This is a genomic window from Kocuria palustris, assembly GCF_007666205.1.
Taxonomy (GTDB): Bacteria; Actinomycetota; Actinomycetes; order Actinomycetales; family Micrococcaceae; genus Kocuria; species Kocuria palustris_A.
Genome location: NZ_VDOR01000007.1, coordinates 56,578 through 114,248, shown reverse-complemented (window position 1 = coordinate 114,248; position 57,671 = coordinate 56,578). Strand labels below are relative to the sequence as shown.

46 protein-coding genes and 1 tRNA gene (2 of these 47 only partly in view) are annotated in these 57,671 nt (G+C 73.5%); 29 read left to right on the top strand and 18 right to left on the bottom strand.

Annotated features, from left to right (window positions below; translation table 11 throughout):
* The 3 genes from FSY66_RS08470 to FSY66_RS08460 all read left to right on the top strand — a co-directional run.
* Positions 1-62: the 3' end of a lipid II:glycine glycyltransferase FemX gene (locus FSY66_RS08470; protein WP_144793607.1), read on the top strand. The gene continues 1,087 nt to the left of window position 1, outside the view; the window shows 62 of its 1,149 coding nt (coding positions 1,088-1,149); the start codon falls outside the window, past its left edge; the stop codon is at positions 60-62.
* Between the two features lie 91 nt (positions 63-153).
* Entirely contained in the window at positions 154-1,236 is a 1,083-nt protein-coding gene (locus tag FSY66_RS08465) for a lipid II:glycine glycyltransferase FemX (protein WP_144793604.1), read from the top strand.
* A gap of 133 nt (positions 1,237-1,369) precedes the next feature.
* On the top strand, positions 1,370-3,334 hold the full coding sequence (locus FSY66_RS08460) for a threonine/serine exporter family protein (protein WP_260853597.1): 1,965 nt from the start codon (positions 1,370-1,372) through the stop codon (positions 3,332-3,334).
* 99 nt (positions 3,335-3,433) lie between these two features.
* Here the strand turns inward: FSY66_RS08460 and FSY66_RS08455 are convergent, their stop codons facing one another.
* Together FSY66_RS08455 and FSY66_RS08450 are read right to left on the bottom strand one after the other, a co-directional pair.
* The gene (locus tag FSY66_RS08455) at positions 3,434-4,294 is read right to left on the bottom strand and encodes a siderophore-interacting protein (RefSeq protein WP_144793600.1); all 861 of its coding nucleotides are present in this window, start codon (positions 4,292-4,294) and stop codon (positions 3,434-3,436) included.
* Positions 4,295-4,299: 5 nt separating this feature from the next.
* Positions 4,300-4,998, bottom strand: a complete 699-nt coding sequence (locus tag FSY66_RS08450) for a uracil-DNA glycosylase (RefSeq protein WP_144793597.1) — start codon at positions 4,996-4,998, stop codon at positions 4,300-4,302.
* A gap of 94 nt (positions 4,999-5,092) precedes the next feature.
* Here FSY66_RS08450 and FSY66_RS08445 point away from each other — a divergent pair, with 94 nt between their 5' ends.
* From FSY66_RS08445 to FSY66_RS08420, 6 genes are all read left to right on the top strand, one after another.
* Positions 5,093-5,818 carry an SDR family oxidoreductase gene (locus tag FSY66_RS08445; protein ID WP_144793594.1) on the top strand — a complete coding sequence of 242 codons (726 nt, stop codon included), beginning with the start codon at positions 5,093-5,095 and terminating at the stop codon, positions 5,816-5,818.
* Entirely contained in the window at positions 5,815-6,042 is a 228-nt protein-coding gene (locus tag FSY66_RS08440) for a DUF3263 domain-containing protein (RefSeq protein ID WP_144793591.1), read from the top strand. The genes FSY66_RS08445 and FSY66_RS08440 overlap by 4 nt, the downstream gene beginning before the upstream one ends.
* A gap of 79 nt (positions 6,043-6,121) precedes the next feature.
* On the top strand, positions 6,122-7,000 hold the full coding sequence (locus tag FSY66_RS08435) for a LytR C-terminal domain-containing protein (RefSeq protein ID WP_186304515.1): 879 nt from the start codon (positions 6,122-6,124) through the stop codon (positions 6,998-7,000).
* Positions 7,000-7,737: a GNAT family N-acetyltransferase gene (locus FSY66_RS08430; RefSeq protein WP_144793585.1), complete on the top strand. Its 738-nt coding sequence runs from the start codon at positions 7,000-7,002 to the stop codon at positions 7,735-7,737. Before FSY66_RS08435 ends, FSY66_RS08430 begins: the two co-directional genes overlap by 1 nt.
* A gap of 245 nt (positions 7,738-7,982) precedes the next feature.
* Positions 7,983-9,614 carry a chaperonin GroEL gene (gene groL / locus FSY66_RS08425; protein ID WP_144793582.1) on the top strand — a complete coding sequence of 544 codons (1,632 nt, stop codon included), beginning with the start codon at positions 7,983-7,985 and terminating at the stop codon, positions 9,612-9,614.
* A 128-nt stretch (positions 9,615-9,742) separates the two neighbouring features.
* Entirely contained in the window at positions 9,743-10,789 is a 1,047-nt protein-coding gene (locus FSY66_RS08420) for a ribonuclease H family protein (protein WP_144793580.1), read from the top strand.
* A gap of 72 nt (positions 10,790-10,861) precedes the next feature.
* Here the strand turns inward: FSY66_RS08420 and FSY66_RS08415 are convergent, their stop codons facing one another.
* The 6 genes from FSY66_RS08415 to FSY66_RS08390 form a co-directional block, all read right to left on the bottom strand.
* A complete protein-coding gene (locus tag FSY66_RS08415; RefSeq protein WP_260853596.1) occupies positions 10,862-12,982 on the bottom strand; it encodes a sensor histidine kinase in 2,121 nt (706 codons plus the stop codon).
* 103 nt (positions 12,983-13,085) lie between these two features.
* On the bottom strand, positions 13,086-13,844 hold the full coding sequence (locus FSY66_RS08410) for a response regulator transcription factor (RefSeq protein ID WP_144793577.1): 759 nt from the start codon (positions 13,842-13,844) through the stop codon (positions 13,086-13,088).
* Between the two features lie 29 nt (positions 13,845-13,873).
* Positions 13,874-14,494, bottom strand: coding sequence for a thymidine kinase (locus tag FSY66_RS08405; RefSeq protein WP_144793573.1), 621 nt, complete (start codon positions 14,492-14,494; stop codon positions 13,874-13,876).
* Position 14,495: 1 nt separating this feature from the next.
* Positions 14,496-16,181 carry a DNA repair helicase XPB gene (locus FSY66_RS08400; protein ID WP_144793569.1) on the bottom strand — a complete coding sequence of 562 codons (1,686 nt, stop codon included), beginning with the start codon at positions 16,179-16,181 and terminating at the stop codon, positions 14,496-14,498.
* Complete coding sequence (locus tag FSY66_RS08395; protein WP_144793565.1) at positions 16,174-18,246, bottom strand: helicase-associated domain-containing protein; 2,073 nt, start codon at positions 18,244-18,246, stop codon at positions 16,174-16,176. The genes FSY66_RS08400 and FSY66_RS08395 overlap by 8 nt, the downstream gene beginning before the upstream one ends.
* Before the next feature lie 2 nt (positions 18,247-18,248).
* A complete protein-coding gene (locus FSY66_RS08390; RefSeq protein ID WP_144793561.1) occupies positions 18,249-18,560 on the bottom strand; it encodes a hypothetical protein in 312 nt (103 codons plus the stop codon).
* Positions 18,561-18,826: 266 nt separating this feature from the next.
* Here FSY66_RS08390 and FSY66_RS08385 point away from each other — a divergent pair, with 266 nt between their 5' ends.
* The 3 genes from FSY66_RS08385 (at position 18,827) to FSY66_RS08375 (ending at position 21,187) form a co-directional block, all read left to right on the top strand.
* On the top strand, positions 18,827-19,210 hold the full coding sequence (locus FSY66_RS08385) for a cold-shock protein (protein ID WP_186304514.1): 384 nt from the start codon (positions 18,827-18,829) through the stop codon (positions 19,208-19,210).
* A 97-nt stretch (positions 19,211-19,307) separates the two neighbouring features.
* Positions 19,308-19,910, top strand: coding sequence for a DUF3027 domain-containing protein (locus FSY66_RS08380; RefSeq protein WP_186304513.1), 603 nt, complete (start codon positions 19,308-19,310; stop codon positions 19,908-19,910).
* Positions 19,907-21,187: an MFS transporter gene (locus FSY66_RS08375; protein WP_144793551.1), complete on the top strand. Its 1,281-nt coding sequence runs from the start codon at positions 19,907-19,909 to the stop codon at positions 21,185-21,187. Before FSY66_RS08380 ends, FSY66_RS08375 begins: the two co-directional genes overlap by 4 nt.
* A gap of 47 nt (positions 21,188-21,234) precedes the next feature.
* Here the strand turns inward: FSY66_RS08375 and serC are convergent, their stop codons facing one another.
* Entirely contained in the window at positions 21,235-22,371 is a 1,137-nt protein-coding gene (gene serC, locus FSY66_RS08370) for a phosphoserine transaminase (RefSeq protein ID WP_144793548.1), read from the bottom strand.
* Between the two features lie 204 nt (positions 22,372-22,575).
* On the opposite strand from serC, the gene FSY66_RS08365 reads away from it, so the two are divergent.
* From FSY66_RS08365 to FSY66_RS08355, 3 genes are all read left to right on the top strand, one after another.
* Entirely contained in the window at positions 22,576-23,319 is a 744-nt protein-coding gene (locus FSY66_RS08365; RefSeq protein ID WP_144793545.1) for a metal-dependent transcriptional regulator, read from the top strand.
* Positions 23,320-23,583: 264 nt separating this feature from the next.
* Positions 23,584-24,615: a C40 family peptidase gene (locus FSY66_RS12680; protein ID WP_260853594.1), complete on the top strand. Its 1,032-nt coding sequence runs from the start codon at positions 23,584-23,586 to the stop codon at positions 24,613-24,615.
* A 53-nt stretch (positions 24,616-24,668) separates the two neighbouring features.
* Positions 24,669-24,977: a hypothetical protein gene (locus tag FSY66_RS08355; RefSeq protein WP_144793542.1), complete on the top strand. Its 309-nt coding sequence runs from the start codon at positions 24,669-24,671 to the stop codon at positions 24,975-24,977.
* 100 nt (positions 24,978-25,077) lie between these two features.
* On the opposite strand, the gene FSY66_RS13025 is transcribed toward FSY66_RS08355, so the two are convergent.
* A complete protein-coding gene (locus FSY66_RS13025) occupies positions 25,078-26,442 on the bottom strand; it encodes a DUF4031 domain-containing protein (protein WP_186304512.1) in 1,365 nt (454 codons plus the stop codon).
* A gap of 124 nt (positions 26,443-26,566) precedes the next feature.
* Here FSY66_RS13025 and FSY66_RS08345 point away from each other — a divergent pair.
* Positions 26,567-26,639 (top strand) — tRNA-Arg (locus tag FSY66_RS08345).
* Positions 26,640-26,719: 80 nt separating this feature from the next.
* Here the strand turns inward: FSY66_RS08345 and FSY66_RS08340 are convergent.
* Positions 26,720-27,424 (bottom strand): hypothetical protein, encoded by a 705-nt coding sequence (locus FSY66_RS08340; protein ID WP_144793539.1) that lies wholly within the window; start codon positions 27,422-27,424, stop codon positions 26,720-26,722.
* A gap of 119 nt (positions 27,425-27,543) precedes the next feature.
* On the opposite strand from FSY66_RS08340, the gene pcrA reads away from it, so the two are divergent.
* Positions 27,544-29,931 carry a DNA helicase PcrA gene (gene pcrA, locus FSY66_RS08335; protein ID WP_144793536.1) on the top strand — a complete coding sequence of 796 codons (2,388 nt, stop codon included), beginning with the start codon at positions 27,544-27,546 and terminating at the stop codon, positions 29,929-29,931.
* A gap of 49 nt (positions 29,932-29,980) precedes the next feature.
* Here pcrA and FSY66_RS08330 read toward each other — a convergent pair whose 3' ends face one another.
* Positions 29,981-30,748: a hypothetical protein gene (locus FSY66_RS08330; protein WP_144793533.1), complete on the bottom strand. Its 768-nt coding sequence runs from the start codon at positions 30,746-30,748 to the stop codon at positions 29,981-29,983.
* A gap of 207 nt (positions 30,749-30,955) precedes the next feature.
* Here FSY66_RS08330 and sucC point away from each other — a divergent pair, with 207 nt between their 5' ends.
* From sucC to FSY66_RS08305, 5 genes are all read left to right on the top strand, one after another.
* On the top strand, positions 30,956-32,125 hold the full coding sequence (sucC, locus tag FSY66_RS08325) for an ADP-forming succinate--CoA ligase subunit beta (protein ID WP_144793529.1): 1,170 nt from the start codon (positions 30,956-30,958) through the stop codon (positions 32,123-32,125).
* Positions 32,126-32,157: 32 nt separating this feature from the next.
* Positions 32,158-33,075 (top strand): succinate--CoA ligase subunit alpha, encoded by a 918-nt coding sequence (gene sucD / locus FSY66_RS08320; RefSeq protein WP_144793526.1) that lies wholly within the window; start codon positions 32,158-32,160, stop codon positions 33,073-33,075.
* A gap of 216 nt (positions 33,076-33,291) precedes the next feature.
* Complete coding sequence (locus FSY66_RS08315; RefSeq protein ID WP_144793523.1) at positions 33,292-34,701, top strand: Nramp family divalent metal transporter; 1,410 nt, start codon at positions 33,292-33,294, stop codon at positions 34,699-34,701.
* 57 nt (positions 34,702-34,758) lie between these two features.
* On the top strand, positions 34,759-35,811 hold the full coding sequence (locus FSY66_RS08310; RefSeq protein WP_144793519.1) for an L-idonate 5-dehydrogenase: 1,053 nt from the start codon (positions 34,759-34,761) through the stop codon (positions 35,809-35,811).
* A gap of 178 nt (positions 35,812-35,989) precedes the next feature.
* Positions 35,990-37,642 (top strand): alkaline phosphatase D family protein, encoded by a 1,653-nt coding sequence (locus FSY66_RS08305; RefSeq protein WP_186304511.1) that lies wholly within the window; start codon positions 35,990-35,992, stop codon positions 37,640-37,642.
* Between the two features lie 634 nt (positions 37,643-38,276).
* On the opposite strand, the gene FSY66_RS08300 is transcribed toward FSY66_RS08305, so the two are convergent.
* The 3 genes from FSY66_RS08300 to FSY66_RS08290 all read right to left on the bottom strand — a co-directional run bounded on the left by FSY66_RS08300 (position 38,277) and on the right by FSY66_RS08290 (position 44,290).
* Positions 38,277-39,395, bottom strand: coding sequence for a VIT1/CCC1 transporter family protein (locus tag FSY66_RS08300; protein WP_186304510.1), 1,119 nt, complete (start codon positions 39,393-39,395; stop codon positions 38,277-38,279).
* 219 nt (positions 39,396-39,614) lie between these two features.
* Entirely contained in the window at positions 39,615-40,793 is a 1,179-nt protein-coding gene (locus tag FSY66_RS08295; RefSeq protein ID WP_144793515.1) for a hypothetical protein, read from the bottom strand.
* 425 nt (positions 40,794-41,218) lie between these two features.
* Positions 41,219-44,290: a DEAD/DEAH box helicase gene (locus FSY66_RS08290; protein ID WP_144793512.1), complete on the bottom strand. Its 3,072-nt coding sequence runs from the start codon at positions 44,288-44,290 to the stop codon at positions 41,219-41,221.
* Between the two features lie 162 nt (positions 44,291-44,452).
* On the opposite strand from FSY66_RS08290, the gene FSY66_RS08285 reads away from it, so the two are divergent.
* Positions 44,453-47,578: a hypothetical protein gene (locus FSY66_RS08285; RefSeq protein ID WP_144793509.1), complete on the top strand. Its 3,126-nt coding sequence runs from the start codon at positions 44,453-44,455 to the stop codon at positions 47,576-47,578.
* A gap of 130 nt (positions 47,579-47,708) precedes the next feature.
* Here FSY66_RS08285 and FSY66_RS08280 read toward each other — a convergent pair whose 3' ends face one another.
* Positions 47,709-48,899 (bottom strand): glycosyltransferase family 4 protein, encoded by a 1,191-nt coding sequence (locus FSY66_RS08280; protein WP_144793506.1) that lies wholly within the window; start codon positions 48,897-48,899, stop codon positions 47,709-47,711.
* 140 nt (positions 48,900-49,039) lie between these two features.
* Between FSY66_RS08280 and FSY66_RS08275 the strand changes: the two genes are divergently transcribed.
* The gene (locus FSY66_RS08275; protein WP_144793503.1) at positions 49,040-50,632 is read left to right on the top strand and encodes a cell division protein PerM; all 1,593 of its coding nucleotides are present in this window, start codon (positions 49,040-49,042) and stop codon (positions 50,630-50,632) included.
* 84 nt (positions 50,633-50,716) lie between these two features.
* Here the strand turns inward: FSY66_RS08275 and FSY66_RS08270 are convergent, their stop codons facing one another.
* Positions 50,717-51,292 carry an ABC transporter permease gene (locus tag FSY66_RS08270; RefSeq protein WP_144793501.1) on the bottom strand — a complete coding sequence of 192 codons (576 nt, stop codon included), beginning with the start codon at positions 51,290-51,292 and terminating at the stop codon, positions 50,717-50,719.
* A gap of 91 nt (positions 51,293-51,383) precedes the next feature.
* Between FSY66_RS08270 and purN the strand changes: the two genes are divergently transcribed.
* Together purN and purH are read left to right on the top strand one after the other, a co-directional pair.
* Entirely contained in the window at positions 51,384-51,944 is a 561-nt protein-coding gene (purN, locus tag FSY66_RS08265; protein WP_144793498.1) for a phosphoribosylglycinamide formyltransferase, read from the top strand.
* Positions 51,945-52,069: 125 nt separating this feature from the next.
* Positions 52,070-53,686, top strand: a complete 1,617-nt coding sequence (purH, locus tag FSY66_RS08260) for a bifunctional phosphoribosylaminoimidazolecarboxamide formyltransferase/IMP cyclohydrolase (RefSeq protein WP_144793495.1) — start codon at positions 52,070-52,072, stop codon at positions 53,684-53,686.
* 83 nt (positions 53,687-53,769) lie between these two features.
* Here purH and FSY66_RS08255 read toward each other — a convergent pair whose 3' ends face one another.
* Positions 53,770-55,416 carry a substrate-binding and VWA domain-containing protein gene (locus tag FSY66_RS08255; RefSeq protein WP_186304509.1) on the bottom strand — a complete coding sequence of 549 codons (1,647 nt, stop codon included), beginning with the start codon at positions 55,414-55,416 and terminating at the stop codon, positions 53,770-53,772.
* 327 nt (positions 55,417-55,743) lie between these two features.
* Here FSY66_RS08255 and FSY66_RS08250 point away from each other — a divergent pair, with 327 nt between their 5' ends.
* From FSY66_RS08250 to FSY66_RS08240, 3 genes are all read left to right on the top strand, one after another.
* A complete protein-coding gene (locus FSY66_RS08250; protein WP_144793486.1) occupies positions 55,744-56,829 on the top strand; it encodes a LacI family DNA-binding transcriptional regulator in 1,086 nt (361 codons plus the stop codon).
* 43 nt (positions 56,830-56,872) lie between these two features.
* The gene (locus FSY66_RS08245) at positions 56,873-57,511 is read left to right on the top strand and encodes a TetR/AcrR family transcriptional regulator (protein ID WP_144793483.1); all 639 of its coding nucleotides are present in this window, start codon (positions 56,873-56,875) and stop codon (positions 57,509-57,511) included.
* 86 nt (positions 57,512-57,597) lie between these two features.
* Positions 57,598-57,671, top strand: partial view of a gamma carbonic anhydrase family protein gene (locus tag FSY66_RS08240; protein WP_144793479.1) — the 5' portion only. Its footprint extends 487 nt past the window's final position; only the first 74 of its 561 coding nucleotides appear in the window; it begins with the start codon at positions 57,598-57,600; the stop codon falls past the right edge of the window.

Here is a 57,671-nt window from a genome sequence, read left to right as displayed (position 1 = left end):
CCGGTCTCGAGGGCGCGGTCCTGCGGGTGCACCTCAAGCGCACCGGCGAGAACTGGTACTGACGCGGCCCGCCCCGGCACCGGCCGGGGCGCCGCGCGCCGTCGACCGAACCCGGGACAGGATCCCGGGCCCGAACCCCGAGAAGGGAGAGCTGTGCGCGCCTTCACCGGACGCTTCGCCACGACCCAGGAGACCGTTGACTGGGACGACCACGTCCAGGCCGACCCCCGCGGCGGCGATCTGCTGCAGGCGGCTTCGTACGCCGACGTCAAGAAGCACCACGGCTGGAAGCCGGTGCACCTGGTCCACGAGCCGCAGGACGGCTCGCAGCCCGTCTTCACGCTGGCCCTCGAGAAGTCCGTGCCCGGGCTGGGCCGGCTCTGGTACATGCCCAAGGGGCCCTCGGTCGAGCACGGCGATGACCTCGTGGGGTTCTCCCGGGCCACGCAGGAGCTCGTGGAGCGCGAGCGGCTGGGGGTCTTCCTGGTCAAGATGGAGCCGGTCCTGGAGGACTCGGCGGAGCTGACGAGCACGCTCGAGGCGGCAGGTCTGGTCCGCTCCTTCCCGATCCAGTCCAACGACTCGACCGCCGTGCTCGACACCGATCGCAGCGAGGACGAGGTCTTCAAGGCGCTGCACTCCCGGGGCCGCAACGCGGTGCGCCGCGCGATCCGCGAAGAGGCCCGCGTCGAGCGCGTCCCCGTCACCGAGGCCACCATGAAGGCCATGTACGGGCTGATGCAGACCATCGGGCAGGGCAATGCGGGGGTGACGCTGCGCCCGTACGAGTACTACCGCCGCTTCTGGCTGAACTTCGACCGGGTCGGGCAGGGCCGCCTCTACTTCGCCTACGAGGACGACGCGCCGTCCGTGGGCGCCTACGTGGTCGCCTACGGCCGCCACGGGTTCTACAAGGACGGCGGCTCGCTGCCGCGGCGGAAGCAGTACGGCGACTCGCACCTGGTCCAGTGGACCGCCCTGACGGATCTGATGAGGGACCACGGGATCGTCGACTACGACTTCGTGGGCACCCCGCCGAAGGACCGCCTCAAGGACAAGGAGCACCCGTTCCACGGACTGGGCATGTTCAAGACGTCGTTCACCAGGTCCGTGATCGACTACACGGGCGTGTGGGACCAGCGGCTCTCCCCGCGGCGCGCGCGGATCTGGGACGAGGCCGTGGAGAAGGTCCTGCGCCAGCTGTGGGTCCGCTCCCGGAGCGAGCCGTTCTACTGAGCCGCCGCCGGGCCGTGGACGCCCCGGCCCGCTGAGCGATCGCGGCGCGCTGCGCCGCACCGCGCCGCCGCCGGGACGGCCCCCGCCGCCCCGGCCGCAGACTGTCGGATCACAGCATGGAGGAGCATCCGCGGTGTCCCCAGCCACGATGACCGGGCCCCTGCAGCCCGTGCACCCCTTCGGCACGGCCGCGCCCCCCGGGGCCTATCCGAGCTCCGGGTGGGAGGACGAGGAGGAGATCTCGTCGGACCCCTTCGGCCCGGATGCCGAGCTGCGCCTGGCCCAGTGGCTCGACGAGGACGCGCTGGTCCCCACCCATCCGACCGAGGCCCAGGCGCAGCGGGCCCAGTCGCTGGCCGAGGGGCAGCTCGGCGACGTGGTGCCGCCCGTGGCCGGCTCCCTGCCGGTGCTCACGACCGAGGCGATCGAGCGCGACCGGCGCCGGCGCGAGTCGCCGGCCCAGACCGCTCCCATCACGTCCTCGAGCCGCCGACGCCCGTCGCCGGATGCCACGGGCCCGGTCTCGCGCCCCGACACGTCCATGCTGCCGGACACCGCAGGGGCGGAGGCGGGCGCGCACCCGGCCACCCAGATGCAGCCGGCGGCCTATCCGTCCTCTGACTCGAGGTCGACGGCCGCGACCGCGTCGAGGCGCACGCGCCGGGTGCTGCACTCGATCATGCACCGCGACGCCGGCATGACCGCCGCGATGCCCATGGTCGAGCGGCTGACCGCCAGCCCCTTCGCGGGGCTGCGCCGCTACGGCGACTCCGACGACCGGGAGGCCCGTCGGACCCTGAACTTCGCGCTGCGCCTGGCCGAGACGATGTTCCACTACGGCGCCGATGCCCTGGACGTCGAGAACGCCGTGGTGGCGGTGTGCGCGACCTACGGCGTGGAGAACATCGAGGTCGACATCACCAATCAGTCGGTGACGATCAACTACGTGGCCGACACCTCCGAGCTCGCGCGCTCGCGGACCCGCGAGGACGTCTTCAACGACGCCGACACCACGAGCCACACCGTCATGCGGGTCGTGCGCTCGTCCTCGGACAACTACTCGGGCCTGGCCGACACGCACCGCCTGGTCACGGAGATCAGCCGCGGCGGGATGTCGCGGGCCGAGGCGCGGGACCGGCTCGAGGCCATCAACTCCCGCCCCAAGCCGTTCCCGAACTGGGTCGTCTCGCTGGCGACGATGGGCGCGGCCTTCGCGATCACCCTCGGCGTCGGGGGCGGTCTGACCGGCGCCACGATCTCGGGCGTCTCCGCCCTGCTCGTGGGGTGGATCGGCGCGCAGATGGGTCGGCGCCGCGTCCCCGAGTTCTTCACCATGGTCGTCTCGGCCTTCGTCATCACGGTCATGGCGCTCGTGGGCCCCCGCGTCGGGATCGAGATGTCGCCGCCCAAGGTGATCGCCGCAGGCCTGATCATGCTCATGCCCACGACGCGGTTCATGTCGACCATGCACGATGCGATCTCCGGCTTCCCCGTGACCGCGGCGGGCCGGGCGATCTCCACGGGCATGGCCTTCGCGGGCATCGTGGCCGGGATCTACGCCGGCATCTCGGTCATGGGGCTGCTCGGGGAGGGCGGCCTGGACGTCTCCCAGTCGCAGTTCGTCCCCGCGGCGGCCCACGTCAACATCATCGCCATGACCTTCGCCGCCGGGCTGATCGCGATCAGCCTCCAGTCCTCGGCCCGGCACCTGGTGCCGGCGATGCTCTCCGGGCTGGGCGGGCTGCTCGGCTTCCACCTGGTGGGCGCGATCGGCCTGGACGCCCGGCTCCAGACGGTCGTGGGCGCGACCGTGACCGGCGTGGTGGCCGCCTACATCGCGGGCCGTCACCGGATCCCGTCGCTCGTGCTCGCGGTGCCGGGCATGACCTTCCTGCTGCCCGGGCTGTCGATCTTCCGCGGCATGTACGCGATCACCATCGAGACGGAGACCACGGGCTACGGCATGACCTCCCTCGTCACGGCCATGACGACGATCCTGTCGATGGCCGCCGGGCTCGTGCTGGGGCAGCTGCTGATGCGCCCGCTCGTGCGCTCCGAGGAGGCCCGGATCGGCATGCGCCGGAACCGGCGGCGCTGAGGCGGCCGGCCCGGGCCGCTCCCGCCCGCGGGCTCCGACGACGACGGCCGCGCACCTGTCGAGCAGGTGCGCGGCCGTCCTGCCGGGGCGGTCCTGGGATCAGACCTTCCCGATCGGCGTCTTCTTCTCGGCCTGGAAGGCGTCCTCGTCCCGGCCGCGCGCCCAGTAGCCGGACAGCGAGACCTGCGAGCGCTCCAGGCCGTGCTCCTCGTAGAGCAGCGGGCGCAGGGCCTTCATGACCTCGCGCTCGCCGTGGGCGAAGACCTGCACGCCCTCGGCCGAGTCGGGCCACGCGGCCTCGCGCGCGGCCTCGACCAGGGCGGAGGTCCCCTCGGCGGCCTCGCTGCGGTGGGCCCAGCGCAGGCTCCAGCCGGCAGGGACGCCGACGGCCAGGTGGTGCTCGTCGTCCTCGACCTCCAGGACGATCTCGCCGCGCGCGTCGTCGGGCAGCGCCTCGACATTGGCCAGCACGGCCGGGATCGCCGCCTCATCGCCCAGGAGCAGGCTCCAGGAGGCCTCCGGATCCGGGATCCACTTGCCGCCGGGGCCCACGGCCACGATCGTGTCGCCGGGCCGGGCGCGGGCGGCCCACGGGCCTGCATGCCCGGAGTCGCCGTGCAGGGCCACGTCGATCCAGACGCGACCGGCCTGGAGATCGACCCGGCGCAGGGTCATGTGCCGGGTGATCGGCTGCTGCTCGGGCGGCAGGGTCTCGCGCAGCTGCCAGTAGTCCGGATGGTCGCCGAGCTCGAGCGACGGGTCGAAGAAGACGAGCTTGACGTACTTCTCCGGCGGCTCGATGTCCTGGAACGACTCCGGATCCGCGATCGAGGCGATGATGCGGACCATCGAGGGGGACAGCTCGAGGCGCTCGACGACGGTCAGGTCGATCTGCGGCTTCCGCGGCTTGGCCCTGCCGCGCGGCTCGGGCTGCTGACGGGTCGGGAGGTCATCGCTCATGCGCTTCAGCCTATGCGCCAGTCGATCGCGGCGGAGCCCTGCTGCTCGAGCAGCTCGTCGACCCGGGAGAACGGCCGGGAGCCGAAGAAGCCGCGGGAGGCCGACAGCGGGGAGGGGTGGGCGGACTCCACGATCGGGGCGCCGCCCAGCCACGGCGCGGTCTGCCGGGCCGGACGGCCCCACAGCAGCCCGACGAGGGGTCCGCCGCGAGCTCCCAGGGCCCGGATGGCGCACTCGGTGACGGCCTCCCACCCCTTGCCGTGGTGCGAGGCCGGGGTCCCCGAGCGCACGGTGAGGCATCGGTTGAGCAGCATGACGCCCTGCCGGGTCCAGGCGCTGAGGTCGCCGTGCTCGGCCGGCGGGATGCCGAGATCGTCCTCGAGCTCGCGGTAGATGTTCTGCAGCGAGCGCGGCAGCGGGCGCACATCGGGGCGCACCGAGAACGACAGGCCCATCGCGTGCCCGGGGGTGGGGTAGGGGTCCTGCCCGACGACGAGGACGCGGACGTCGGCCATGGGCTCCCGGAAGGCGCGGAGGATCTCGGGGCCCGGGGGGAACGTGCGCACGCCCTGCGCGTGCTCGGCGCGCAGGAAGTCGCCCATCTCGTGGATGATCCCCTCGACCGGGCGCAGGGCCTCCGCCCAGTCGTCGGCCATGATCTCCGACAGGTCGGGTCGGGAGCTGGTGGTGTCCTGGCTGGTCATGGGGCCACTCTAGGGACCCCGCCGGCGCCGCGCCGCCCGGGTGCGGGGGGCCAGGAGCTCCCGCGCTGTCGCAGCCCCGGCCTACAGTGGCGCCATGAGCGATACGACCGCTGCAGGCAGCAGGGCACAGGCACCGGGGGAGCGACCCGTCGCGCTCGTCACCGGCGCCACGAGCGGCATCGGACGAGCCGCCGTCGAACGGCTGGTCCCGGATCACCGGGTCCTCGCCGTCGGGCGCGATCCGGAGGCGCTCGAGCGGCTGCCCGACGGCGCCGAGCCCGTGCGCGCCGATCTCACGGACTTCGCTGCCCTGCCGCGGCTGGTCGAGGGCCTCGAGCGGCTCGACGTCCTCGTGCACGCCGCGGCCCTCGGCCACCGGGCGACCGTGGAGTCCGCGCGCCCGGAGGACTGGCGGGCCCAGCTCGAGCTCAACGTCATGGTGCCCGCGGAGCTGACCCGCCTGGCCCTGCCGGCGCTGCGCCGCGCGGAGGGCACCGTGGTCCTGCTCAACTCCGGGGCGGGGTTCACCGCCAGCGACGGCAATGTCGTCTACGCCGCGTCCAAGTTCGCGCTGCGCGCCCTGGCGGACTCGCTGCGCAAGGAGGTCGAGCCGGACCGCATCCGGGTGGCCTCGGTCCACCCGGGGCCCACGGACACCCCCATGCTGCAGGGCATCCACGACTCGATCGGCAAGCCCTACCGGCAGGACGAGTACATCCGCCCCGAGTCCGTGGCCGCGGCGATCCGGGCCGCCGTCGACGCCCCTGCGGACATGCAGCTCACCACCGTCTCGGTGCGGCCCCGGCAGGAGCAGCGGTGACGAGCGAGCCGGCCCCTGGCCTCGACGCCACGCAGCGCGCGATCCTCGAGCTCGAGAAGCGGCGGTTCAAGTACCAGGGGGCCAAGGAGCGCACCATCCGCGCGGAGCTGGGGCTTCCGGTGACCGAGTACTACCAGCGGCTCAACGCGCTGCTGGACAGTCCCCTGGCCTGGCAGGCGGAGCCCGCCCTGGCGCGGCGGCTGAGCGAGCAGCGGGATTCGTGAGCCGCTCGCGGCCCCGTCCCGCCCCGCCCGCCGGGTCGGGATGCGCGCCGGCGGGCCTGCCGATGGGAGGATGTCGGCCATGAGCTCACAGCCCCCGTGGTCCGAGATCCGCGAGCAGCCGCGGGACGTCTTCGACGACGTCCCGGAGGACGGCCCCCGCCAGGGCGCCCACCGCCCGGTCGGGGCGGCGCCGCGCAGGACCCCCGCCGGTCTGAAGGCCATGGTCGTGGTCGGCTCCCTGGGCCTGCTGCTCGGGGCCGCGGGATACGTCCACAGCACCCTCAGCGGCGAGCCGCGCGGACTCGCGGCCCCGGAGCCGCCCGCCGCGACGTCGTCGCCGGCGCCGTCGGCCTCCGCCGAGCCCGAGGACGGGCAGACAGCGGCCGAGACCGCCGCTCCCGAGGACGCCGAGCAGGTCGGCGTCTTCAACGCCACCTCGCTGGACGGCGTCGCCGGGGCCGCCGGGAGCGAGCTGGCCGACCTGGACTGGGAGATCATCGCGACCGGCAACTGGGGCATGCCCTCCGCGGACAGCGTCGTCTACTACGCCGGCGACGGCGTCACGGGCGACACCGAGGAGCAGGCGCAGCGGATCGCCGAGGCCATGGGCATCGAGCAGACCCAGGCCGACGACGCCATCGCCTATCCGCTGGTCGTCGTCGTGGGCGAGGACCTCGGCCAGGAGGTGCTCGATCGCAGCGGCGGCCGGGCCCCGGAGAGCGGGGTGGCCGAGGCGGGCCCCGGGCAGCCCGGGGCGGATCCCGCCGACCCGGTCCTGCCGGAGGAGCAGGCCGATGCCCCCGTCGAGGACGTGCCGGGGGCTCCGGCCGAGGACGCGGCCGAGCAGCCGCTCGCTCCGGCGCCAGGGGCGGATGCAGTGCCGCAGGCGCCCGGCGAGGACGCGGTGCCTCAGGTGCCCGGTGAGCAGGCGCCGGCCGATCAGGCGGGGGGCCTCTGATGCCCGCGCAGGGGCGCGGCGCCGACCAGGAGCAGGTCCCCGGCCAGGCCCCGCAGCCCGCGCCGGACCGGTCGCCAGACGGCGGCTCGCGCACGGCGCCGCTGGCGGTCGAGGGCCGCCTCGTGCGCCTGCGCGACTGGCGCGCCGAGGACCTCCCCGTCTACGAACGCTGGATCATGCCGCCGCCGGGCGGCGGCGAGCACGAGTGGCAGCGCACCGACGGGCCCTTCTACCCGAACTTCACCGCGGAGTCCGCCCAGCGCTGGCTCGGCAGGCTCGGGGCGCGGGTGCGCACCGGCGACTGGCCGCGGGTGCGCGACACCGCGGTGATCGCCGAGCAGGGCAGCGACCGCTTCCTGGGCCAGGTGTCCTGGTACCACGCGGAGGCCCCCACCGCGGACCCCGGGACCGGCACGCACCTTCTGCCGCTGCACTCGATCGGGATCTCGATCTACCCGCCCGAGTTCTGGTCCGGCGGGTACGGCTCGGAGGCCCTGCGGCTGTGGGTCGATCTCCTGTTCCGGACCGCCGAGGCCGATCGCGTCGATCTGGAGACGTGGAGCGGCAACGTGGGCATGTGCCGGGTCGCGCAGAAGCTCGGGTTCGCGGAGGAGGCGCGCATCCGCCGGGCCCGCATGGTCGAGGGCGTCCACCACGACCGCATGATCTACGGGATGCTCCGGGAGGAGTGGGAGCGGGCGCCGTGGCACGGGGCGTCCGCCCAGGGTGAATCCTGAGTCGGAAGCGCTCAGGGGTTTGCACTCGATGGGTGCGAGTGCCAATAATGGAACTGGCACTCAGTCGAGCAGACTGCCAGCCGGCCTCGCTGCGGCCGGCGGATCCGCCCGACGCAGGAGTGGAAGCCACCGCCTCACTGAGGGGCAGGCGCCCGCGGGCAGATCCCGCAGGAGCTGAAGCGCCCCGTCCGTCGCGGGCAGCGGGTCGGTGGGAGTCAGACTGAACGTCCAGGAGGGACGAACACATGGCAAAGCTCATCGCATTCGACGAAGAGGCCCGCCGCGGTCTCGAGCGCGGCCTCAACACCCTGGCCGAGGCCGTCAAGGTCACGCTCGGCCCGCGCGGCCGCAACGTCGTCCTCGAGAAGTCCTGGGGCGCTCCCACGATCACCAACGACGGCGTGTCCATCGCCAAGGAGATCGAGCTCGAGGATCCCTACGAGAAGATCGGCGCCGAGCTCGTCAAGGAGGTCGCCAAGAAGACCGACGACGTCGCCGGCGACGGCACCACCACGGCGACCGTGCTCGCCCAGGCGCTCGTGCGCGAGGGCCTGCGCAACGTCGCGGCCGGCGCGGATCCGCTGTCGCTCAAGCGCGGCATCGAGAAGGCCGTCGAGGCCGTGACCGCCGAGCTGCTCAGCTCCGCCAAGGAGATCGAGACCGAGGAGGAGATCGCGGCCACCGCCTCCATCTCGGCTGCCGATCCGGAGATCGGCCGCCTCATCGCCCAGGCGATGGAGAAGGTCGGCAAGGAGGGCGTCATCACGGTCGAGGAGTCCAACACCTTCGGGCTGGACCTCGAGCTGACCGAGGGCATGCGCTTCGACAAGGGCTACCTCTCCGGCTACTTCGTCACGGACGCCGACCGCCAGGAGGCCGTCCTCGACGACCCGTACATCCTCATCGTCAACTCCAAGATCTCGGCCGTGAAGGACCTCGTGCCGGTCCTGGAGAAGGTCATCCAGTCGGGCAAGCCGCTGATGATCATCGCCGAGGACGTCGAGGGCGAGGCCCTGGCCATGCTGGTGCTCAACAAGATGCGCGGCTCCGTGAAGTCCGTGGCCGTCAAGGCCCCCGGCTTCGGCGACCGCCGCAAGGCCCAGCTGGCCGACATCGCCATCCTCACCGGCGGCCAGGTCATCACCGAGGAGGTCGGCCTCTCCCTCGAGACCGCCACCCTGGATCTGCTGGGCACCGCCCGCAAGGTCGTGGTGACCAAGGACGAGACCACCATCGTCGACGGCGCCGGCTCCGCCGAGGAGATCGAGGGCCGCGTGGCCCAGATCCGCGCGGAGATCGAGAACTCGGACTCCGACTACGACCGCGAGAAGCTGCAGGAGCGCCTGGCCAAGCTGGCCGGCGGCGTGGCAGTGCTCAAGGCCGGCGCGGCCACCGAGGTCGAGCTCAAGGAGCGCAAGCACCGCATCGAGGACGCCGTGCGCAACGCCAAGGCCGCGGTCGAGGAGGGCATCGTCGCCGGCGGCGGCGTCGCCCTGATCCAGGCGGGCGAGACCGCGTTCGGCAAGCTGTCGCTCAGCGGCGACGAGGCCACCGGCGCGAACATCGTGAAGATCGCGATCGACGCCCCGCTGAAGCAGATCGCGTTCAACGCCGGCCTCGAGCCGGGCGTCGTGGCCGACAAGGTCCGCGGCCTCGAGAAGGGCTGGGGCCTCAACGCCGCGACCGGCGAGTACGAGGACCTCATGTCCGCGGGCATCAACGACCCGGTCAAGGTCACCCGCTCGGCCCTGCAGAACGCCGGCTCGATCGCCGGGCTGTTCCTGACCACCGAGGCCGTCGTCGCCGACAAGCCGGAGCCGGCTGCGGCCGCCGGCGGCGGCGAGGACCCGATGGGCGGCATGGGCGGCATGATGTGATGACGCCCCGGCGTCGTCGCTGACGCGCCCGCGCGTCCCAGCGAGCTCGACGGGCTCCGATCCCCACGGGGATCGGAGCCCGTCGTCGTGCGCGCTGTGCTGTCGGTCCTGCATGTCACAGTGGGCGCATGACGATCACCGCAGCCGCCGACGGCTCCGCTCTGGGCAATCCCGGCCCCGCGGGCTGGGCCTGGTACATCGACGACTCCAACTGGCGCAGCGGCGGGTGGCCGCACGGGACCAACAACATGGGCGAGCTGCAGGCCGTCCTGGACCTGCTGGAGGCCACCGCGGATCTGGGCGAGCCGCTGCGTGTGCTGTGCGACAGCCAGTACGTGATCAACTCGATCACCAAGTGGATGAAGGGCTGGAAGAAGAAGGGCTGGAAGAAGGGCGACGGCAGGCCCGTGCTCAACGTCGAGCTCATGAAGGCCCTCGACGCTGCCATGAAGGGCCGCGACGTGTCCTTCGAGTGGGTCAAGGGGCATGCCGGCCACGACCTCAACGAGGCCGCCGACGCCCGCGCGAATGCCGCCGCCAAGGCCTTCCAGGCCGGCAGGCAGCCGGAGGAGGGCCCGGGACTCGCACTGGCCCGGGCGGAGGACCCCCGGGCCCGGCTCGAGGCCGCCTCGGACGAGGCCGCCGCGGTCGCGCTGCCGGATGCCCGGGACGAGCAGGCTGAGCAGCCGGCCGATTCGCCCGCGGTCTCCCCCTCGGCTGCGGCCGTCTCGCCGTCGGGGGAGGCGAGGCCCGCTCCGGGGGCGGGAGAGGACCAGCGCGAGGACCTGGGGGATCCGGATCCGGATCTGCTCTCCGCCCTGGACCGCCAGTCCGAGGACCTGGCCGCCGGGCCCAGCATCGCCCAGGAGGTCCACGCCCTCGAGCGCAGGCGCCTGACCGAAGGCCTGGTCCCGGCGGATCTCCACCCGGAGGCGATCCTCGTCGGCGCGGACGGGCGCCCCGAGGAGCCCGAGAGCCTCCAGGACGGGGACGCCTCCGCCGACCTGCATCTGGTGGGCCTGCTGCCGCTGGGCCGCAACGCCGTGCAGCTGACGGTCCACGTGGTGGGCGGCTGGGGCTCGTCCGTCCACTCCTCGCTCTGGACGCGCGAGGACTCGCGCAACGAGCTGGGCCAGTGGCAGCTGCGCCACCATCAGGTGACCCTGGAGTCCTGAGCCCGTTCCTTGACCGGACCGGCGCGGGGGAGCGCCGTCGCCCGCGGGGACGGGGGCCGGCCCGCCGCGGAGTCAGCGCCGGGGGTCGTCCGGATCCGGGCCCCCGGGATCCGGCAGGTCCCCGGTGTCGTCGATGATGCTCGGATCGTCGTCGTCGATCTCCGGGATCGGCGGCAGGTCGTCGGCCTCGTCCAGGCCTCCGCGGCTCGGATCCTGCGGGCTCCGGGACTCGCCGGCCTGCTCGTCCTGCGCCCGCGCCGGCCCGCTCCGCTCGGGGACCTGCTCCGCCCGGTCCTGCTCCCGACGGACCGGGTCGTGGGCGTCCCCGGCGCTGCCCGCGGCAGCAGCCGAGGCGCCGGCCGTCCCCGAGCGGGCCGGTCCGGTCTGCTCGGCACTCGTTTCAGGGCCCTGCGCGATGCGCTGCTCGGGGACCTGCTCGACGGCGTCCGCGGCCGGGGCGGCGCGGCGGACGCCGCGGCGCATCCGGCGCCCGGCGGGGCCCCGGCTCTTCTCGGCCGCGCGGCGCTGCCGCTCGAGCTGCTCCTGCGCGGCCGGGGCCTTCCGCCGCGAGGAGCTGCGCGCGGTGCGCGAGTACCAGGCGGTCCCCTCGGAGCGGTCCTGCCGGTCGCTGCCGGAGCGAGGCCGGAGCGCCTGGTCGGCGGGGTCGTCGGCGTCGGCCGCATGCTGGATGGCGGCCTCGCCGGCTTCGCCGCCGGGCAGCGTCACGATGAACGTGGCCCCGCCGCCCGGGGTGTCCTCGAGTGTGACCACGCCGCCGTGTTGGCCCACGACCGAGGCGACGATCGACAGCCCCAGGCCGGTGCCGCCGGTCTCCCGGGTGCGGGAGGTGTCCGCGCGGTAGAAGCGCTCGAAGATCCGGGTGCGGTCCGCGCCGCGGATGCCGGGGCCGTGGTCGCGGATCTTGATCTGCGCGAGCCATTCGGGGGCGGGCTCGTCGGCGGGCACGGCGGGCTGCTGCTCCTGGGGGACGGCGTCGAACGACGGGTTCTCGACGACGATCTCGAGAGCGGTGCCCTGCGGGGTGTAGCGCACCGCGTTCGTCATCAGGTTGACGATGACCTGGCGCAGCCGGGCGTCGTCACCGCGGGTCCACACGGGCTGGGCGGCGCTGTCGTCGGGTCCCAGGACCGTGATGCGGCGATCCGGCCATGCCGCCGCGAAGTCGGCGGCGGCGTCGTGGGCCAGGACCAGCAGGTCGACGTCGGTGATCTCGAGGGCGCGGCCGTTGTCCACGCGAGCCAGCGAGAGCAGGTCCTCCACGAGCTGGGTCATCCGGGTGGCCTCGGACTCGATGCGCCCCATCGCCTGCGCGACCTGCTCCTCGTCCTGGAACGCGCCGTGGCGGTAGAGCTCGGAGTAGCCGCGGATCGACACCAGCGGGGTGCGCAGCTCGTGGGAGGCGTCGGCCACGAACTGGCGCAGCCGGTTCTCGGAGAGGGTGCGTGCCTCGAAGGCGTCCTCGATGTGCCCGAGCATGCGGTTCAGCGACATGGACAGCTGCCCGACCTCCGTGGCCGAGCTGTAGCCGGAGATGCGCTGGGAGAGGTCGCCGGCGGCGATCGCCGCGGCCGTGGCCTCGACCCGCTTCAGCGGCGTGAAGGCCCGGGTGATGAGGATCCAGCCGATCGTCAGGGCCACGAGCAGGGTCGCGGCCCCGAAGCTCAGGGTCAGCAGCGTGACGGCCGAGATCATGCCGTTGGCCCAGCCGAGGGGCTCGGCCACGACGACCGAGTACTCGGAGTCGGCCTGCGGGGCGGCGATCACCCGCCAGGAGCCGTCGGCATCATCGGCCGAGCTCACGGTCAGCCCGGTCTGCTCCGTCTGCAGCACGAGCTCGCGCGTGAAGCTCGAGAGGTCGGGATCCCCGGGGTCGACGACGCCCGGGGCGTTCGATCCGACCTGCGCGACCACCTCGCCCTCGGAGTCCACCAGGTAGCCGCGGGTCCCGACGTTCGCGCTGGGGGAGCCGAGCATGTCGGCCATGAGCGCCGTCGAGACCGTGTTGAGGGAGCCGCGCAGCTCGTTGTCGATCGAGTTGACGAGCGAATCGCGCACCACCGAGATGGACACGAAGCTCGTGAGCAGGATCGAGGGCATCAGCAGCAGCCCGGTCAGGGCCATCAGCTGCGTCCGCAGCGACGACGAGCGCCAGCGCGCGGTGAGGTTCTCCACGGTTCAGACCTCCGTCGGCGAGGTGAGGACGACGGACATCATCCCAGGACGGCGGGCAGGGGCGCCGACGGCGTGCGCCGCCGCCGGGGTGCTGCGGATGCGCTCAGCCGTTCTTGTGGGCCGTGCGCAGCAGATAGCCGACGCCGCGCTTGGTGTGGATCAGCGGGGGCAGATCGGGATCGTTGTCGATCTTGCGGCGCAGGTAGGAGATGTAGGACTCGACGATCGAGGCGTCGCCGTTGAAGTCGTACTCCCACACGTGATCCAGGATCTGGGCCTTGGAGAGCACGCGGTTGGGGTTGAGCATCAGGTAGCGCAGCAGCTTGAACTCGGTCGGCGAGAGGTCGATCTCGCGCTCCCCGCGATAGACCTCGTGCGCGTCGTCGTCCAGCACGAGGTCGTCGACGCGCAGCCGCGAGTCGTCCTCCTCCGCGGGCGCCGTGCGGCGCAGCACGGCGCGGATGCGGGCCACGACCTCGTCCAGGCTGAAGGGCTTGGTGACGTAGTCGTCGCCGCCGACGGTCAGGCCCTGGACCTTGTCCTCGGTGTCGTCCTTGGCGGTCAGGAAGACGATCGGGAAGGTGCGGCCCTCGGCGCGCAGCTTCCGCGTGACGGCGAAGCCGTCCAGGTCCGGGAGCATGACGTCCAGGACGACCAGATCGGGGTTCTCCTCCTGGGCGCGCGTGATCGCGTCGCGGCCGTTCGCGGCGGTGACGACCTCGAAGCCCGCGAACTTCAGCGAGGTGGCGAGCAGTTCGAGGATGTTGGGCTCGTCGTCGACGACCAGGAGCTTTGCTTCAGGGGTGCTGTTGTTCACGGGTCCCAGTGTCTCGGAGTCTCCTGGACGTCGTCTGGACGCCATGAGGACGTTCCTTGGACGCCCCGGGCCGTTCAGCCGAGCCGGCCCCCGCTCCGCTCCAGGTAGCAGGCCGCGCACAGGGACTCGTAGGCGACCTCGCCGTCGATCGCGACCTGATCGCCGTCGAGCACGAAGCGCCCGTCCGCGGAGCGGGCGTTGAACATCGCCTTGCGGCCGCAGCGGCAGATCGTCTTGAGCTCCTCGAGCGTGTGGGCGATCTCCATGAGCCGGCCGGAGCCCGGGAACGACCGGGTGCGGAAGTCGCCGCGGATGCCGTAGGCGAGCACCGGGACGCCGTCGAGCACGGCGATGCGCAGCAGGTCGTCCACCTGCCCGGGGCCCAGGAACTGGGCCTCGTCGACGAGCAGGCAGGCCACGGGCGGCACGTCGACGGTCTCGAGCAGGGCCTCGGGATCGGTCCCGGCCGCGGCGTCGCGGAAGCGGGCGCGGACGTCGTCCTCGGGGCGCAGCAGCAGATCGACCTCCCGGGCCAGGCCCAGGCGCGAGGAGATGGTGGCCTCGCCCTTCGTGTCGATCGCCGGCTTGGCGAGCAGGACCCGCTGGCCCCGCTCCTCGTAGTTGAACGCGGCCTGCAGCAGGGCGGTCGACTTGCCGGAGTTCATCGCGCCGTAGCGGAAGTACAGCTTGGCCATCTCAGTCCTGTCCCTCGGGGTCGACGACGACGGGCGGCAGCTCCGAGGCGTCCTCGATGCTGTAGGCGTAGCCCTGCTCGGCCAGGAACCTCTGGCGCTTGGCCGCGAAGGACGCATCGACCGTCTCCCGCGCCACGACGGTGTAGAACGTGGCCTGCCGGCCGTCGGGTGACGGGCGCAGCAGCCGGCCCAGCCGCTGGGCCTCCTCCTGGCGCGAGCCGAAGCTGCCCGAGACCTGCACCGCGACGGTGGCCGACGGCAGGTCGACCGAGAAGTTGGCGACCTTCGACACCACGAGCGTGCGCAGCCGGCCGGCGCGGAAGGCGGCGTAGAGCTCCTCGCGCCGGGCGGGCGATGTCCGGCCCGTGAGCACCGGCGCGTCGAGCAGGTCGCCGAGCTCCTCGAGCTGATCCACGAACTGCCCGATGACCAGGGCCTGCTCGTCGCGGTGCCGTGCCAGCAGACGGCGCACGGCCTCGAGCTTGACCGGGGAGGAGGCGGCCAGGCGGTAGCGGTCGGCGTCCTCGGCCGTCGCGTAGACGAGCCGATCGGAGGCGGGCAGATCGACGCGCACCTCGACGCAGTGCGCCGGGGCGATCCAGCCCTGGGACTCCATGTCCTTCCACGAGGCCTCGTAGCGCTTCGGCCCGATCAGGGAGAAGACCTCGCCCTCGCGCCCGTCCTCGCGGACCAGGGTCGCGGTCAGCCCGAGCCGGCGGCGGGCCTGGATGTCGGCGGTGCGCCGGAAGACCGGGGCCGGGAGCAGGTGCACCTCGTCGTAGATGATCAGGCCCCAGTCCTGGCCGTCGAGCAGCTCGAGATGCGGCCACAGCTGCCCGCGGCGGGTCGCGAGCATCTGATAGGTCGCGATGGTGACCGGCCGGACGTCCCGGGTGCGGGAGGTGTACTCCCCGATCTCGTCCTCGGCCAGCGTCGTGCGCGCGAGCAGCTCGTCGCGCCACTGGCGGGCGGCCACGGCCGAGGTGCACAGGATCAGCGCCGTCGTCGAGGAGGCGGCCAGCGCGGCGGCGCCCACGATCGTCTTGCCGGCTCCGCAGGGCAGCACGACGGTCCCGGCGCCGGCCGCCCGGAAGGCGCCGGCGGCCTCCGCCTGGTAGGGCCGCAGCGACCAGGGCCGGCCGGTGCGGGCGTCGGAGCCCCTCAGCGCGATGGGGTGCGGCGTCCCGTCGACGTAGCCGGCGCGGTCCTCCGCCGGCCACCCGAGCCGCAGCAGCTGCTGCTTGAGCTCGCCGCGGGCCACGGCGTGCACGACGGTGGTCCGCGGATCGATCCTGGGCCCCAGCAGCGGCGCGATCTTCCGGGCCCGGGAGATCTCCTCGTAGAGCGGGGGGTCCTGGCAGCGCAGCACGAGCCCGTGGACGGGGTCCTTCTCGAGGACGAGGCGGCCCCAGCGGGACATGGTCTCGTCGATGTCCACGAGCAGCGCGTGCGGCACGGGGAAGCGCGAGAGCTCGAGCAGCGCGTCGATGACCTGCTCGGCATCCATGCCGGCGGCCCGCGCGTTCCACAGCCCCAGGGGAGTGAGCCGGTAGGTGTGCATGTGCTCCGGGGCGCGCTCGAGCTCCGCGAACACGGCCAGGCGCACGCGGGCCTCCTCGGCGCGGTCGTGGCCCGTCTCCAGCAGGATCGTCCGGTCCGACTGCACGATCAGCGGTCCGTCAGCCACGGGGTGCCTCCTCGGTCTCGTCCGGGTCGCCGGCGAGCCGGCGGGCCAGCGCCTCGATCTCCCGGGGATCGGCCCGGGGCCGGCGCGGCGGCGGAACGGGGAAGAGCAGGGCCAGGTCGCCCGGCTCCGCGGCGTCCACGGACTGCGCCGCCGGCCGGGCGGGTCGCTCGGGCGCCGGCTGCACCCCGACGGTGCGCGCCGCGCGGCGCAGCGCGGCCGCCACCGCGCCGCCGGACTGCCGGGCAGCGTGCGGCTCGCGCAGGACGAGGACCTCGGCAGCGACCCGCACGGTCTCGATGCCCTTCAGCGCGGCCGAGGACGCGATCGCCTCGATCAGGTCCGCCCGGCCGGTGAGGACCTGATCGGCGCGCAGCGTCCGCAGGCTGCCGTGGGTGCGCGCGGCCTCCCGCACGGCCTCCCGGACCACGCCGGGGACTCCCGTCTCGCTGCGGCGCTCGAGCAGCTCTTCGAGCGAGGCGGCGTCGTGGCCGGCGTCCATGGCGCGGTGCAGCGAGGCCTGCGTGATCCGCAGCGTGGCCGCGGCGCCGCGGCCCTCGGGCTCGGCGAGCAGGCCCAGCTCGTCGCGGGCGCCGGGGCTCAGCGGGCCGCGGGCCGAGGCCGTCATATCGTCCTGCAGCACCACCGTCTCGACGGGTCGGTCCAGGCGATCCGCCAGGGCGCGTGCGACCGCCTCCGGGCCCTCGTCGAGCAGCAGCCCCAGCAGATCGGTCCCCGCGCCGGCGCCGGTGAGCCCCAGATCGGCGCATTCCCGGGCGATGCCCGAGGCGCGGGCGCGCACGGCGGCACCGAGGCGAGGGCGCAGCCACGCGGCGGTCTCGGCCAGCGCGTCCTCGGACGGCGCCGCATCGCCGTGCGCTCGCAGCGCCTCCGCGACGGCCTCGCGCAGGATCTGCGCGTCCTCCAGCGCCAGGTCCCCGGTGAGCGGGGCGACGACCGAGCCGTCGGGCCGGGCCGTGCCGACGGCCGAGGGGACCAGGTCCGCATCCCACCAGCACGCGATCACGTGCCCCAGCGCGGCGGGGTCCTCGAGGGCCTCGAAGGGAGCGGACGACGGGTGCCAGGAGTCGTCGTCGCCCTGGGTCACGAGCCCCGACAGCTGCGCGAAGCCCAGCAGACGATCCGCCTCGGAGACCTCGAGGTCCAGGGCCGCGGCCAGCCGGCGCCGCTCGCGGACTCCGATGCCGCCGGCGCGCAGCGGATCCAGGGGCCGGTCCCGCAGCTCGGCGCGCAGCTCGCGCAGCCGGCGCACGATCTCCGCGGCCGCTGCGGCGGCCGCGTTGTCGCGCAGCCGCACCGGCACCCGGCGTCCGTCCGGCAGCCGGATCGTCCGAGGGCGCTCGGACCACGGGTCGGGGCGCAGGGCGAGGCCGACCTCGAGAGGGGCCTCGACGTGCCGGTCGTCGACGGCCATCAGCATTCCGCGCGCCAGCAGCCAGTCGATCGGGCGCGAGGACGGGGCCTCCGGATCGAGATGCCGGCGCGCATCGCGCAGGCTCCCGAGGGGATGGGCGGCGAAGCGCTCGAGGACGGCGCGGACCTCGGCGGGCACGGCCCCCAGGTCCACCGGCGCGCCCGCGGCGAGCTGCGGCGGACGCCCGGGCTCCGGCAGCTGGGCCCGCAGCTCGGCCGCGGGCCGCCCCATGCCCGCGGGATAGCGGCCGAGCATGTGCTCCGCACCGGGGGCGAGCAGCCAGGTCGCGGCGTCGTCCGCCGAGGGCTTCCGACCGCCCGATCCCGGCCCGCGCAGGATGAGCGCCCGTGCCCGCAGCCCCTCGAAGCCCGGGGCCTGCGCCGCCTGATCAGGGCCCAGGAGGATCGCCTGCTCCAGCGCGTCGAGCTCGGGGCGCTCGAGGCCCAGCGCCGCGCGATGCAGCGAGGCGCGCGTCGAGGCGAGCTGCGCGAGCCGCGCCGCCGAAGCGGGCGCGGCTCGGGCGAGATCGGGACGCAGGCGCAGCAGCGCCGCGAGCTCGGCGGCCGAGCGGGAGGACAGCTCCTCCTGCAGCCCGGCCGGGTCGGCTGCGCGCCGAGACGCGGGGGAGGCCACGCTCAGGTGCGGGCCCGGCGGATCGCGTTGCGCACCAGCAGGACGAACAGCAGGACCACCGACAGGGGCAGGGCCACCAGGGCATAGCGCGTGAACCACGGCCAGATCTCGCCGCCGCCGACGACCCACTTGGTGATCAGCATGGCCGCCATGGCGACTCCGGCCGTGACGGCCAGGAAGACCGTGAGACCGCCGAGCACATCCATGCGCTCCCCCTTCGGCGCGGGCTCGTGGCCTCGGGCAGGGGTCGGAGCGGGGTGCGAGAGGTCGTCGGGCACAGGGCCGGGCACGGAGGAGGGGGACTGGGCGGGCATGGGCTCAGGATACAGCCGGGATCGGGGAGCCCCCGGCCCCCGGTCCTCGGCGGCCGGGCGCCGCGAGGCCGGCTGCGGTACGATGGGACGTTCTGCAGGAGCCCTCCCGGCAGCGCGGGCCGCGACACCGAGCCGCCCGCCGCCCGGTGCAGACCCCGGAGGGCCCGCCGTCGCCGCTCCCGCAGCGGAGCCGGGGCGACGGCGCAGGAGATCCATCGGACACCGGCGATGCCGCGCATCGCGACGAGCAGCAGAGGATGTGGACAGTGCCCACCGGCAAGGTGAAGTGGTTCAACGCGCAGAAGGGCTTCGGCTTCCTGGCCGACGACGACGGCGGCGAGGTGTTCCTGCACGCCTCCGCGCTGCCCGACGGCATGGAGACCGTGGCCCCCGGCACGCGCATGGAGTTCGGCGTGGCCCAGGGTCGCAGGGGCGCTCAGGCGCTGCAGGCCACCGTGCTGGACGGGGGGCCGTCGGTCGCCCGCAACACGCGCATGCCCGCCGAGCAGATGGCCGAGATCAGCCAGGACCTCGTGACCCTGCTGGACGGCATCTCGGAGGGGCTGCAGCACGGGCGCTACCCCGACCGCAGCCACGGGCAGAAGATCGCCAGGATCCTGCGCATCGTCGCGGATAACCTGGACGCCTGAGCGCCGTGCTCCCGGAGGACGAGCGCCCCGGCGACGGGCGGCGGCGCTCGCGGAGCACGGACTTCGCAGACCACGGACCACGAGGACAGAGGCAGCGGTGACCCACGAGACCAGCACCCAGGAGCGCGCCCCCGAGCAGGCGCCGGCAGCGCGAGGGCCGGAGCAGGCCCCGGATCCGCAGCTGGCCGAGGCCCGGGACTTCGCCCTCGCCGCGCTGCGGACCGTCGAGCCCGCCGACGTCATCGGCGAGGGACACCGGGTGCTGGCCGAGGGCGAGCTCGCGGCGACCCATCTCTTCCCGTCGTCGGCGCGCGGCTACCGGGGATGGGAGTGGTACGTGACGATCGCGCGCACGCCCGATTCCTCGGAGCCCACCGTCTGCGAGACCGGCCTGATCCCGGGCGATGACGCCCTGCTGGCACCGGCGTGGGTGCCGTGGTCGGAGCGCGTGGTCGACGCCGACCACGACACCGAGCACGACCACGACGCCGAGCACGACGGCCGCGCCGACGGGCCGGATGGCGACGCCGGGGCCGGGGACGACGTCTCCGACGAGGCGGACATCGACCCGGCGGCCGTCGCCGATGCGGCCGACGACCGGGCGGCGGAGGCCGCCGATGCCGCCGAGGATCCCGAGACCGCCGCGGACGGTCCCGGGATCGCCGAGGAAGGTCCCGAGGGGGTCGGCGCCGCTCGATGAGCGACGCCGCGAGGACCGGGGCCTTCCGGTCCTTCCGGGTCGCCAACTACCGCCGGTGGTTCCTGGGCGCCCTGCTGTCCAACACGGGCACCTGGATGCAGCGCACCGCCCAGTCGTGGCTGGTCTTCGACGAGCTCACCGACCACGACACCCGGGCCATGGGCCTGGTGCTGGCCCTGCAGTTCCTCCCGCAGATGCTGGTCTCCCCGTGGGCGGGGCTGATCGCCGACCGCTCCGACAGCCGACGGCTGCTGCTGATGACCCAGACCCTGATGGGTCTGCTGGCCCTCGGGCTCGGGGCGCTCGTGCTCTCGGGCGGAGTGAGCCTCGGCTGGGTCATGGCCTTCGCCCTGGCCCTGGGCGTCACGACCACCTTCAGCGCCCCGGTGCGCCAGACCTTCGTGGCCAGCCTGGTGGGGGACAGAGACCTCTCGAACGCGGTGGCCCTGAACTCGGCGGCCTTCAACTCCGCGCGCCTGATCGGGCCCGCCGTCGCCGGCGTGCTGATCGCGCAGGTGGGCACGGGCTGGGTCTTCGTGCTCAACAGCCTCACCTTCGCGGCCATGATCACCGCGGTCCTGCGCCTGGACCTGCAGGCCCTGCACCCGCGGGAGCGCGCGGTGAAGGGGCCGGGGCAGATCCGCGAGGGGCTGCGCTACGTCCGAGGGCGACCGGATCTGCTGGCCGTCCTGCTCGTCGTGCTCCTGCTGGGGACGTTCGGGCTGAACTTCGCGCTCTTCCTGGCCGCGATGACGGGCACGGCCTTCGGCCTGGGCTCCGAGGCCTTCGGCGCGGCGAACTCCGTCATGGCCGTGGGGACCCTCCTCGGAGCCCTGCTCGCGGCCCGACGCCCCCGGGCCCGGCTGCGCACCCTGTACATCGGCGCGGCGCTGTTCGGGCTGTTCGCCCTCCTGGCGGCCGTCGCGCCCTCGCCGGGGCTGTTCGCGCTGTGCCTGATCCCGCTCGGCATGTCATCGCTGACCATGACGACCACGGCGAACGCCTACGTCCAGACCACGACGGAGCAGCGCTTCCGGGGCCGGGTCATGAGCCTGTACTCGGCGATCCTGATGGGCGGCACGCCGATCGGGGCCCCGCTGGTGGGGTGGATCATCGACGTCCTCGGGCCCCGCTGGGGCATGGGGGCCGCGGTGGCCGCCGGGGCGGCGGGCGCCTGCGTGGGCCTGGTGCATCGCCGGCGGGTCGGCCGCGGCGTGGCGGGACACCCCGGTGGCCGGCCCGACGGTCCCGGACCGGGCCGGCCGGTCCGCGGCTGAGCGCGGCGCCCGGAGCCGGCCGGGGGGGGGCGGGGTGGCCCGGGAGCTCAGAGCTGGTCGATGAGCGCGTCCAGGCAGGCGAGCAGCTTCCGGACATCGGACGGCTCGACGGCCGTGAACGTCCCGATCCGCAGCTGATTGCGCCCGAGCTTCCGATACGGCTCGACGTCGACGATGCCGTGGCGCCGCAGGGCGGCGCTGAGCGCCGAGGCGTCGACGGCCTCGTCGAAGTCCACGGCGGCGACCACGGGGGAGCGGTGCTCCGGGTCCGCCGCGAACGGCGAGGCGAGGGGGTGGGCCTCGGCCCAGTCGTAGACCAGGCTCGAGCTGCCCGCCGTGCGGGCGGCCGCCCAGTCCATGCCGCCCTGCTCGTTGAGCCAGCGGACCTGCTCGTCGAGCATCACCAGGGTGGCCAGCGCGGGGGTGTTGTACGTCTGGTCCTTCCGCGAGTTCTCGACCGCGCCCTGCAGGGACAGGAAGGCGGGGATCCAGCGGCCGGAGGCCGCGATCGACTCGATGCGCGCGATCGCCGCGGGGGAGAAGGCCCCGAACCACAGGCCGCCGTCGGAGGCGAAGTTCTTCTGCGGGGAGAAGTAGTAGACATCCGTCTCGGAGAGCTCGACCGCCATGCCGCCGGCCGCCGACGTCGCATCGATCACGACGAGCGGATCGTCCTCGGTGCGCGCCGGGGCCAGGCCCTCCGGGCGCCGGACGGGCGATGCCACCCCGGTCGAGGTCTCGTTCTGCGGCCAGGCGTAGACATCGATCCCGTCCTCGAGCCGCACCTCCGTGCGCGAGCCCGGCTCGGCGCGGCGGATCGACGACGGCTGCAGGAACGGGGCTCCGCCGGTGATCTCCGCGAACTTGGCGCCGAACTCGCCGAACGCCGCGTGCTGGGCGCGCTCGCGCACCAGACCCAGGGCCGCGGCATCCCAGAAGGCGGAGGCCCCGCCCATGCCGAGCAGGATCTCGTAGCCGTCGGGCAGGCGCAGGAACTCGGCCAGCCCCTCCCGGATGCCTCCGACGAGGCCGCGCACCGGGGCCTGACGGTGCGAGGTGCCCAGCAGATGGCGGTGCGCGCGGGCGACGGCGCCCATCTGCTCCTCGCGGACCTTGGAGGGGCCCGCGCCGAAGCGGCCGTCGACGGGCAGCAGGCTGTCGGGGATCGTGAGGCGGTCGGTCACGGGAGGACTCCTGGGCGAGACGGGCAGGGGCGGTCGGGCTCGCGGCACGGCCGGACGGCCATTGTGCCGCACGCCGCGTCCGATCCGGGCCGCCGGGCAGGGCGTCGACGGCCCCTGCCGTGTCGTCGCCCCTGCGTAGACTGCCTGGGACCGGCCCGGGGCGCCGTGCCGGTCGCCTGCTCGCCACCTGCCCAGGAGATGTCCATGACCGAACTGATCGACACCACGGAGATGTACCTGCGCACCGTCCTCGAGCTCGAGGAGGAGGGCATCCCGCCCATGCGGGCGCGGATCGTGGAGCGGCTCGATCATTCGGGGCCCACGGTCTCCCAGACCGTCTCGCGCATGGAGCGCGACGGCCTGCTCACCGTGCAGCCGGACCGTCGTCTGGCCCTCACCGAATCGGGCCGCGAGACCGCGGTCAAGGTCATGCGCAAGCACCGCCTGGCCGAGCGGCTGCTCTCCGACGTCATCGGGCTGGACCTCTCGGTCGTCCATGACGAGGCCTGCCGCTGGGAGCACGTGATGAGCGAGGCCGTCGAGGAGCGGCTGGTCGAGCTGCTGCACAACCCGCAGATCTCCCCGTACGGGATGCCGATCCCCGGTCTGGCGGGGCTCGGCGCCGCATCGGACGAGGCTGCGCATCAGGCGCTGCTCGAGCCCGTGGTCTCGCTGCTCGGGCAGAACCAGATCCTCTCGGAGTCCGCCCCGGAGGAGCTCGGCGGCCGCTTCGTGCTCCTGGGCGTCCCCGAGGTGGTCCAGACCCATCCCGAGCTGCTGGCCCAGCTCGGGCGCGCGGGGCTGCTCGCCGGCGGCGCGTTCTCGGCCCGCCGGGAGGACAGCGGCGAGGTCGTCGTGCGCGCGCTCGAGGCCCCGCAGGACGAGGCTGTGGACGAGATCAGGATTCCCGCCGCCTCCGCGGCCTCGATCGTGGTCCGGCAGGGCTGAGGCCGGTCCCGCTCCACCGCGATGCTGCGGGCGCTCCGCCGCGCCCGGTCGGCGCGATCCGCCCGGGCTCCACAGTGCTCGGTCCGCGGGGTTCCTGTGGTGCGGACATCATGATCCGCGGCGATCCTTCCACCCGGGCGTCCTGATCGCAGCCGCCCGGAGACGGGGCGCGTGAGGCGGAGCCTACGGTGCGGGGGCATCGATCCGCCGGTGCCGCGGCCGCCTTCTCGCGGCCGCGCCGCTCGCTCCGTGAGAGGCCCCGCCATGACCGTCGTCCTCCGCCCGTCGTCCTGCGCACCCGCCGAGGGGCGCTGCGCACCGGGGAATCGAGCCCGCGCCCGTCCGCCCCGCGACCTCGGGCCGGGGCGGTGGGACTTCGACGCCCAGGACATCGACCGGCTGCGGGGCGGCGCGGCGCCGTCCGCCCCGCGCGTCCCGGCGCCGCCGGGCCGTTCCGCTCGAGGCGCGCGCCTGGCCGGCGCGGCCGGGATGGGACTGGTCGGCGCCGCCCTGCTGAGCGCGGCGCCGGCACAGGCGGCCCCGATCGAGTTCCCCGCCTGGGCCAGTGTGACCGGCACCGTTCCCGAGGACACGGGGCTCGATCGCGCGGCCGCCGAGGCCAACGACTGGACGTTCTCGTGGTCGACCGACGCCGCCGGGGTCGTCACCTTCGAGTACGCGGACGGCAGCCGCTCGTCGTCGCTCGATCCGACCGCCCGGCATGCCGCGGCGCCGGTCCCCGCGGAGGACGCCGGGGACCTCGCCGTCCAGAGCCTCGACGATCCGCTGTGGGCCGAGGACGCCGGCGCGGACGACCCGCGGGCCCCCGGGGCCGATCCCGGCCTCGAGGACCTCGCGGCCGCGGCCTCCGCCCCGTTCGGCGCCGGACCCGGCGGTGCGGATGCGAGCGCCGCCGGCCCCACGGAGGACGGCAGGGCAGGGGGCCGGGGCGCGCAGACCCCGGATCAGGCCCTCCTGGACACCGCGGCCCAGGGACTGGGCGGGCAGTACGTGTGGGGCGGCACCGAGTTCAAGGCCTGGGACTGCTCGGCCTTCGTGCAGTGGGTGTATGCCCGGCACGGCATCGAGCTCCCGCGGGTCACCTGGCAGCAGTTCGCCGCGGCCGAGCCCACCGCGGACCCCCGCCCCGGGGATCTGGTGTCGCAGAACGGCGGGGCCCACGTGGGCATCTACCTGGGCGGCGACCGCATGATCTCGGCGCTGAATCCCCAGCAGGGCACGATCGAGCATTCTGTGCACGACATGCCTCTCGACGGCTACTACACGATGCGCTGACCGAGGCCTCCGGCGCCGCGGCGGCCGGCGGCTCGGCTCGGTAGGCTGGGCGCATGGCAGAGGATCCTCGACGACAGCAGCGACCCCCCGCGGACTACAGCGCCGCCGCTCGCACGGGAAGCGACCAGGAGTACACCTACCTGGCCGTCGGGATGGTGGCCGGGGCCGTCCCGGGCGTGATCATCGGGCTGCTGCTCTCGCTGGCGATCGGGCACGCGGCCATGTGGGTCTCGGTCGTGGGCGGCGTGGGGATCATCATCGGGCTCGTGGTCGCCAGCATCCTGTGGCGGCGCCGGAAGGCGCGCCTGCAGGCCGCCGAGGCGGGGTCCGCCACGGCGGCCGAGACCCCGCGCCGGGGCTGAGGGGGCTTCGGGGTCGAGGGCCGAGGACGGGCCCGGGGCGCGCCCCGTCGACCCCCGTCGTCCGACGTCTCGGCGGCCCTGTGCTGCGGTCCGGTCCGGTTCAGCGCGGCTCGGCCGTCCAGAACCGGGGGTCGCCGCGGCGCAGCAGCGGGATCACCTGCCGCCGGACCAGCGGCGCCAGCGTCGCCTCGGCCTGCGCCACCGCGGCAGGGGCCAGATCCAGCGGCCGCAGCTCCTCGATCTCCGCCCGGGCGCACGGCTCCGCCGCGGGGCCCTGCGCCTCCAGGTCCACGGTGAAGACGGTCGAGGCGACCCACGTGTCGGCCTCGTTGGCGGCCGGGGAGAGGAAGCTGCCCAGCGGCGAGAGCTGCTCGGCGCTGAGCCGGGCTCCGACCTCCTCGGCGGCCTCGCGGATCGCGGCCTGCTCGGGCGTCTCGCCGGCCTCGAGCTTGCCGCCCACCAGCATGAACTTCTCGGTCCCGCGCTTGCGCACGGTCAGCAGACGGCCCTCGCGCACGAAGCACACGCCCACGATCGTCAGCAGCTGCACGCCCTGCGGGACGTCGAGGTCGAGCAGCGACTCGCAGCGCAGGTCGTCGATCTCGACGGCGAGGTTCTCCGCGGCCTGCTCGGCCCACAGCTGCTGTCCCGCCGGCGTGCGGAAGATCGGCCCCTCGGCCAGACGGCCCAGGATCTGCAGGCGCCCCAGGACGAAGTCCCGCCGCGGCACCGAGGCGTACTCCTGTCCCACCCGCCGCACGTAGTCCGCGTACTGGGCCGGGGCGCCGCCCAGCACGGCCAGATCGGCATCGCACAGCAGCCGGCCCGGCAGATCCTCGGAGCCGGGAGCATGGGAGGCGGTGAGGCGGATCAGACGGGCGACCTCCGCCGTCTGCTCGGGCGAGCAGCCGATGCCGGGCAGCAGGCGCTCCGCCAGGGCCGCGGAAGCCTCCTCGTCGGCGCCGGCGCGGCCCTCGTGGACCGCGTCGTGGAACCATGCGGCCAGCAGCACCTCCCGAGGCGGGGCGCCCTCGGTCAGCCGGTCCAGGGCCCGCAGCACGGCCAGGAGGTGGGTGCGGTCGTGGTACCGACGATGCGGCTGACCCCAGCGCTCCAGCAGGTCGTCGCGCAGCTGCCGCATGCGGGGCCCGGTGCCGAGGCCGCGGTCCCAGCGCGAGGCCAGGGCATGGACGGCGCGCTCGCTGCGGCGGGCGGCCGGGACGCGCAGTCCGGAGCGGACCAGGCGCCGGGTCAGCTCCCTCCCGTCGACCTCGACGGCGCCGGCCGCGACGGCCTCGTCGTAGTGGGCCGCTGCCACGTCGTAGTGGTCCTCGTCGAAGGCGCGGCGGCTGAGGCCGATCCGCCGGGCGGTCTCGTGCAGCTCATCGAGCGAGGCGTCGGAGACCAGGTGGGAGAAGACGGTGCCGTGAGCGGGCCAGCTCGGCGGATCGATGTAGACAGCCATGCCGCCAATCTATCGCCGGCCCGGCCTGCGCTCGGGGAGCGGGTGCTCGGCGCTCGTGCCGGGGGCCGGGCAGGAGCGGGCCGGTTCGGCCGCCTCGGCGCAGGGCCCTATGATGTGTGCCGTCGCCCCCGTAGCTCAGGGGATAGAGCACGGCTCTCCTAAAGCCGGTGTCGCGCGTTCGAATCGCGCCGGGGGCACATGCGCGCCGTCCGCCCGCACGGACGACGGCGCTCGAGGGGACGGACGGGGCCGCGGCGGCCGCGCCCGTCCCCTCGCCTCATCCGGTCTCGCGGCCCCGCTCTGCCATCTCCCCGGCGATCCGGCTCACGGAGCGCAGCATCGCCCACACGAGCAGCGCCAGCAGGCCCAGCAGCAGGGCCCCGCGCAGATTCATCAGCAGGGATGCCGCCGAGACCAGCCCGGTGTCCTCGGGCGCTGCGACGGCCCGGTCCAGGACGGCGTTGCCGAGCAGGTACACGGCCGCGAACGCGACGACGACCGCCAGCCCCGTCCAGCGGAACCGCCGGCTCCCCCTGGACTGGACGAGCACGAACAGCGCCCATGCGACGGCCACGGCCAGCGGGGCGATCAGCGCCGTGGAGCGGTGGATCGAGCGGTAGGCCGCGGCGCCGTCGTCGCCGAGGGCATGGGCGAAGCCCTGGAACCACTCGGTCGTGAAGCCGAGCAGCCGCAGCTCGGGCACACCGTGGCCGCCGGCCGCGGAGGAGGCGAAGCCCGGCAGGATCAGCAGGTTCACGTAGAGCAGGAACAGCACGGCGATCGTCATGGCCGCGCCCAGCACCAGCATGGGGCTGGAGGTGGAGCGCTCGGGATCCGCCCGCATCTCCTCGCGCCGCTGCGATGCCGTGGGCGCGGTGCTCAGCGCCGGGCGCGCGGGCTCGGCCCGGGGCGAGGGCCGCGCCGAGGCGTCCCCCGCGTCCTCGCCGTACTTCCTGATCTTCTGCGCCCGCGACAGTCCCATGCCTCCGATTATCGGCCATGGGACCGACGCGCTCGCCCTGCGTCCCCGGCCCGCTCCGGTCGGGAGGCCGGCGGCCGCTCGCTGCGCTGTCCGGCGGCCCTCCTAGACTCGTGGCCATCATGGACTTCCTCTCGGACAACCCGCTGCTCTCCTCCCCGCCCTCCTCCGGCGCCGCCGCCATGGAGCCGGGCCACGACCGCCGCTCGCCGGAGTCGCTCGTCGAGGGGCTCAACGGACCGCAGCGGCAGGCCGTGGAGCACGCCGGGTCCCCGCTGCTGATCGTGGCCGGGGCGGGCTCGGGCAAGACGCGCGTGCTCACCCACCGGATCGCCCATCTGCTCGGCACGGGGCGCGCCCGCCCCGGCGAGATCCTGGCCATCACCTTCACCAACAAGGCGGCCGCGGAGATGCGCGAGCGCGTCGTGGAGCTCGTCGGCCCGTCGGCGCGAGCCATGTCGCTGTCCACGTTCCACTCGTTCTGCGTGCGGGTGCTGCGGCGCGAGGCCGCCGCGATCGGGCTGAGGTCCACGTTCTCGATCTACGACTCCGCCGATTCCCTGCGCGTGATCACGGCCGTGGCCAAGCAGCTCGAGCTGGATCCCAAGCGCTTCGCCCCCAAGGCGCTGCAGCACGCGATCTCCGCGCTCAAGAACGAGCTCGTCGACGACGAGACGTGCGCCTCCCGGGCCGGCGAGGGGGATCCGTGGGAGCAGGCGGTCGCCCAGACCTACCGCGGCTACACGCAGCGCCTGAACGCGGCCAATGCGCTCGACTTCGACGACCTCATCTCCCGGACGGTCCACATGCTGCGGGCCTTCCCGCAGATCGCCCAGTACTACCGCCGCCGCTACCGCCACGTGCTGGTCGACGAGTACCAGGACACCAACCACGCGCAGTACTCCCTGATCCGCGCGATCGTCGGCAAGGAGGACGACGGCACGGGCCTGCCCCCCGCGGAGCTCACGGGCGTCGGCGACTCCGACCAGTCCATCTACGCCTTCCGCGGCGCCGACATCCGCAACATCACCGAGTTCGAGAAGGACTACCCGCACGCGCGCACCGTGCTGCTGGAGCAGAACTACCGCTCCACGCAGACGATCCTCTCGGCGGCCAACGCCGTGATCTCCAAGAACGCGGGCCGCCAGGAGAAGCGGCTGTGGACGGCCGAGGGCGACGGCGTCGAGATCGTCGGCTATGCCGCGGAGACCGCGCACGAGGAGGCCCGCTGGATCGCCGAGGAGATCGACCGCCTCCAGGACGCCGAGGGGCTCCGCCCGGCGGACATCGCGATCTTCTACCGCACCAATGCCCAGTCGCGCTCGCTCGAGGAGATCCTCATGCGGGTGGGGCTGCCGTACAAGGTCGTGGGCGGCACCCGCTTCTACGAGCGCAAGGAGATCAAGGACGCGCTGGCCTACATGCGCGCCCTGATCAATCCCGACGACGAGGTCACCGTCCGCCGCATCATCAACGAGCCCAAGCGCGGGATCGGCGATCGGGCGCAGGGGGCCGTCACGGCCCTGGCCGAGCGCGAGGGGATCTCCTTCATGGCGGCCCTGCGCCGGGCCGAGGAGGCCCCCGGGATGGCCACCCGTTCGCTCAACGCCGTCCGCGGGTTCGTGCAGCTGATGGACGACCTCGCGACCGTCGCGGAGGGCAACCGGCCGGCGGCGGTGGTCGAGGCCGTGCTCGAGCAGACCGGCTACCTCGAGGCCCTTCGCACCTCCGAGGACCCCCAGGACGAGACCCGCGTCGAGAACCTCGCGGAGCTCGTGGCCGTGGTCCGCGAGCACGAGCGCGATCACCCCGAGGACGGGCTGCCCGAGTTCCTCGAGCACGTGGCGCTCGTCGCCGATGCCGACCAGGTCCCCGACCCCGATGCCCAGGAGCAGGGGGTCGTCACGCTCATGACGCTGCACACCGCCAAGGGGCTCGAGTTCCCCGTGGTGTTCCTGACCGGCATGGAGCACGGCATCTTCCCGCACCAGCGCTCCATGACGGACGAGAAGGAGATGCAGGAGGAGCGGCGCCTGGCCTACGTCGGGATCACACGCGCCCGCAGGAGGCTGTACCTGACCCGGGCCGAGAACCGCTCGCAGTGGGGCCAGACGCAGTACAACCCGCCCAGCCCGTTCCTGGACGAGATCCCCTCCGAGCTCATCCGCTGGGAGCGGGAGGGCTCCGGCATCCGTCCCGGCTGGGGCGGGGCCGCCTACGGCTCGGGCCTCATGGGCGGCGGGCGCTCCCAGGCAGCGGGCGCCGGGGTCTCGTTCCGGCGCGGGGCCCGGACCGGCGCGGCCGGCAGGGTCGATCCGCAGCGCGAGGTCCTCTCCCTCGAGGTCGGGGAGCAGGTGGACCACGCGAGCTTCGGGCGCGGGACCGTCGTCCAGCTCGAGGGCCGCGGGGACAAGGTGATCGCCAAGGTCCGCTTCGGCTCGGAGGAGAAGCGCCTGCTGGTCCGCTCGGCGCCGCTGTCGAAGGTCTCGGGGCAGCGGACCGCCGACTAGGGCGAGCGGCCTCGGCGGCGGGAGGGGGGGGGGCGAGCCCCTGCCGGGCTCAGAGGACCATCAGCAGGAACCACATCGCGGCCGCCGTCCAGCGCAGCCGGCCGCCCACGAGCAGGTGCACGCAGCCCAGCAGCGTGCAGCTGATCACCGTGGTGAGCAGGTCCGCCCAGCCGCCGGTCGCGATGTCGGCTGCGCCCAGGAGCAGCCCGAGCACGAGCCCGCCGATCGGGGCGCGCCGTGCCCACGGCCTGCCCGCGGCCGACTCGCCCAGCACCTGGAGCAGGGCCAGGATCAGCGCGCACAGGAGCGCATAGCCCGTGTGGAACACCACCCAGGCCACCGTGGCCACGGCGACCGACGTGCCGTAGGTGCCGTAGAGGCCCAGCCACAGCTCCACGGGCTGCATGGTCCAGCCGCCCAGCATGAGCGGCGGGATGATCACCGCCGAGAGCAGGGCGACGACGAACAGGACGAGAGCCAGGGTGGGGGAGCGCGGGTCGGACTCGACATCCGGCTGCCGCCGCCCGACCGCGAAGACCTGCGTCGCCCCGGACCACCGCTGCAGGTGGCGATAGCCGCCGCGCGTCGCGACGGCCGCGAGCAGCCCCAGGGCGAACCAGAGCACCGACTGGGGCCACAGGGCCAGCAGGCGCCCCGGGGGATCGAGCAGGTCGGGGGTGTCCGCGACGGGCAGTCGCAGCACGAGGACCACCAGGCAGACCCCCAGCACCCGGCCCGCGGCTCGTCCCAGGGCGGACCGCCCCGACGGAGCGGGGGCGTCGGCCGCTTCTGCGCCGGGGTGATCGGTTGCCTGCATGCGGGACAGTCAACCAAGTCCGCGGCGCCGATGCCCGCAGGGCGGGGCCGAGGGCGAGTCCGCTATGGTGAGTGCAGGAGAGGCACGTCGCGGTGCCCTGCGTCGGGCCGCGCCCGGCGAGGACAGTGCCGATGGGCCTCGACGGCAACGGACGGCCGCATATCCGCGCGGTCGGACATGAACTTCGACGAAGAAGGGCTCTCACCCGTGGACCTGTTCGAATACCAGGCACGCGACATCTTCGAGAAGCACGGCGTCCCCGTGCTCCAGGGCATCGTCGCGACCACCCCGGAAGAAGCGAAGGCAGCCGCCGAGAAGATCGGCGGCGTGACCGTCGTCAAGGCCCAGGTCAAGGTCGGCGGCCGCGGCAAGGCCGGCGGCGTCAAGGTCGCCAAGACCGCCGACGAGGCCTACGAGCACGCACAGCAGATCCTGGGCATGGACATCAAGGGCCACACGGTCCACCGCGTCATGATCGCCCAGGGCGCCGACATCGCCGAGGAGTACTACTTCTCGGTGCTGCTGGACCGCGCCAACCGGTCCTACCTGGCCATGTGCTCCGTCGAGGGCGGCATGGAGATCGAGCAGCTCGCCGTGGAGCGCCCGGAGGCCCTGGCCCGCGTCGAGGTCGATCCCGCGGCCGGCATCACCGAGGAGAAGGCCCGCGAGATCGTCTCCGAGGCCAAGTTCGACGACGAGACCGGCGCCAAGATCGTGCCCGTGCTCGTGAAGCTCGGCGAGGTCTTCGCGAACGAGGACGCGACCCTGGTCGAGGTCAACCCGCTGGTCAAGACCGGCGACGGCGACGTCCTGGCCCTGGACGGCAAGGTCTCGCTCGACGACAACGCGGACTTCCGCCACGAGGACCACGCCGGCCTGGTGGACAAGAACACCGAGGACCCGCTCGAGGCCAAGGCCAAGGAGAAGGGCCTCAACTACGTCAAGCTCGACGGCGAGATCGGCATCATCGGCAACGGCGCGGGGCTGGTCATGTCCACGCTGGACGTCGTCGCCTACGCCGGCGAGAAGCACGGGAACGTCAAGCCCGCCAACTTCCTGGACATCGGCGGCGGCGCCTCGGCCGAGGTCATGGCCAACGGCCTGGACGTCATCCTCAACGACCCGCAGGTCAAGTCCGTGTTCGTCAACGTCTTCGGGGGCATCACTGCGTGCGATGCGGTGGCCAACGGCATCGTCAAGGCCCTGGAGATCCTGGGCGACACCGCGACCAAGCCGCTGGTCGTGCGCCTCGACGGCAACAACGTCGACGAGGGGCGTCGAATCCTGGAGGAGGCGAACCACCCGCTGGTCACCTCCGTGGGCACCATGGACGGCGGCGCCGACAAGGCCGCCGAGCTCGCCGCCGCCGCCAACTGACACCGCCGGAAACCGAAAGCAGAGGAATCAGAATGTCCATCTTTCTGAACAAGGACTCGAAGGTCATCGTTCAGGGCATCACCGGCGGCGAGGGCTCGAAGCACACCGCCCGGATGCTCGCAGCAGGCACCCAGGTCATGGGCGGCGTCAACGCCCGCAAGGCCGGCACGACCGTCTCGCACAAGGACGCCCAGGGCGCCGATGTCGAGCTGCCGGTCTTCGGCGGCGTCGCCGAGGCCATGAAGGAGACCGGCGCCAACGCCTCGATCGTCTTCGTGCCCCCGAAGTTCTGCAAGGACGCCGTGATCGAGGCCATCGACGCGGAGATCCCGCTGGTCGTCGTGATCACCGAGGGCATCCCCGTGCAGGACGCGGCCGAGTTCTGGGCCCACGCCAAGGCGAACGCGGGCGAGGACGGCCGTCCCAAGACCCGCATCATCGGCCCGAACTGCCCCGGCATCATCTCCCCGGAGGAGTCGCTGCTGGGCATCACCCCGTCGAACATCACCGGCAAGGGCAAGCTGGGCCTGGTCTCCAAGTCCGGCACCCTGACCTACCAGATGATGTTCGAGCTGCGCGATCTCGGCTTCACCACCGCGATCGGCATCGGCGGCGACCCCGTCATCGGCACGACCCACATCGACGCCCTGGAGGCCTTCGAGGCCGACCCGGAGACCGAGGGCATCGTGATGATCGGCGAGATCGGCGGCGACGCCGAGGAGCGGGCGGCCGAGTACATCAAGGCCAACGTGACCAAGCCGGTCGTCGGCTACGTCGCGGGCTTCACCGCCCCGGAGGGCAAGACCATGGGCCACGCAGGCGCCATCGTCTCCGGCTCCTCCGGCACGGCCGAGGCCAAGAAGGAGGCCCTCGAGGCCGCCGGCGTGAAGGTCGGCAAGACCCCCACCGAGACCGCGGACCTGATGCGCGAGCTCATGGCCGGCAAGTGATCGGCCGTCGCTGAGGGCCCCGGCCCTCGGCGGCACCCGGGAGCACCGGCGTCCGTCCTGTCCAGGACCGGGCGCCGGTGCTCTCGTCGTCCTCGGCACTCGAGGCAGACGGCGGATCGTGTCGCATCTCACGCACTATGCTGAGGGCCTCCCATCCGCAGCTCATCGCAGGGGCCCCTCGACCGGCGCCGACCTGCCGCAGCGAGAGGCAGCCCGATGTCCCACGACGAGACCCCCTCCACGGCGACGATCGACGCCGACCGCGTCGATCCATACCTGGTGACCGGCCGGGAGACGGCCGAGCCCCCGCAGACCGTCGCAGGGCGGCTCCGCTTCCTGGGGCCCGGCATGATCACCTCGGCGGCGGTCGTGGGCTCGGGCGAGCTGCTCACCGCCACCACGCTGGGCGCGCAGGTCGGGTTCATGCTGCTGTGGCTCGTGCTGGTCTCGACCTTCATCAAGGTCTGGGTGCAGATCGAGCTGGGCCGATGGTCCATCTCGACCGGCAGGGTCGCGGTCTTCGGCTACGACGACGTCCCGCCCCGGCTGGGTCGGCGCGGCTGGATGTCCTGGCTCGTGCTGCTCATGTTCGTCCAGTTCCTCACGAGCCAGGCAGGCGTGATCTCCGCGGCGGCGTTCGCCTTCTCCACGCTGCTGCCGATCGGCGGCGACCCGTACTCGATGCTCTCGATCGGGCTGTGGGTCCTGATCCTGGTGGCCATCGCGATCGCCATCCACATCACCAACCGCTACCGCGTGGTGGAGACCATCTCGACCGTCATGGTCTTCCTGGTCACCGCCTTCGCCGTGGTGGTCGTCTTCCTCCTCCAGGCAACGGAGTTCGCCTGGAGCGCCGGCGATCTCGGCGACGGGATGCGGTTCCAGATCGCCCTCGGCGCCATGGGCGTCGCCCTGTCGATGTTCGGCCTGACCGGCGTGGGCGCCGGCGAGATCACCGCCTACACGTACTGGTGCGTGGAGAAGGGCTACGCGTCCTGGACCGGGCCGAACGACGGCTCCGAGGACTGGCGTCGGCGCGCCCGCGGCTGGATCCGCGTCATGAAGCTGGATGCCTGGGTCTCGTGGGCCGTCTACACGGTCTCGACCGCGGCGTTCTACATCCTGGGCGCAGCCGTGCTGCACCCGCAGGGGATCGTGCCCGAGGGCCAGGAGGTCATGACCACGATCTCGAGCATCTTCGACTCGGCCGTGGGCCGGTGGGGCGCAGTGATCTTCCTCGTCGGCGCCGGGGTGGCCCTGTTCAAGACGATCATCGCCAACGTCCCGAGCCTCGGACGCCAGGTCGGCAGCACCCTGGCCGTGTTCGGCGCCTTCGACTGGCACGATCAGGCCCAGCGCGACCGCTGGATGCGGGTGATCATGATCGTCCTGCCGATCGTCTGGGGCCTGCTGGGGACGCTGGTGTCCTCGCCGCTGTTCCTCGTGGTGCTGGCCGGGATCCTCAACGCCGTGTTCCTCATGGGCGTGGCGGTCTCGACCCTCTATCTCTCGCGCACGCAGACGGACCCGGCGGTGCGCGACGGCGCCCCCTTCACGATCATGCTGGTCCTCTCCGCGCTGGCCGTCTTCCTGGTCGGCGTCATCGGCCTCGTCAACATGCTCTGATCCGTCCACGGCAACCGCACCGCATTCCGAGTCCCCTCGCAGAAGGAGCGCAGCACCATGAAGGCAGTCGTCGCCCACGGCCGGGACGATCTGAGGGTCGAGGAGATCCCCGACCCCGAGCTCGCAGCGGACCAGGTGATGGTCGTCATGGAGTGGGGAGGGATCTGCGGCTCCGACATCTCGTACTGGAGGAACGGCTACTCCGGCACCGCGGTCCTCCAGGAGCCGCTCGTGCTGGGCCACGAGGTCTCCGGGCGCGTCGAGCGGATCGGCGCGGACGCGCAGTCCCGGATGGCGGATCTGGGGCTGGCCGTCGGAGATCCCGTGACCGTGCACCCGGCCACGCCGGTGGGGGAGCACCAGGTCGACGACGAGATCGCGGACCGGACCAATCTCTGGCCCGAGGTCCGCTACTTCGGCTCCGCCGCCTTCTTCCCGCACGAGCAGGGCGGCTTCAGCTCCCGCCGCCCGGTGCGCCCGGAGCAGCTGCGCCGCCTCCCGGAGGGCCTCTCGCTGAAGGAGGCCGCGCTCGCCGAGCCCTTCGGGGTGGCCCTGCATGCCGTCGCCCAGGCCGGACGGGTCGCCGGACGCACCGTGCTGGTCAACGGCTGCGGCCCGATCGGCGCGCTCGCGGTCGCGGCGGCCGTGCGGGCGGGCGCGCGGCGCGTGATCGCCGCGGACCTCTCCGGCGACGCCCTGGAGATCGCCCGCCGCATGGGGGCCTCGGAGACCGTCGACCTGTCCGCCGGGCAGAGCCTTCCCGCCGATGTCGAGGTCGCGATCGAGGCATCGGGCGCGCCGGCAGCGCTCGCGGGCGTCATCGCCGCCGTGCGCCGCGGCGGCACGCTGATCCAGGTCGGCAACCTGCCGGGCGGGGAGGTGCCGGCGGCCCTGGGCGGGATCGTCACGCGGGAGATCACCTATCGGGGCTCCTATCGGTTCGTCGACGAGATCAGCGACGCGCTGCGCCTCATGGCCGACGGCGTGGACGTCTCGCCGCTGATGACCCACGAGGTGCCGCTCGCGGACGCGGTGCGCGGCTTCGAGCTCGCAGCCGACCGGTCGACGGGCTCGTCGAAGGTCATGATCGATCTGCTCGCGGGGGACTGATCGGCCGCTGCGCCTGATCGACGCGAGCGGCCGAGCGGCCCCTCGAGACCCCCAGCCGGGCGGATCCGATGCCAGTTCATCGGCCTCTGACCTGGGACATCGTCTCTTCACCTGAGCGACGGCGAGTGGTCGTCCGCCCGTGGGGCCCGGGTCGTCGGATCGGCGGAGCATCAAGCACATGGCTTCTCTCTCCCGCCGCGGCCTGCTCTCCGGAACCGCCGCCGCCACCGCCGTCCTGTCCACCGCAGCCGTCCCCGCGACGGCCTCCCCGGCCGCTCCCGTCCGAGCTGAGCGCGCCTCCGTCGCGGGCCTCGTCCGCAGCCGCCTGCACCTCCCCTCGGGGATCATGACGGGCGAGGCCTCGACGGACTCCGTCGTCGTCTGGTCGCGCTCCTCGGCCGACGGCCGCATGGTCGTGCGGATCACCGCGGTCGACGAGGACTTCAACCCGGTCCGGGGGCGCGGCGGCTTCGAGAAGACCGTCGAGTCCGGCTGGGTCACCGCCGAGACCGACCACACCGTCAAGATCGGCGTGACAGGCCTGCCCTCCGGCTCGCAGTTCCTGTACGCCGTGCAGTTCGAGGACGAGGACGGGGTGCGCTCGCCGGCGGAGTTCGGCACGTTCCGCACCGCCCCCGAGGGCCTGCGCCTGGGCCGCGGCCAGCGGACCCGCCGCGCCTCCGGCACCGCGCAGTCCTTCGTGTGGACCGCCGACACCGCAGGCCAGGGCTGGGGCATCAACCCGGATCTGGGCGGGATGCGCACCTATCGGGCCATGGCGGCGACCAATCCGGACTTCTTCATCCACGCCGGCGACACGATCTACGCCGACGGCCCGATCGAGGCCGAGGTCGAGGAGCCGGGCGGGCAGCTGTGGCGCAACGTCGTCACCGAGGGCGTCAGCAAGGTGGCCGAGACGCAGGAGGAGTTCCGGGCGCGTCATCGCTACAACATGATGGATCACAACATCCGCGAGTTCTACGCGAACACCTCGCTGTACGCGCAGTGGGACGATCACGAGACCACGAACAACTGGTGGCCCGGCGAGGTGCTCTCCGATGACCGCTACACGGTCCGCGACGTCGACACCCTGGCGGCCCGGGGCCGCCGCGCCTGGCAGGAGTACCAGCCCATCGGCGACGCCCGCGCGCTCGAGCCCGGGACCTCCGGCTTCGAGGACGCCCGGATCTACCGCAGGATCTCGCGCGGCTCCCAGCTCGACGTGTTCTGCCTGGACATGCGCACGCACAAGAGCGAGAACACCGACGGCATGGAGCGGGCCGAGACCGACATCCTGGGCGAGGAGCAGACCCGGTGGCTGATCGACGGGCTGCGGGACTCCACCGCCACGTGGAAGTGCATCTCCGCCGATCTGCCCTTCGGCCTCGTGGTCCCCGACGGCCAGGCGCAGGAGTCGATCTCCAACGACGACCCGAACCGCCCGCTGGGCCGTGAGCTGCAGCTGGCCCGCGTGCTGAAGTCGATCAAGGACAACGGCGTGAAGAACGTCTTCGTCATCACCGGCGACGTGCACTACTGCGCGGCCCACCGCTACAGGCCGCAGAACGCCGCCTTCAAGGAGTTCGACGAGTTCTGGGAGTTCGTGGCCGGGCCCATCAACGCCGGCTGCTTCGGGCCCAATGAGCTCGACGGGACGTTCGGGCCGGAGGAGGTCTTCGTGAAGGCGGGCCCCAGGGAGGCATCGCCGCGCGACATGGCCTTCCAGTTCTTCGGCCATGTGGACCTGGACGAGCAGGACCTCATGACGGTCTCCCTGCGCGACGGCAACGGCGAGATCGTCTGGGAGAAGGAGTTCGAGCCGCAGCGCTGAGCCGAGTCGCCCCCCCCGGCCCGCCCCGCCCGTCCGCCGGATCCGGACCGGGCCGGGGAGCGGGCGATCCAGGACGATGGCCCGCACGGGAGGAACCGTGCGGGCCGCCTGCGGCGTTCGGGAAGGCCGTCGAGCCCGGAAGGGCGACCGGGGGGGACGACGGACTGCTCGGGGACGAGCCCGTTCATGGGCAGAGCCGTTCCGAGACAGAGCTGTTCCGAGACAGAGCTGGTCGGGGCGCTGTCGGTCCGGAGCGCGGCTCGGGCGCGGAGATGACAGGACCGGCGGCCACGAGGTGACGGATGCAAGGCACCCGGCGCGGGGAGAGATGCGCCTCCGGAAGGAGAGTTCCCGTGGCCGCCGGCAGACAGTCATGTCTCAACGGAGGGAGTCGTGGGCTGAGCGACTGTGCCACTGCGGCTGCCGGCGACGAAGCACCCCCCAGTGCGGCCGCGCCGACGATCGCGGCAGTGGTCCTCCATTGCTGCGTGGCTCGAGAGCCACATCACGATCATATCCCAGAGATGGCCGCGGGAGCGCCTCAGCGCGCAAAAAACCTCGCGGAGCCGCCTGCTCGTCCTCCGCGCGACCAGGGGGCGAGCGGGGGCACGGCACCCGCGCCCCCGTCGGCGCCTCAGGCGGCCGACGTGTTGAACAGCAGCCCCAGGAGATAGGTGGCCACGGCCGCGCCGTAGCCGATCCCGAGCTGGCGCAGGCCCCGCTTGAACGGCGAGGCGCCGGACAGCAGGCCGACCGCCCCGCCCGTCACGAGCAGCGCGATGCCGACGAGCACCATGGCCAGCACCAGCGCGGGCATCCCCGACATCCCGAACACGAACGGGATGATGGGGATGACCGCTCCGGAGGCGAAGAAGCAGAAGCTCGAGGCGGAGGCGCCCAGGTCGGTCCCCAGCGCGACGTTGTCCTGCTCGGACTCGGCCTCCTCGTCATCGTCCTGGTAGGACAGGGACGGATCGCAGTCGCAGTCCAGATAGCCCAGGCGCTCGGCCGCTCGGTGCGCGGCGGCCTCGGCGGTCATGCCGCGGGCGCGGTAGACCAGCTCGAGCTCATTGGCCTGCAGGTCGAGCTTGGGCGCGACATCCAGGGTCACCTGGGTGGGCCGCGAGGCGTCGAGCATCTCGCGCTGGGAGCGCACCGAGACGAACTCGCCGGCCCCCATGGACAGGGCGCCGGCCAGCAGGCCCGCGATGCCGGTGAACAGCACCTGGGATCCGCTCATGCCGGTGGCCCCGACGCCCATGACGAGCGCCAGATTGGAGACCAGCCCGTCGTTGGCGCCGAAGACCGCTGCGCGGAAGTTCCCGGACAGGCGCTGGCGGCCGTCGTTGGCCAGGGCGCGCACGATCTCCTCGTGCAGGGCCTCGTCGGCGGCCATGGACTCGGGGACGTCGGCGTCGCCGGAGTAGGGGGAGCGCGACTCCGCGCGCTGCAGCAGCGCCAGGACGAAGACCGTGCCGAAGTGCTCGGCCAGGAACATCAGCAGGCGCGAGCCCGGCGACGGCCGCGTGGGCCCGAGGCCGTAGGGGGCGAGCCGGTCCTCCCAGTGCGCGCTGTGGCGTCCCTCGGCCTCGGCGACCTCGAGGAGGATCCGACGATGACGGCCGGAGGAGCGCTCCCCGAGGCGGCGGTAGATCTCGGCCTCGGCCTGCTCCTCGGCGAGGTAGCGGCGCCACCGGCGGATCTGGGCCTTGTCGGCGGCGGGCTCGGCGGAAGGCGCGTGGGAGCCGGTCATGGAGGAGTCCTGTCCTGTCGATGCGGGGCGGCACGAGCCGTCGCGCAGGGCGGTGAAGGTCTCGCTCGTCCGCGCGCGGACGGCTCGCCGGGACTCCTCCGTGAATCCGGTATGTCGACGAGCCTCGTGAGGCCACGGCCTCGCGGAGCTACTCCCCTTCGATCGGAGCAGTCTATACAGCATCGGCTGCCCCGTGGACGGGCCGGGACGTGCTGATGCTCACTCCGGGCTCGTGAAGGGCAGCACCGCGGCGACCGCCTCGTCCTCCTGCTCGACCGCCGGGTCGTCGTCCGTCCCGGCACGGGCGTCCGCGGCGCCGGCATCGCCCACGCCCCAGCAGAAGCGATACGGATCGCTGCACAGCCGGCCGAAGCGCATCCCCTCGACCATGAGCTCGGCGGCCGCGACGAACGGCAGCGGGCCGGCGTTCCAGGCCACTCCCTCGACCGACGGCCGGCGCCACCGCGCGTCGTCGAAGTAGCTGTCCTCGCGGGGCCACCGGGCCGAGGAGCCGTCGACGCCGGAGAGGTGGACGTGGGTTCCGTCGGGGCCGGTGCGCGCCCACGCGGACGGCGGCACGTCCTGGCCGGGCAGCGCGCTGTAGCGCAGGACCAGGACGTCCTTCCAGGCCACGCCGGCGAGCTCCTCGGCCAGCCGGTCGCGCAGCTCGTCCCACACGTGCTCGGGCTCCGCGTCCGCGCCGGCGGGGGCGGCGACCAGGGCGATGCCGGGATCCTCGAGCTCCTGGACCTCGCGGGCCGCCCTCGGCGGCGGGGCGGCCGACGCCGAGGGCTGCCCGCCGTCGAGTCCGAGCGAGGCCAGGGCCCTGGTCCAGTCGCCCCCGCCGAGCTTCCACGACACCACGGAGGCGGCGGGGGGCCAGGCCAGGCGGAGGGCCTCCGGGGCGTCCCCGACGAGTCGGATGTCGACGAGCAGCTCGTGGTAGGCCGACTCGCTCAGCAGCGGGCGGGCGCCCGCGTCGATGCGCCGGCGCATGGCGCCGATGAGCTTCAGGCACTCGGCGAGGATCGCCCCGGAGGGGTCGTACTCCCCGAGGAGGTCCTCGAGCGCGTCGAGGTCCTCCTGCGCCAGCAGCAGGGCATCTGCGGCGTCGGGTGCCAGCCGCAGCGCGATCGCGGCCACGAGCTCGACGCCCAGGCGCAGCAGCCGGTCGTCGTGCGGAGCACGGCGGCCGCCCGGGGGCTCGGAGTGCTCGGCGAACAGGCCGCGACGCAGCCACGGGGCCCAGAAGCTCAGCGGCAGATCGGGATAGAGCATGTGCAGTCGACGGCGGACGTCGCCGGGGGAGAGTCCGGCGGCGGCCATGGCCGCGACGATCTGCCCCGGTGCCGCGGGGGCGTCGGGGGAGACGGCGCGGCCCGTGTGCGGAGAGGGCACGGAGGATCACTTCCTCTGCGGGAGAGAGGCGCTGTCAGCCGGACTCGGCGATCGGTCGGAGGCAGCGTCGGTCGGGCACGGTGCGGGCAGAGCGCGAGGCCGGCGTCGTGCGACGGCGGCGGATGCCTGCGGCGCTCGGCGGGGGTGGTGGGCCGAGCCGCGGCACCGGATGCTGGGAGGGGCACGGCACCGCGGCCTCGTGGGCCGCGGGCCGATGCCGCGTGCGCCTCACGGTAGTGCAATCCGGGCACATCCACACGAGTTCACAGATTCCGCGGCCAATGTGACGTCGAAGCTGGGATCCCCCGGTGCCGGAGGTCGGAATCCGCTCGATGCGAGGCGGCGGCGTCCGAGCCCGTGCGGCGCGGCGACCCCGGCGCGGGGCCCGCCGGGAGCTCCGGATCCGCCGTGCGGCGGGCGCGGCGTCAGAGCTCGAGGAGCTGCCTGACGTCGTCGGCGCTCAGCTCGGCGGCGAAGGTCCCGTCGTCGTCCATGACGGAGTCGAACAGCTGCGCCTTGCGGCCCTTGAGCGCCATGACCTTCTGCTCGATCGTGCCCTGCGCGATGAGCCGGTACACGAGCACCTTCCGGGTCTGCCCGATTCTGTGGGCTCTGTCGATGGCCTGGTTCTCGGCCATCGGGTTCCACCACGGATCCAGCAGGAAGCAGTAGTCGGCCTCGACGAGGTTCAGGCCGGTGCCGCCGGCCTTGAGGGAGACGAGGAAGATCCTCGTGCGACCGGAGCGGAAGCCGTCGATCGCCGCGGCGCGGTCCCGGGTCGAGCCGTCGAGGTACGAGTACGGGATGCCGAGGCGCTCCAGGCGGGCCGCGGCCAGCTCGAGGAAGCCGGTGAACTGGGAGAACACGAGCGGCCGGTGCCCCTCGGCGATGATCTCCGGGAGGTGCTCGAAGAGGACCTCGAGCTTCGAGGAGGGCGCCTCCGCCTCCGGGTCCACGAGACTCGGGTCCAGGGCCATCAGGCGCAGCTTGGTCAGCGACTGGAAGATCGTGAAGCGGTTGCCGTTCAGGTCCTGCAGCAGCCCCAGGACCTTCGAGCGCTCGCGCTGCAGGTGCAGGTCGTAGAGGCGCCGATGCTCGGGCGACAGCTCGATCTCGAGCGTCTGCTCGATCTTGGGCGGCAGCTGCAGGTCGACGGACTCCTTGGTGCGCCGCAGCATGAAGGGGGCCAGCCGCCGGCGCATGCGCGCCAGGGCCGCGCGGTCGCCCGCGGTCTCGATGGGCCGCTGGTACCGCTGGGCGAAGCCCCGGCGCGAGGGGAACAGGCCTGGAGCGGTCAGCGCGAGCAGCGCCCACAGATCCGTCAGCCCGTTCTCCAGCGGCGTGCCCGTCACCGCGATGGTCGTGTCGCAGCGCAGCGCCCGCGCGGCCCGGTGCGCCCGCGTCCGCGGGTTCTTGACGAACTGCGCCTCGTCCAGCACGACGCCCGACCAGTCGATCGAGGTCCACAGCTGCTCGTCCAGGCGCAGCAGCGCGTAGGAGGTCACGACGACGTCGTGCCGGCGTGCCAGGGCGATCGGGTCGTCGCCCGTCGCGGCGGCGGTGCCGCGCACGGCCCGCACGCTCAGCCCCGGGGCGAAGCGGCGGATCTCGGAGACCCAGTTGGGGACCACCGAGGTGGGGGCCACGACCAGGAAGGGACCCCCGGGCGGGACCGGCTCGCCGTGCTCGTCGGCGCCGCTCGCGGCGGCGGCGCGGTCGTGCGCGCGCTGGATCATCGCAATGGTCTGCACGGTCTTGCCCAGGCCCATGTCATCGGCCAGCACCCCGCCCAGGCCGAGGTCGTGCAGGGCCGCCAGCCAGCGGAAGCCGTCGACCTGATAGGGCCGCAGCTCGGCGCGCAGGGACTCGGGCACGGCCGGCGGATCCTGCTCGGCGGCGGGGCCGAGGCGGGCCACGGCCTCCCTCCAGCGCGAGACCGTCTCGCTGCGGTCGGCGAGCTCCTCGAACTCCTCCCACAGCCCGAGCTGGTGCCGGGAGATCATGGGCGCATCCGAGGGGGAGTCCTGGAGCGAGCGGGCCTCCTTGAGCAGGTCCCGCAGCTTCTCGAACCGGGGGGCATCGAGGCCGAACCAGGTGCCGTCGGGCAGCATCATGATGTCCTGGCCCTGCGCCAGCGCCTTGAAGACGTCCGCGAAGGCGACGTGGAACTCGCCCACCCTGACCGCGACCCCCAGGTCGAACCAGTCCCGGCGCTCGCTGGGAGCCGTGCTGACGGTGATCTCCGGGGGCTCCTCGGACGGGCGGTAGGCGGGTGCGGTGCCCCGGGTCTCGATGCGCAGGTCGTGGACCCGCTCGAGCTCGGGGAGCCAGTCGCGCAGCAGCACCACGGCGTCGCGGCCCACGTAGGCGCTGCGGCGGAACTCGAGGTCGGGGATCCGCCTGTGGACCGCGGTGGTCATCGACGTCTCCCAGGTCGAGTCGCGGCGCACCGGCTCGGTGCCCAGCGGATCCGCGGGGCGGAACGGCAGCCGCATGCGCTCGCCGCCGAGCTGGTACTCCCACTCCCACTCCAGGCGCACCGTGAGGTCGTCGTGGGTGACGATCAGCACCATCTCGGGAGCGGCCACGTCGGGCAGCTCGATCGAGCCGTCGTCGTTGGTCAGGCTGATGCGCTGCTGCAGCCGCGGGAACCAGCGGTCCACGAACTCCTGGACCTCGGCCTCGGGCACCGTCATCTCCTGGGCGGTCTCCAGGAAGCGGCGCTGCTCGCGGGTCAGGCGGGTGCTCAGCGGGACCAGCCGCAGGGTCATGGCATTGAGATCCGACTCCGGATCCAGCAGATCGGGCGACGAGCCCGAGAACCCGGGCGGGCCGTCCTCGGCGGTGACCGGGAAGAAGAGCCCGTGCCCCGGATCCCCGATCACTCCGGCCGAGGTCAGCGGGATGACGCGGCGCCGCCCGTCGGCCTCGACCACGACCTCGGGGCGCAGCGCCAGGCCGCTGCCGCCGTCCCGGCTCAGATCCACCTGGAACCGCCCCGGAGGGTCCAGGGCCACCGGGTGCCCGTGGCCGGCGCTGACCAGGCGGACGCCGAGCTCGTCGGCCCGGGCCAGCAGGGACCACAGCATGGGCGACTCGTAGTGCTCGAGCCGGATCCAGTGCCGGTCGTGGGCGACCCGGCGCGAGCGGACCTCGGCCAGGACCCGCAGCTCGTCGAACCAGTCCGCCTGCTCGGAGGTGACGGCGCCGGCGTGCCCGGCATCGACGACCCGCTCCCAGTCCAGGCCGCCGCGGATCCAGGCGCCGCGGGAGCCCCGGCGCACGGGCCGCATCCCGAGCGTGTACGGGGCGCCGGCCGCGGGGACGGCGCGGCGCACGCGGCGCAGCTGGGGCAGCTGCAGATCGAACTCGAGGCCGATCTCCGGGGCCGGGCCGTCGTCGTGGGCGGGGTCGAGGCCGTCGTCCCGGGCGTCGTCGAGCATCTGCTCGAGGGCGCGCTTCCACCCCGAGTCGCCGGAGGTCGGTGTGGCGGTCATCCGACCGATCCTACGCGGCGCGCGGCGCCTACAATGGCATCTGCTGCCCGGTCCCATCCGATCGGGCGGCGTCGATGGGCAGAGCGCGTCGGCTGCGGATCGCGGCCGAGCGGCACCGGATCAGGACGACGGCTCCACGAGAGCCGCGAAACGGAGGAGCAGTTGGCTCAGACGCGAGGGCTCAGCCTCGGGGACCACCGGATCGCGCGCAGCGATGCGGAGGTGGAGTACCTGGGCTGGAACGACGCCGTGTGCGCGGCGCTGTTCGGCACCGACAAGGCGGGCGAGCTGGTGCCCCTGGATCTCGACGACGCCGTGCTCGCGCGGATCGGCGCCGAGCACGAGATGGACGGCCCGACCGTCCTGCGCTCGATCGCTGACTCCGTGACCCCCCTGCTCGTGCTCGACGGGTCCCGCACCCCCATGCTCGAGACGTTCACCCGCATGAACACGCTGTGGTACCGCGACTCCCGGCGCGCGCTGGATTCGCTCGAGGAGCTCGCACCGCCGCCCGTCGTGGCCCTGCTGTGCCTGTTCGCCGTCGCCGGGCGGCACACCTCGCGGCTGGCCTCGCGCACCGGAGCCAAGGCCGCCACGGCCTTCTACCTCCCGCTGGCCGTGCTGCTGGGGGCGGGGCAGGACCAGGCCAAGGCGCTCGAGACGTCCTTCAAGAAGGACGCCGAGGGCTACTGGGACGCCGTGCGCTACTGGCTCGAGCTGCGCGACGGCGAGATCGGGCTGCCCGTGGGCGATGCCCTCAGCCAGCGCCCCGTGGGCCTGGCGCTGTCGCAGTCGCTGCTGGGGGAGTCCGAGCGGCGTCAGCTGCACCGGATGTTCGAGGACATGGAGCTGACCATGGCCCAGGGGCTCTCGGCGGGCGAGCTCGGCATCTACCTGGACTTCTGGCTCGACGTGGCCGACACCGACGTCTCGAGCGAGATGAAGAAGCTCTGGTCGACCGCCTCCACGCGCGAGCCGGGCCTGGAGATCGCCCGCTCCGAGCTCATGCGCTGGGAGCGCTCCCGCGAATCCGCCGGGGGCCCCGTGCCCGTGCGCCGCTCCGCGACCTCCCGCCCGGGCGAGCACTCCGCCTCGCTGACGATGGTCGACTCGGCGGACTACGTCGGCAATCCCCAGTTCGAGTTCGGCTTCGCGGTGCCCAAGCGCTTCATGGCCGATCGCGACGTGGAGCTCGAGACGACCGCCGGGCCGCGCTCGGTGTTCCTGTCGTACATCGGGGACGCCTACCTGGGCATCTCCGCCTACTCGGCGCGCATCGACCCGCAGTCGCTGCTGGCCGGAGAGCTGCGCCTGTCCGCCGGCGCGCACAGCTTCCAGCGCTCGCCGCGGCCCGTGGTCGTGTTCGCCAAGGACGGCTTCTCGGACACCTACATCTCCGTGGACCACATCCCCGCCGCGTGGCCGTGCCGCGTCCTGATCCGCGACGACGAGGACATGATCGAGTCCCTGCGCGCGATCCTCGCGGACTCGGCCTCCCCGGACTTCACGTTCCTCCCGGCGGGCACGGCGGGCCTGCCCGAGGGCTGGGCGCTGTTCGACGGCGTCCAGGTGCTGCGCGCCGGCAACCCCGAGCTGACCGTCGACGACAACTTCTCGGGCATGGTCCCGCGCCTGGTCCCCTCCATCCGGCTCTCCGGCGGGCTGCGGATCCCCGGCGACGTCATCCGCTGGTCGACCCAGCGACCGCCGCAGATCACGGTGGTCTCCGACTCGGATGCGCCGCTGACCCTCGAGGTCGAATGGCGCCACCCCGAGACCTTCCGGCAGGAGCGGCACAAGCTCGCGGAGAACCGGACGCCCCCGTTCCAGATCTCCGTGGGCAGCACGCCCATGGTCGGGGCCGACGGCCGCCTGCGGCCCAACGACTACGTGCTGGTGCTCAAGGCCGGGCGCTCCGTCAAGCAGCGGATCTCGTACCAGGTGCGCGACACGAGCTTCTACATCACCCAGCGCTCGCTGGGCTACGAGGGCGAGATGCTCCACGAGCCCTCCGACGTGCTGTGGCCCGTGACGGCCGCGACCGCGCAGGAGCTGCCCGACGAGTACGTCCAGGGCGCGTTCGACAACCTCGAGGCCCACCCCGTCGAGACCGATGCCGAGCTGCCCCTGCAGCCGGGGTGGCACTCGGCGGAGGGCCAGCTGCTCGTGCCCCGCGAGAACGTGCTGCCGCCGCACGAGGGGCCCTCGTGCCTCGAGACGGGCCGCCACCGCATCGTGATCCCGCCCATGGACCCCAAGTCCAAGGCGCCGTGGATCTTCGGGCGCTGCCGCGATTGCGGGCTCGAGAAGCGCTACCCGGGCCGGCTGACCAAGGCCTCGGCCGTCTCCGAGGTCGGCTCGGCGGACTCCCTGCAGTTCATCGGCCCCGAGGTCGGGGAGCACCCGTCGTCGTGGGGCCCCTTCCGGGACGCGCTCACGTTCCTGGGCGGCGGCAAGCGCTCGTCGCTGTCGATCGTGGCTCGCCAGCTCGAGGACACCGAGCGCTTCGAGGAGTGGTTCGTGGGCAATCTCCACGCCCTGGGCTTCCTCGAGACGATCCGCGACGCCAACTGGACGGTGCGCCGCTGGCAGGTCTGCTCGCCGGCGCTCGCCCAGCTCGTCGACGGCTCGGTGCTGCTGACCGGCGGCTGGACCCCCGCGAAGGAGGCCCAGGTCGCGACGGCCGCGGAGAAGGTCGGCGGCTCGGTCGTCACGCTGTCGCCGGAGGACCACTCGCTGTCGCTGATCATGGACGCCTCCCTGGAGGACGTGGCCGAGCACCTGCCGGAGGGCCTGTGCGACGTGGTCTACGAGGCCGGCCCGGTCATGCTCGACACGCTGCCCCCGCTGTCCTCGGTCGAGGAGGGCCTGGCGCGCGCGGAGATGCAGTACAACGGCGTCGCCGAGCGCTTCGACCCGGCCGATGCGACGTGGCACTCCACGACGGATCGCGAGCAGGCCGGGCTGTTCCGGATCAACCACCACCACCGCACGCGCTACCGGTTCCGCACGGAGGCCGATGTCGAGTCGGGGCACAGCCGCCTGGTGAACTCCGGGCTCGGCAAGCACCTGGCCGCCCGGCAGGCCGGGACGCCGCTGGTGTCGTGGGACGAGTCGCTGCAGCTGCTGTCCGTGCCGATCGGCGCGGAGCTGCCGGGGCTCTACGCCCGCGCCGCGGTGCTGTGCTCGGGGCTGATCCCCACCCGCGTGGACGACGACTTCTCGCTGAACTACGGCGACATCTCCCGGGAGTTCGCCGAGGTGCTGATCGCCAAGCTCATGGGCTGAGACGGCCCGACGGCCCGGGGGCACCACGGCCCCGGGCCCCACGGTCCGGCTGCCCGTGAGGGGCCGGTGCACACCTGCGCGCACCGGCCCCTCCGTGCCCCGCCGCCCGCCGCTCCGGCGGGTGGTGCGATCAGCCCGCGCGCAGCGACTGCCGGGCCGCGCGGTGGCGCCGGGACGTGAGCCGGGCGCGCTCGTAGTGCCCGATCAGCTGATCGCCGATCGCCGCCCAGGTGCGGGTCTCCACGGTCGCCCGGGCCGCGCGGGCGAAGGCCTGGCGCTTGGCGTCGTCGCCCAGGAGGTCCCGGACGTGGTGCCGCATCTGATCGAGGTCCCCGGGGCGGTACAGCCAGCCGTTGTGCGACTGGTCCACCAGGTCCAGCGGCCCACCGCGGCCCGTGGCCACGACGGGGACGCCAGAGGCCATGGCCTCCTGGATCGTCTGGCAGAAGGTCTCGTGCTCGCCCGGGTGGACGAAGACGTCGAGGCCGGCCATGATGCGCGCCAGATCCTCCCCGCCCTGGAAGCCCGCGAAGTGCGCGTTCGGCAGCCGGCGCCGCAGCGACTCCTCCTCGGGCCCGGAGCCGACGATCACCAGTCGGGAGTCCGGCAGGGCGTCGAGGCGGGCGAGGTCCTCGACCTGCTTCTCGGCGGCCAGGCGGCCGACGTAGCCGATCAGCTTCCGGCCGCCGCCGATCTCGCGGCGCCAGGCCTCGTCCCGCTTGGCGGGGTCGAAGCGCACGGCGTCGACGCCGCGGCGCCACAGGTGCACGCGCTGCACGCCGTGGTCGTGCAGCTGGCGGATCGCGAAGGACGACGGCGCCAGCGTGACCGTGGCCAGATTGTGCAGCGTCTGCACATGGCCCCACAGCAGCTCCTCGAGGAACGGAGCACCGTAGCGGCCCGCGTAGCCCGGGATCTCCGTCTGGTAGACGGCGGCGCACGGCACGCCGAGCTGGTGGGCCGCCTGGACCCCCCGCCAGCCGAGCACGAACGGCGAGGCCAGGTGGACGACGTCCGGGCGGTGTCGGCGCAGGATCCGGCGCACCGTGGCCGTCGGCCCCGCGGCGAGGCGCACGTCCGAGTACCCCGTCAGGGGCACCGCCGGGAGACGGTGGACGACCACCCCGTCCAGCTCGGGATGCCCGATGGAGGGGCCGTCGAGGGTCTCCGTGGTGTGGGTGATCTGGAGGGGATCGGCCGCCGGGCAGATGACCATCGCGTGGTGGCCGCGGGAGCGCAGGTGCTCGATCACCCGGATGACGGAGTGGGTGACCCCGTTCATGTGGGGCAGGAACTGTTCGGCGATGACAGCGATTCTCACGGTCCCCACCGTGCTACGCCGCGGTGCTGAGGAGGCCGACGCGCAGTGGCCCGGCGGTGAAGCAGGTGTGAACTCGCGACGCGGACTGTGCGGCCGGTCTCACCGGGGGCGGACAGGAGGCCGTGAGAACATGGCCGGCGATGACCGATCGACCCGCTTCCCCGACCTCCGCATCCTCCGTGCCCGACTCCGGCCCCCGCCGCCCGGCCCCGGAGGAGGCGCCGGCCGCGACCGTGCCCTGGCACCGGGGTCTGCTGCCCGGTCTGGGGATCGGGCTGCCGGTGCTGGCGCTGTCGGTGATCGCGCTCGTGCTCTCGACCGTCCTGGGCGGCTTCGAGCATCTGCCGGCGGCGGTCGCGGCCGGTCTCGGCGCGCAGCTGTGGCTGCTCTCGCTCGGCGTGCCGGTCGATGTGCTGATCCCGCCGGCCGATGGCCTCGGCCCGGAGGGCGGCGTGGTCAGCCTGGTCCCGCTGGGCCTGACCGTCCTCACCGCGTGGCTGTCCTACCGCTGCGGAGTCCGCATGGCCCGCCGCGCCCCGTCCGGCGCGCGGCTCGGCGGAGCGGTGCTGGCCGCGGGCGCCTCCCACGCCGTCCTGGCCGCGGCGGTCGCGCTGCTCGGCCGCACCGAGGCCTCGGCGGCCTCGGCCCTGTCGGCGGTGCTGATCGGCGGCTGGATCGTCGCGGTCTTCGTGGCCGTCGGGGCGATGGCCGAGGAGGGCTCCGCCGCCGCGCTCGTCGGCGAGCGGGCGGTGGCAAGGGCCCGGCGCATGCGCCAGGACTACCGCTGGGCAGGCTCGTACCTGTGGGCGCTGCTGCGCGCCGGAGGGATCGGGGCCGTGTGCGCCGTGCTGGCCGGGGCGATCTGCCTCCTGGCGGCGCTGGTCACGGGCGCGGGGCAGATGCTCCAGGCGCACCGCAGCCTGGGCACCGACGCCGCGGGGGACGTCGCCGTGGCGCTGCTGCACTTCGCGCTGCTGCCGAACCTGATCGTGTGGGCGGCGGCATGGGCCTCCGGGGCCGGGTTCCAGATCGGCCACGGCACCTCGATCACCCCGTTGGGCACCGAGGCGGAGGTGCTCCCCGCTCTCCCGGTGCTCGCGATCCTGCCGGGCCACGATCCGTCGCCGGCGCTGCTGGCGGCGCCGCTGCTGCTGGTCCTCGGCGGCTTCGCGGCCGGGCACTGGTTCGCCCGCGAGGGCGAGGACCATCTGGGGGAGTGGATCGCGGTGCGCCTGCCCGGCCGCCGGGTCTCCGCTCCGCTGGTCGTGCTGGTCACCGCGGTGCTCATCGGCGTCGTCGCCGGGCTGCTGACGGCGGTCCTGGGGGCCGCGGCATCGGGTTCCCTCGGCATCGGCGTGCTCACCCACGTCGGCGTCCTCCCGTGGGCCCTCGGCCTGATGACGGCCGCGGAGGTGGCCGTGGGCGCGGCCCTGGCGCTGATCCTCAGCCCCTGGACGGACCGCCGCCGCGCGGTGCGCTCCGGCGGCTCCGCTCCCTCCGCGGAGGATCCGGCGGCGGCGCCCGGCGATGACCTGTGGCGCACCGACGACGAGCGCGCCGAGCAGGAGGCCGCCTCCCGGGCCGAGGCCGAGCGCGAGCGAGAGGCCCGCCGACGGCAGGAGATCCAGCGGCAGCGTCGGCTGCGCGCGCAGGCGCGGCAGGAGCGACTGCAGCGCAGGGAGACCGCGGACGAGCGCCGTCGGCGCCGCCGCAAGGCCGCCCGGGACCGCTGAGGGCCGCGGCGCGGGACGGCGCGGCTGAGAGGTGCCGACCGGAGCGCGGATCCGCCGCGCGGCGGATCCGTGCGGCGGGCCGACTCAGGACGAGGCGGAGGGCTCGTCGCCCGTCGACTCGGTGCCCGCCGTCGCGGAGGCCTCGTCGGCCGGGTCGGCGGTCGCCGCGGCCCCGGAGTCGTCGGCGCCTCCCGAGCCCGCTCCGGGGAGGATCGACTCGCGCAGGTCGTCCTCGAGCTCCTGCTGGCAGGACGCGGTGCCCGAGATCGTGACCGACGACGACATGCACGCGTCGTAGCTCTCGACCTGATCCCAGAAGAGCAGCCGCGCGCCGCCCCCGACCAGGCTCCACAGGCCGATGATCAGCGCGATGATCGAGGTCAGGATGACCGTGCCCTTGCGCGGGGCGCCGCGCAGCCGTGCCAGGGCGACCACGGCGAGCACCATGCCGATGAGCGCGGCGACCAGGCCCGCCAGGGTCATCCACAGCGGGCCAGAGGTCAGGAGCATGGCCGCGCCGACGGCCAGCAGCGCGATGAGCGCGGTCCCGGCGGCGCCGCTGAGCACGCGCGGGTCCTGCGGGTCGCGGCCCGGTCCGTCCTCGCCGTCCGACTCCGGTCGCCGGGTCGCGGGGCTCGGGGGAGGAGGTGCGGAGCTCATGGACCGAGTCTACGGGCCGGAGGCTCGCGGGCCGCACCGGGCCGGACCGGGCTGGCCGCCGCGGCGGGCGAGCGCCGATAGGATTCCGGCCATGCGCCTCGTCATCCTCGTCTCCGGCTCCGGAACCACCGCCCAGGCCCTGATCGACGCCGTCGCGGACGGCAGGATCGCCGCCGAGATCGCGGCCGTCGGCGCCGACAAGGACTGCACCGGTCTCGAGCGCGCCGCGGCCGCGGGCATCGAGACCTTCCGGGTGGCTCCGTCCTCGTACCAGGACCGGCCGTCCTGGAACCGGGCCCTGCAGGAGGCGGTCGCGGCCCGGGAGCCGGACCTGGTGATCCTGGCGGGCTTCATGCGGATCCTGGACGAGGAGTTCGTGGCGGCCTTCCGGGACCGGCTGATCAACACCCACCCCGCGCTGCTGCCGTCGTTCCCGGGAGCCCACGGCGTCCGCGACGCCCTGGCCCACGGCGTGAAGATCACCGGCGCCACGGTCCACAGAGTGGTCCCCGAGGTGGACGCGGGTCGGATCCTGGCCCAGACCGCAGTGGCCGTCCGCGACGACGACGACGAGGGCTCGCTGCACGAGCGGATCAAGGTCGCCGAGCGGGAGCTGCTCGTGGAGACCGTCGCCGAGCTGGTGCGCGGCTGATCACACCATCGGGCGGCGCCGGGCGGGCAGGGGCGGGTCCTAGACTGGGCCGGGCGCCCGCTCCGCCGCCGGCGGGCGGCGCCGAGCCCCACGACCCCGATCCACGACCTGGGAGAGATCCGCCCGTGAGCCAGAACCAGCAGGACCGCCTTCCCCTGAAGCGCGCCCTGATCTCCGTCTACGACAAGACCGGGCTGGAGGAGCTGGCCCGGGGCCTGCACTCCGCCGGCGTCTCGCTCGTGTCCACCGGGTCCACGGCCGAGCGCATCGCGGAGGCGGGCGTCCCCGTGACCGAGGTGGCCGATCTGACCGGATTCCCGGAGTGCCTCGAGGGCCGCGTGAAGACGCTGCACCCGCGCGTGCATGCCGGCATCCTGGCCGATCGCCGCAAGGACGACCACGTGCGGCAGCTCGAGGACCTCGGCATCGAGCCGTTCGACCTGGTGGTCGTGAACCTCTACCCGTTCGCCGAGACCGTGCGCTCCGGCGCGGGCCGCGACGAGGTGATCGAGCAGATCGACATCGGCGGGCCCTCGATGGTCCGCGCGGCGGCCAAGAACCACCCGTCGGTGGCCGTCGTCGTGGATCCGGCGCGCTACGACGAGGTCGTGCAGGCTGCCTCCGGCGGCGGCTTCGACCTCGCCGCGCGCCGCCGGCTGGCGGCCGCGGCCTTCTCGCACACCGCCGCCTACGACACCGCGGTGGCCGAGTGGACGCAGAAGACGCTGCTGTCCGAGGACCCCGAGGCCGACGTCGTCATGCCCCCCTATGCCGGTCTGGGCTTCGAGCGCGCCGAGTCGCTGCGCTACGGCGAGAACCCCCACCAGGCGGCGGCCCTGTACCTGGACCAGGCCGCATCCCCGGGCATCGCCCAGGCCGAGCAGCTGCACGGCAAGGCGATGTCCTACAACAACTACGTCGACGCGGACGCCGCGCTGCGCACGGTCAGCGACTTCGACGACACGGCCGTGGCCGTCGTCAAGCACAACAACCCGTGCGGCCTGGCCGTGGCCACGCCGGGGGCCGAGGACCCGGTGGCCGACGCCCACCGCAAGGCGCACGCCTGCGACCCGCTGTCGGCCTACGGCGGCGTGATCGCCGTGAACCGGCCGGTGAGCGAGGCCATGGCCCGCACCGTCAAGGACATCTTCACCGAGGTCGTCGTGGCGCCGGACTTCGAGCCCGCAGCCCTGGAGATCCTGACCGCGAAGAAGAACATCCGCCTGCTGCGCCTGCCCGAGGGCTACGCCCGAGATCCGCTCGAGTACCGGCAGGTCTCCGGCGGTGCGCTGCTGCAGGTCGCCGACCGCAGCCAGGCCGAGGGCGACGATCCCGCGCACTGGAGCCTGGTCGCCGGCCCGGCCGCCGACGAGCGCACCCTGGCGGATCTCGCCTTCGCGTGGAAGGCCCTGCGCCCGGTCAAGTCGAATGCGATCCTGCTCGCCGACGACGGCGCGACCGTCGGCATCGGCATGGGGCAGGTCAACCGCGTGGACTCGTGCCGCCTGGCCGTCGAGCGCGCGAACACCCTGGGCCAGGACGACCAGCGCCGGGCCCAGGGCTCCGTGGCGGCCTCCGACGCGTTCTTCCCGTTCGCCGACGGCCTCGAGGTCCTGCTCGAGGCAGGTGTGCGGGCCGTCGTCCAGCCCGGCGGCTCGATCCGCGACGAGGAGGTCATCGCCGCCGCGCAGAAGGCCGGCATCACGATGTACACGACCGGGGCACGGCACTTCTTCCACTGAGGGCGCCCGCGCCGATCGGCGCGGCGAGGCCCCGCACCGGCCGGTGCGGGGCCTCGCCGCGCTCCGGCCGGCCGGAGCGCGGATCAGCGATCGACCGTGGCGAGCCCCTCCATGAAGGCCTCCTGGATCTCCTGCTCGTTGGTCGCGCTGTGGTACGAGCCCCCGGTGACGCCGGCGATCGCCCCGAGGGCGACCTCGTCGGCGTCCTCCGAGATCCCCAGGGTCATGATCCGCACCGGGCGGGCCGGGTCCTGCTCCTCCTGGAGCGCGGCGACGAGGTCCTCGATCCGCATGGGGTCCTCGTCTCCGTAGACCTGCTGCCCGCCGTCGGAGAGCAGGATGACCGCATTGAGGTGGCCCTCCTGCCAGTCGGCCTGCTGCTGGTGGAAGGCCGCCAGGGTGGTCTCGTAGAGCTCGGTCTGCCCGCCCTCCTCGTACTGCGCGTCCGCGGCGGCCTCCTGGAGCAGCTCCCGCTGCGTCCGCCCGCCCTTCTCGGCGACCTCCTCCTCGACGCCGCGCACCGGCTCGAGCACCTCGTAGGGCTCGCCGTGGGGGCCCATGTCGTGGGAGAACAGCCACAGCCCCAGCTCATCGCGCGCCGGGAAGAGCTGGGAGCCGACCGAGACCGTGCTCATGGTGGACTCCCACCGGGTCCGGCCGTCGGAGTCGCGCTCGCCCATCGAGCCGGAGGCGTCCACGACCGCGAGGGCGTTGAGCGGCATGGACTGCCGCTCGTACGTCTCGGCGACCTCGTCGAAGGCGGCGCGGTCCGGGACCCGCAGGCGGTGCGCGACCTCGAGCGAGTACTCGTCGTCGACCGGGGTGCCGTCGGCCGTCCGCAGTCCGGCCTCGGCCAGCGCCCTGCGGCCCTCCTCCGAGCCGAACCACTCGGTGATCTCGTCCGCGGCGGTCTGCACGGAGTCGCTGCTGGACAGTGCGCCGGAGGTGACCATCAGGGGATAGTCCAGGAACGAGGCCCCGCTCTCCGGGGTGCCGGCCTGCAGATCCGACGGGAGGCCGTGGCGCAGCAGGCTGTGCTCGGCGACGATCGAGCGCCCCCCGTCCTGCTCGACCGCCTCGATCAGCTGAGGGGCGTCGAGCACCGGGGAGGTGACGCCCTGCGTGTGCGCACGGGAGGTCAGGGCCGCCTGCGCCTCCTCGCGGTCCGATGCGCCGGTCTGGGACTCGGCGGTCACCGACTGCATCGCGGCCTGCGCGCCGCCGTCGGCATCCGGATCGCCCATGCGCGTCCCCTCGTCCGCGACCAGCTCGGTCCACGTGGCGGGCAGGTCCTCGGAACCCTGCCGGGAGACGACGACCGCGGGGGAGGAGGCCAGCGACGGCGTGTGCGCCTCCACCGCGCCGTCGAAGCCCGACTCGTCCACGCGGCCCGAGGAGTCCGGGATCCACAGCGGCTCGGCGAGCTGATCGGCCGCCGCCCGCTGGGCGGTCTCGGAGCTCGGCTGCTCCACCACGTCCAGGCGCACGCAGGACTCGCTGCTCACCGGCTTCTGCTCGAGCACCTGGCCGATCTCGGGCGTGGTCGCGACCGAGATGCGGATGGTGGAGTCGCACGAGGCGGGGGCCTCCCCGCCGTCGCCGGCCGTCACGGTCCAGAGCCCGGCCCCGCCCACCACGAAGAGCCCGACGGCGCCCAGAACGGCCCATCGGCCGATGGACTGCTTCTTCTCTGCCTCGCGGGCGGCGCGGCGGGTGTCGACTGCGGACATGGGACTCCTCCAGGGGGCGGCGTCGGATCCCCGGCCCGGGGCACGACGGACGCGCCGCGGCAGGACCGGCCCGGGGTCCGCTGCGGCGCAGAGCATGCCCAGTGTGGCATGTGCCGGCGCGGGGGAGTCCGCGCCGGTCGTCCCCATTCCTGTGACCGGCATCGGGCCGACGGGGGCGCTGCGGCCGGTCGGCCGCGGTGCGTATTCCGGCTCAGAACACCGATGAATTGTAATGGATACTTCGGTCGGGGCGCGTCGAGCCCTGTCGGGAGCCGCGCGGGCCCTCTGCTTTGTGTTGTGCGCCTCGTGCGCCAGACTGTCCTGGTGATGGAAGAGCAGAGCAGGAGCCACGACGAGGGCTCGGCGCGGTCGGCCGAGACCCGGCAGACGCCCGCGGCCAAGCGGCGCGCGCCGACCATCTACGACGTCGCCAGCCGCGCGGGCGTGGCTCCCTCGACCGTCTCGCGGGCCTTCGCGCGGCCCGGCCGAGTGTCCTTCGAGACCGCGGAGCGCATCCGCGCGGCGGCCGACGAGCTCGGCTACCGGGCCCGCACGATCTCCCGCCGCTCGGACTCCCGCGAGGGCACCCGGATGATCGCGCTCGTGCTCGCCGACATCTCGAACCCCGTCTACATCGACCTGCTGCGCGGGGCGGAGGAGGCCGCCGCCGAGGCCGGCTACACGCTGCTGGTGGCCAATGCCCAGGAGTCCGTCACGCGCGAGCAGGAGGCCCTCGAACGGGTGCTGCCGCTCGTGGACGGGGTCCTCATGGTCTCCTCGCGGATGTCGGACTCGGCCGTGCGCATGACGGCCAAGCAGAAGCCGACGATCATGCTCAACCGCGCCGTCTCGGGCGTGGTCTCGGTCGTGTCGGACAACGCCATGGGCACGCGCCGGGCCGTCGAGCACCTGGTCTCGCAGGGCGTCCGGGACATCACCTACATCGCCGGGCCCGAGGCCTCCTGGGCCGACGGCATGCGCTGGCGGGCCGTCAGGGAGACCGGAGCGGCGCTGCATGCCCGCATCCACCGCCTCGGCCCCACCGCCCCCACCCTGGCCGGCGGGCGCACGGCCGCGCTGCAGTGGATCCCGCAGCGCACGCGCGGCGTCATCTGCTACAACGACCTGATGGCCCTGGGGTTCGTGCGCACCCTGCACGAGCAGGGTCTCTCCGTGCCGGGGGATGCGGCGGTCGTGGGGTACGACAACATCATGGGGCTGCCCCTCCTCTCGCCGACCATGTCGACGATCGCGGCCCCCGTGCAGGCCCTCGGCTCGACCGCGGCCAAGAACCTGATCGCCATGATCCGCGGGGCCCAGCCCACGTCGAGCCGCCCGCTCGTGCTCCCCACCAAGCTCGTGGTCCGGCAGTCGAGCACGGTCGCGGACCGGCGCCCGGCCCGACGGCGCTGAGGCGGCCGCCGCCGCGAACGGTCGTTCCCGATAGGATCGGGGCATGCCCAGGGTCAGCGACGAGTTCCGCGCCGCGCGGCGGCGCGCCGTCGTCGACGCCGCCTCCGAGTGCTTCCTGGCCGACGGCTACCGCGGGGCCTCGATGCACCGGATCATCGACGCCACCGGGCTGTCCGCCGGAGCGCTCTACCATCACTTCCCCGGCGGCAAGGCCGAGCTCGTCGCCGAATGCGCCCGCACCGGGCTCGACGCGGTCCTGGACGTCGTCTCCCCGGCGGACCCGTCGGAGGCCTCCGGCCCGTCGGGGTCCGCGGCGCCGCCGAGCCGGTTCCAGCCCGACGCGTGGCTCGTCGGGGCGCTCGAGGAGCTGGCGGCCCGCCCCCGGCTCGCGCGGACGCTGCTGATCACCTGGGGGGAGGCCGCGGTCGATCCTGCCGTCGCCGAGATCCTGGGCTCCCATCAGGAGACCCTGCGCGCCGCGGTCGAAACGGCGTTCGCCGACTGGGCCGTCGAGGAGCTCGGGCTGGGCGAGGACCAGGCCCGGGACTGGGTGGGGATGTTCTCGCAGGCGGTGCTCTCCGTGCTCCACGGCTGGGTCGTCCAGTCCGCGCTGCTGCCGGGCTTCGACCACGAGGCCTACCTGGACTACGCGCGCACGATCGTCGCCGCCGACGAGGCCTGAGCGAGGCCGCGAGGCCCGCGGCGTCCGGCGGCGGAAGCATGCGCCGGGCTCTCCCGCCGGCCGGGGCGCGTGCGTAGGGTGTGACCATGAGCACACAGCCCCCGTCTCTGCCGGATCCCGTCCTCCTCCCGTGGGAGGGCGCGCTGCCCGAGGTCGCCGA

Coding starts and splice junctions, on each gene's coding strand:
- FSY66_RS08310 (WP_144793519.1), top strand. CDS start 34,759: ATGAAGGCAGTCGTCGCCCACGGCCGGGACGATCTGAGGGTCGAGGAG.
- FSY66_RS08275 (WP_144793503.1), top strand. CDS start 49,040: ATGACCGATCGACCCGCTTCCCCGACCTCCGCATCCTCCGTGCCCGAC.
- FSY66_RS08270 (WP_144793501.1), bottom strand. CDS start 51,292: ATGAGCTCCGCACCTCCTCCCCCGAGCCCCGCGACCCGGCGACCGGAG.
- FSY66_RS08405 (WP_144793573.1), bottom strand. CDS start 14,494: ATGGCCAAGCTGTACTTCCGCTACGGCGCGATGAACTCCGGCAAGTCG.
- FSY66_RS08375 (WP_144793551.1), top strand. CDS start 19,907: ATGAGCGACGCCGCGAGGACCGGGGCCTTCCGGTCCTTCCGGGTCGCC.
- FSY66_RS08305 (WP_186304511.1), top strand. CDS start 35,990: ATGGCTTCTCTCTCCCGCCGCGGCCTGCTCTCCGGAACCGCCGCCGCC.
- groL (WP_144793582.1), top strand. CDS start 7,983: ATGGCAAAGCTCATCGCATTCGACGAAGAGGCCCGCCGCGGTCTCGAG.
- FSY66_RS08340 (WP_144793539.1), bottom strand. CDS start 27,424: ATGGGACTGTCGCGGGCGCAGAAGATCAGGAAGTACGGCGAGGACGCG.
- FSY66_RS08290 (WP_144793512.1), bottom strand. CDS start 44,290: ATGACCGCCACACCGACCTCCGGCGACTCGGGGTGGAAGCGCGCCCTC.
- FSY66_RS08365 (WP_144793545.1), top strand. CDS start 22,576: ATGACCGAACTGATCGACACCACGGAGATGTACCTGCGCACCGTCCTC.
- FSY66_RS08455 (WP_144793600.1), bottom strand. CDS start 4,294: ATGAGCGATGACCTCCCGACCCGTCAGCAGCCCGAGCCGCGCGGCAGG.
- pcrA (WP_144793536.1), top strand. CDS start 27,544: ATGGACTTCCTCTCGGACAACCCGCTGCTCTCCTCCCCGCCCTCCTCC.
- FSY66_RS13025 (WP_186304512.1), bottom strand. CDS start 26,442: ATGGCTGTCTACATCGATCCGCCGAGCTGGCCCGCTCACGGCACCGTC.
- purN (WP_144793498.1), top strand. CDS start 51,384: ATGCGCCTCGTCATCCTCGTCTCCGGCTCCGGAACCACCGCCCAGGCC.
- sucD (WP_144793526.1), top strand. CDS start 32,158: ATGTCCATCTTTCTGAACAAGGACTCGAAGGTCATCGTTCAGGGCATC.
- FSY66_RS08445 (WP_144793594.1), top strand. CDS start 5,093: ATGAGCGATACGACCGCTGCAGGCAGCAGGGCACAGGCACCGGGGGAG.
- FSY66_RS08315 (WP_144793523.1), top strand. CDS start 33,292: ATGTCCCACGACGAGACCCCCTCCACGGCGACGATCGACGCCGACCGC.
- FSY66_RS08430 (WP_144793585.1), top strand. CDS start 7,000: ATGCCCGCGCAGGGGCGCGGCGCCGACCAGGAGCAGGTCCCCGGCCAG.
- FSY66_RS08255 (WP_186304509.1), bottom strand. CDS start 55,416: ATGTCCGCAGTCGACACCCGCCGCGCCGCCCGCGAGGCAGAGAAGAAG.
- FSY66_RS08410 (WP_144793577.1), bottom strand. CDS start 13,844: ATGGCGTCCAGACGACGTCCAGGAGACTCCGAGACACTGGGACCCGTG.
- FSY66_RS08300 (WP_186304510.1), bottom strand. CDS start 39,395: ATGACCGGCTCCCACGCGCCTTCCGCCGAGCCCGCCGCCGACAAGGCC.
- FSY66_RS08390 (WP_144793561.1), bottom strand. CDS start 18,560: ATGCCCGCCCAGTCCCCCTCCTCCGTGCCCGGCCCTGTGCCCGACGAC.
- FSY66_RS08435 (WP_186304515.1), top strand. CDS start 6,122: ATGAGCTCACAGCCCCCGTGGTCCGAGATCCGCGAGCAGCCGCGGGAC.
- FSY66_RS08245 (WP_144793483.1), top strand. CDS start 56,873: ATGCCCAGGGTCAGCGACGAGTTCCGCGCCGCGCGGCGGCGCGCCGTC.
- FSY66_RS12680 (WP_260853594.1), top strand. CDS start 23,584: ATGACCGTCGTCCTCCGCCCGTCGTCCTGCGCACCCGCCGAGGGGCGC.
- FSY66_RS08250 (WP_144793486.1), top strand. CDS start 55,744: ATGGAAGAGCAGAGCAGGAGCCACGACGAGGGCTCGGCGCGGTCGGCC.
- FSY66_RS08420 (WP_144793580.1), top strand. CDS start 9,743: ATGACGATCACCGCAGCCGCCGACGGCTCCGCTCTGGGCAATCCCGGC.
- FSY66_RS08355 (WP_144793542.1), top strand. CDS start 24,669: ATGGCAGAGGATCCTCGACGACAGCAGCGACCCCCCGCGGACTACAGC.
- FSY66_RS08450 (WP_144793597.1), bottom strand. CDS start 4,998: ATGACCAGCCAGGACACCACCAGCTCCCGACCCGACCTGTCGGAGATC.
- FSY66_RS08330 (WP_144793533.1), bottom strand. CDS start 30,748: ATGCAGGCAACCGATCACCCCGGCGCAGAAGCGGCCGACGCCCCCGCT.